Annotated in this window: 64 protein-coding genes, 2 tRNA genes and 2 other RNA genes (2 of these 68 running past the window's edge); 48 read left to right on the plus strand and 20 right to left on the minus strand. The window is 31.7% G+C overall.

Going from position 1 to position 56,782, the window contains the following annotated elements; translation table 11 throughout:
* A protein-coding gene (locus tag CCORG_RS03025) for an O-acetylhomoserine aminocarboxypropyltransferase/cysteine synthase family protein (protein WP_025803923.1) crosses the window boundary here: on the minus strand, positions 1-851 show its 5' portion. Its footprint begins 421 nt before the window's first position; 851 of the gene's 1,272 nt are visible here — the first part of the coding sequence; the start codon lies at positions 849-851; its stop codon lies beyond the left edge, outside the window.
* Positions 852-1,063: 212 nt separating this feature from the next.
* Between CCORG_RS03025 and CCORG_RS03030 the strand changes: the two genes are divergently transcribed.
* The 18 genes from CCORG_RS03030 to CCORG_RS03110 all read left to right on the plus strand — a co-directional run bounded on the left by CCORG_RS03030 (position 1,064) and on the right by CCORG_RS03110 (position 13,795).
* A complete protein-coding gene (locus tag CCORG_RS03030; protein ID WP_081755107.1) occupies positions 1,064-1,396 on the plus strand; it encodes a hypothetical protein in 333 nt (110 codons plus the stop codon).
* Between the two features lie 63 nt (positions 1,397-1,459).
* Positions 1,460-1,535: transfer RNA gene (locus CCORG_RS03035), tRNA-Lys, on the plus strand.
* Complete coding sequence (locus CCORG_RS03040) at positions 1,535-2,017, plus strand: hypothetical protein (RefSeq protein WP_025803925.1); 483 nt, start codon at positions 1,535-1,537, stop codon at positions 2,015-2,017. The genes CCORG_RS03035 and CCORG_RS03040 overlap by 1 nt, the downstream gene beginning before the upstream one ends.
* Before the next feature lie 185 nt (positions 2,018-2,202).
* Positions 2,203-2,277, plus strand: a tRNA-Glu gene (locus tag CCORG_RS03045).
* Between the two features lie 431 nt (positions 2,278-2,708).
* Entirely contained in the window at positions 2,709-2,834 is a 126-nt protein-coding gene (locus CCORG_RS09015) for a hypothetical protein (RefSeq protein ID WP_265092856.1), read from the plus strand.
* Positions 2,835-3,122: 288 nt separating this feature from the next.
* Entirely contained in the window at positions 3,123-3,635 is a 513-nt protein-coding gene (locus CCORG_RS03050) for a hypothetical protein (protein WP_152534279.1), read from the plus strand.
* A gap of 198 nt (positions 3,636-3,833) precedes the next feature.
* A complete protein-coding gene (locus CCORG_RS03055) occupies positions 3,834-4,448 on the plus strand; it encodes a hypothetical protein (protein ID WP_172658542.1) in 615 nt (204 codons plus the stop codon).
* 2 nt (positions 4,449-4,450) lie between these two features.
* On the plus strand, positions 4,451-4,633 hold the full coding sequence (locus tag CCORG_RS03060; protein WP_025803913.1) for a hypothetical protein: 183 nt from the start codon (positions 4,451-4,453) through the stop codon (positions 4,631-4,633).
* A gap of 93 nt (positions 4,634-4,726) precedes the next feature.
* Positions 4,727-4,942: a type II toxin-antitoxin system HicB family antitoxin gene (locus CCORG_RS03065; RefSeq protein WP_025803912.1), complete on the plus strand. Its 216-nt coding sequence runs from the start codon at positions 4,727-4,729 to the stop codon at positions 4,940-4,942.
* Positions 4,935-5,789: an EamA family transporter RarD gene (gene rarD, locus CCORG_RS03070; protein WP_025803911.1), complete on the plus strand. Its 855-nt coding sequence runs from the start codon at positions 4,935-4,937 to the stop codon at positions 5,787-5,789. The genes CCORG_RS03065 and rarD overlap by 8 nt, the downstream gene beginning before the upstream one ends.
* Complete coding sequence (locus CCORG_RS03075) at positions 5,786-6,454, plus strand: HAD family hydrolase (RefSeq protein ID WP_025803910.1); 669 nt, start codon at positions 5,786-5,788, stop codon at positions 6,452-6,454. The genes rarD and CCORG_RS03075 overlap by 4 nt, the downstream gene beginning before the upstream one ends.
* 49 nt (positions 6,455-6,503) lie before the next feature.
* Positions 6,504-6,737, plus strand: a complete 234-nt coding sequence (locus CCORG_RS03080; RefSeq protein WP_034971856.1) for a DUF2018 family protein — start codon at positions 6,504-6,506, stop codon at positions 6,735-6,737.
* A 3-nt stretch (positions 6,738-6,740) separates the two neighbouring features.
* Entirely contained in the window at positions 6,741-7,637 is an 897-nt protein-coding gene (locus CCORG_RS03085) for a polyprenyl synthetase family protein (protein WP_025803908.1), read from the plus strand.
* A complete protein-coding gene (gene hemA / locus CCORG_RS03090) occupies positions 7,637-8,926 on the plus strand; it encodes a glutamyl-tRNA reductase (protein WP_025803907.1) in 1,290 nt (429 codons plus the stop codon). Before CCORG_RS03085 ends, hemA begins: the two co-directional genes overlap by 1 nt.
* A complete protein-coding gene (locus CCORG_RS03095; RefSeq protein ID WP_025803906.1) occupies positions 8,923-10,632 on the plus strand; it encodes a proline--tRNA ligase in 1,710 nt (569 codons plus the stop codon). Before hemA ends, CCORG_RS03095 begins: the two co-directional genes overlap by 4 nt.
* The gene (locus tag CCORG_RS03100; RefSeq protein ID WP_025803905.1) at positions 10,608-11,033 is read left to right on the plus strand and encodes an FxsA family protein; all 426 of its coding nucleotides are present in this window, start codon (positions 10,608-10,610) and stop codon (positions 11,031-11,033) included. Before CCORG_RS03095 ends, CCORG_RS03100 begins: the two co-directional genes overlap by 25 nt.
* Before the next feature lie 9 nt (positions 11,034-11,042).
* The gene (hemC, locus tag CCORG_RS03105; protein WP_025803904.1) at positions 11,043-11,963 is read left to right on the plus strand and encodes a hydroxymethylbilane synthase; all 921 of its coding nucleotides are present in this window, start codon (positions 11,043-11,045) and stop codon (positions 11,961-11,963) included.
* An 11-nt stretch (positions 11,964-11,974) separates the two neighbouring features.
* Complete coding sequence (locus CCORG_RS03110; RefSeq protein WP_025803903.1) at positions 11,975-13,795, plus strand: menaquinone biosynthesis decarboxylase; 1,821 nt, start codon at positions 11,975-11,977, stop codon at positions 13,793-13,795.
* Between the two features lie 6 nt (positions 13,796-13,801).
* Here CCORG_RS03110 and CCORG_RS03115 read toward each other — a convergent pair whose 3' ends face one another.
* Entirely contained in the window at positions 13,802-14,524 is a 723-nt protein-coding gene (locus CCORG_RS03115; RefSeq protein ID WP_025803902.1) for an SDR family NAD(P)-dependent oxidoreductase, read from the minus strand.
* Positions 14,525-14,768: 244 nt separating this feature from the next.
* Between CCORG_RS03115 and CCORG_RS03120 the strand changes: the two genes are divergently transcribed.
* Positions 14,769-15,368 (plus strand): hypothetical protein, encoded by a 600-nt coding sequence (locus CCORG_RS03120; protein WP_025803901.1) that lies wholly within the window; start codon positions 14,769-14,771, stop codon positions 15,366-15,368.
* 86 nt (positions 15,369-15,454) lie between these two features.
* Here the strand turns inward: CCORG_RS03120 and CCORG_RS03125 are convergent, their stop codons facing one another.
* Positions 15,455-16,474 carry a hypothetical protein gene (locus CCORG_RS03125; RefSeq protein ID WP_025803900.1) on the minus strand — a complete coding sequence of 340 codons (1,020 nt, stop codon included), beginning with the start codon at positions 16,472-16,474 and terminating at the stop codon, positions 15,455-15,457.
* An 87-nt stretch (positions 16,475-16,561) separates the two neighbouring features.
* Here CCORG_RS03125 and CCORG_RS03130 point away from each other — a divergent pair, with 87 nt between their 5' ends.
* From CCORG_RS03130 to CCORG_RS03155, 6 genes are all read left to right on the plus strand, one after another.
* A complete protein-coding gene (locus CCORG_RS03130; RefSeq protein ID WP_025803899.1) occupies positions 16,562-17,371 on the plus strand; it encodes a thiamine-phosphate kinase in 810 nt (269 codons plus the stop codon).
* The gene (gene truD / locus CCORG_RS03135) at positions 17,331-18,461 is read left to right on the plus strand and encodes a tRNA pseudouridine(13) synthase TruD (RefSeq protein WP_025803898.1); all 1,131 of its coding nucleotides are present in this window, start codon (positions 17,331-17,333) and stop codon (positions 18,459-18,461) included. Before CCORG_RS03130 ends, truD begins: the two co-directional genes overlap by 41 nt.
* A gap of 28 nt (positions 18,462-18,489) precedes the next feature.
* Positions 18,490-19,830 (plus strand): protoporphyrinogen oxidase, encoded by a 1,341-nt coding sequence (gene hemG / locus CCORG_RS03140; protein WP_025803897.1) that lies wholly within the window; start codon positions 18,490-18,492, stop codon positions 19,828-19,830.
* Positions 19,831-19,958: 128 nt separating this feature from the next.
* Entirely contained in the window at positions 19,959-21,221 is a 1,263-nt protein-coding gene (locus CCORG_RS03145; RefSeq protein ID WP_025803896.1) for an arsenic transporter, read from the plus strand.
* 32 nt (positions 21,222-21,253) lie between these two features.
* An RNA gene (gene rnpB, locus CCORG_RS03150) (RNase P RNA component class A) lies at positions 21,254-21,568 on the plus strand.
* A 58-nt stretch (positions 21,569-21,626) separates the two neighbouring features.
* Positions 21,627-22,442: a hypothetical protein gene (locus CCORG_RS03155; protein ID WP_025803895.1), complete on the plus strand. Its 816-nt coding sequence runs from the start codon at positions 21,627-21,629 to the stop codon at positions 22,440-22,442.
* A gap of 118 nt (positions 22,443-22,560) precedes the next feature.
* Here the strand turns inward: CCORG_RS03155 and CCORG_RS03160 are convergent, their stop codons facing one another.
* On the minus strand, positions 22,561-23,796 hold the full coding sequence (locus CCORG_RS03160; RefSeq protein ID WP_025803894.1) for a glutamate-5-semialdehyde dehydrogenase: 1,236 nt from the start codon (positions 23,794-23,796) through the stop codon (positions 22,561-22,563).
* A 79-nt stretch (positions 23,797-23,875) separates the two neighbouring features.
* Here CCORG_RS03160 and CCORG_RS03165 point away from each other — a divergent pair, with 79 nt between their 5' ends.
* The 13 genes from CCORG_RS03165 to CCORG_RS03225 all read left to right on the plus strand — a co-directional run bounded on the left by CCORG_RS03165 (position 23,876) and on the right by CCORG_RS03225 (position 35,455).
* Positions 23,876-24,835, plus strand: a complete 960-nt coding sequence (locus CCORG_RS03165; RefSeq protein WP_025803893.1) for an NAD(P)-binding domain-containing protein — start codon at positions 23,876-23,878, stop codon at positions 24,833-24,835.
* Entirely contained in the window at positions 24,816-25,514 is a 699-nt protein-coding gene (locus CCORG_RS03170; protein WP_025803892.1) for a tRNA1(Val) (adenine(37)-N6)-methyltransferase, read from the plus strand. The genes CCORG_RS03165 and CCORG_RS03170 overlap by 20 nt, the downstream gene beginning before the upstream one ends.
* Positions 25,515-25,519: 5 nt before the next feature.
* On the plus strand, positions 25,520-25,897 hold the full coding sequence (locus CCORG_RS03175) for a YkgJ family cysteine cluster protein (protein WP_172658543.1): 378 nt from the start codon (positions 25,520-25,522) through the stop codon (positions 25,895-25,897).
* Positions 25,876-27,129, plus strand: coding sequence for a tetratricopeptide repeat protein (locus CCORG_RS03180; RefSeq protein WP_025803890.1), 1,254 nt, complete (start codon positions 25,876-25,878; stop codon positions 27,127-27,129). Before CCORG_RS03175 ends, CCORG_RS03180 begins: the two co-directional genes overlap by 22 nt.
* Complete coding sequence (gene trpC / locus CCORG_RS03185) at positions 27,126-27,914, plus strand: indole-3-glycerol phosphate synthase TrpC (protein ID WP_025803889.1); 789 nt, start codon at positions 27,126-27,128, stop codon at positions 27,912-27,914. Before CCORG_RS03180 ends, trpC begins: the two co-directional genes overlap by 4 nt.
* A 2-nt stretch (positions 27,915-27,916) precedes the next feature.
* Positions 27,917-28,411, plus strand: a complete 495-nt coding sequence (locus tag CCORG_RS03190) for an HIT family protein (protein ID WP_025803888.1) — start codon at positions 27,917-27,919, stop codon at positions 28,409-28,411.
* 18 nt (positions 28,412-28,429) lie between these two features.
* Positions 28,430-29,440, plus strand: a complete 1,011-nt coding sequence (locus tag CCORG_RS03195) for a bifunctional 3,4-dihydroxy-2-butanone 4-phosphate synthase/GTP cyclohydrolase II (protein ID WP_025803887.1) — start codon at positions 28,430-28,432, stop codon at positions 29,438-29,440.
* Complete coding sequence (locus tag CCORG_RS03200) at positions 29,437-30,585, plus strand: DNA polymerase Y family protein (RefSeq protein ID WP_025803886.1); 1,149 nt, start codon at positions 29,437-29,439, stop codon at positions 30,583-30,585. The genes CCORG_RS03195 and CCORG_RS03200 overlap by 4 nt, the downstream gene beginning before the upstream one ends.
* On the plus strand, positions 30,582-31,118 hold the full coding sequence (locus CCORG_RS03205; protein ID WP_025803885.1) for a hypothetical protein: 537 nt from the start codon (positions 30,582-30,584) through the stop codon (positions 31,116-31,118). Before CCORG_RS03200 ends, CCORG_RS03205 begins: the two co-directional genes overlap by 4 nt.
* An 18-nt stretch (positions 31,119-31,136) precedes the next feature.
* Complete coding sequence (gene lgt / locus CCORG_RS03210; protein WP_025803884.1) at positions 31,137-31,961, plus strand: prolipoprotein diacylglyceryl transferase; 825 nt, start codon at positions 31,137-31,139, stop codon at positions 31,959-31,961.
* 81 nt (positions 31,962-32,042) lie between these two features.
* Complete coding sequence (locus CCORG_RS03215) at positions 32,043-32,726, plus strand: fumarate reductase cytochrome b subunit (protein ID WP_025803883.1); 684 nt, start codon at positions 32,043-32,045, stop codon at positions 32,724-32,726.
* Between the two features lie 10 nt (positions 32,727-32,736).
* Positions 32,737-34,743: a fumarate reductase flavoprotein subunit gene (locus CCORG_RS03220; protein ID WP_025803882.1), complete on the plus strand. Its 2,007-nt coding sequence runs from the start codon at positions 32,737-32,739 to the stop codon at positions 34,741-34,743.
* Complete coding sequence (locus CCORG_RS03225) at positions 34,736-35,455, plus strand: fumarate reductase iron-sulfur subunit (protein WP_025803881.1); 720 nt, start codon at positions 34,736-34,738, stop codon at positions 35,453-35,455. The genes CCORG_RS03220 and CCORG_RS03225 overlap by 8 nt, the downstream gene beginning before the upstream one ends.
* Positions 35,456-35,622: 167 nt before the next feature.
* On the opposite strand, the gene CCORG_RS03230 is transcribed toward CCORG_RS03225, so the two are convergent.
* The 3 genes from CCORG_RS03230 to CCORG_RS03240 are packed head-to-tail and all read right to left on the minus strand — an operon-like array spanning position 35,623 to position 38,513.
* Positions 35,623-36,720, minus strand: a complete 1,098-nt coding sequence (locus CCORG_RS03230; RefSeq protein ID WP_025803880.1) for an AI-2E family transporter — start codon at positions 36,718-36,720, stop codon at positions 35,623-35,625.
* Positions 36,707-37,720 (minus strand): Holliday junction branch migration DNA helicase RuvB, encoded by a 1,014-nt coding sequence (ruvB, locus tag CCORG_RS03235; RefSeq protein ID WP_025803879.1) that lies wholly within the window; start codon positions 37,718-37,720, stop codon positions 36,707-36,709. The genes CCORG_RS03230 and ruvB overlap by 14 nt, the downstream gene beginning before the upstream one ends.
* 4 nt (positions 37,721-37,724) lie before the next feature.
* Positions 37,725-38,513 carry a tetratricopeptide repeat protein gene (locus tag CCORG_RS03240; protein ID WP_025803878.1) on the minus strand — a complete coding sequence of 263 codons (789 nt, stop codon included), beginning with the start codon at positions 38,511-38,513 and terminating at the stop codon, positions 37,725-37,727.
* Between the two features lie 99 nt (positions 38,514-38,612).
* On the opposite strand from CCORG_RS03240, the gene ssrA reads away from it, so the two are divergent.
* From ssrA to CCORG_RS03260, 4 genes are all read left to right on the plus strand, one after another.
* Positions 38,613-38,973, plus strand: a transfer-messenger RNA (tmRNA) gene (ssrA, locus tag CCORG_RS03245).
* A 209-nt stretch (positions 38,974-39,182) separates the two neighbouring features.
* A complete protein-coding gene (locus CCORG_RS03250; RefSeq protein WP_025803877.1) occupies positions 39,183-40,367 on the plus strand; it encodes a tyrosine-type recombinase/integrase in 1,185 nt (394 codons plus the stop codon).
* Positions 40,368-40,388: 21 nt separating this feature from the next.
* Positions 40,389-41,093, plus strand: coding sequence for an Abi family protein (locus CCORG_RS03255; RefSeq protein ID WP_025803876.1), 705 nt, complete (start codon positions 40,389-40,391; stop codon positions 41,091-41,093).
* The gene (locus tag CCORG_RS03260; protein ID WP_025803875.1) at positions 41,074-41,313 is read left to right on the plus strand and encodes a hypothetical protein; all 240 of its coding nucleotides are present in this window, start codon (positions 41,074-41,076) and stop codon (positions 41,311-41,313) included. The genes CCORG_RS03255 and CCORG_RS03260 overlap by 20 nt, the downstream gene beginning before the upstream one ends.
* 478 nt (positions 41,314-41,791) lie before the next feature.
* On the opposite strand, the gene CCORG_RS08915 is transcribed toward CCORG_RS03260, so the two are convergent.
* From CCORG_RS08915 to CCORG_RS03310, 10 genes are all read right to left on the minus strand, one after another.
* Complete coding sequence (locus CCORG_RS08915; protein WP_025803874.1) at positions 41,792-42,493, minus strand: hypothetical protein; 702 nt, start codon at positions 42,491-42,493, stop codon at positions 41,792-41,794.
* 51 nt (positions 42,494-42,544) lie between these two features.
* Positions 42,545-42,730: a hypothetical protein gene (locus CCORG_RS03270; protein ID WP_025803873.1), complete on the minus strand. Its 186-nt coding sequence runs from the start codon at positions 42,728-42,730 to the stop codon at positions 42,545-42,547.
* Entirely contained in the window at positions 42,727-43,428 is a 702-nt protein-coding gene (locus CCORG_RS03275) for a Rha family transcriptional regulator (RefSeq protein ID WP_025803872.1), read from the minus strand. Before CCORG_RS03275 ends, CCORG_RS03270 begins: the two co-directional genes overlap by 4 nt.
* A 391-nt stretch (positions 43,429-43,819) precedes the next feature.
* Entirely contained in the window at positions 43,820-44,053 is a 234-nt protein-coding gene (locus tag CCORG_RS03280; protein WP_025803871.1) for a hypothetical protein, read from the minus strand.
* A 40-nt stretch (positions 44,054-44,093) separates the two neighbouring features.
* Positions 44,094-44,690, minus strand: a complete 597-nt coding sequence (locus tag CCORG_RS03285) for a hypothetical protein (protein WP_025803870.1) — start codon at positions 44,688-44,690, stop codon at positions 44,094-44,096.
* A 74-nt stretch (positions 44,691-44,764) separates the two neighbouring features.
* Positions 44,765-45,145: a hypothetical protein gene (locus tag CCORG_RS03290; protein ID WP_025803869.1), complete on the minus strand. Its 381-nt coding sequence runs from the start codon at positions 45,143-45,145 to the stop codon at positions 44,765-44,767.
* Between the two features lie 56 nt (positions 45,146-45,201).
* Entirely contained in the window at positions 45,202-45,372 is a 171-nt protein-coding gene (locus CCORG_RS03295) for a helix-turn-helix domain-containing protein (RefSeq protein ID WP_081755105.1), read from the minus strand.
* Entirely contained in the window at positions 45,369-46,325 is a 957-nt protein-coding gene (locus CCORG_RS03300; protein ID WP_025803867.1) for a hypothetical protein, read from the minus strand. The genes CCORG_RS03295 and CCORG_RS03300 overlap by 4 nt, the downstream gene beginning before the upstream one ends.
* Entirely contained in the window at positions 46,309-46,512 is a 204-nt protein-coding gene (locus CCORG_RS03305) for a hypothetical protein (RefSeq protein ID WP_025803866.1), read from the minus strand. Before CCORG_RS03305 ends, CCORG_RS03300 begins: the two co-directional genes overlap by 17 nt.
* Positions 46,502-46,876, minus strand: coding sequence for a hypothetical protein (locus CCORG_RS03310; protein WP_025803865.1), 375 nt, complete (start codon positions 46,874-46,876; stop codon positions 46,502-46,504). The genes CCORG_RS03305 and CCORG_RS03310 overlap by 11 nt, the downstream gene beginning before the upstream one ends.
* A gap of 189 nt (positions 46,877-47,065) precedes the next feature.
* On the opposite strand from CCORG_RS03310, the gene CCORG_RS03315 reads away from it, so the two are divergent.
* A complete protein-coding gene (locus tag CCORG_RS03315; RefSeq protein ID WP_161632390.1) occupies positions 47,066-47,227 on the plus strand; it encodes a hypothetical protein in 162 nt (53 codons plus the stop codon).
* A 732-nt stretch (positions 47,228-47,959) separates the two neighbouring features.
* Here CCORG_RS03315 and CCORG_RS03320 read toward each other — a convergent pair.
* The 3 genes from CCORG_RS03320 to CCORG_RS03330 form a co-directional block, all read right to left on the minus strand.
* Complete coding sequence (locus CCORG_RS03320; protein ID WP_025803864.1) at positions 47,960-50,401, minus strand: TonB-dependent receptor plug domain-containing protein; 2,442 nt, start codon at positions 50,399-50,401, stop codon at positions 47,960-47,962.
* A 7-nt stretch (positions 50,402-50,408) separates the two neighbouring features.
* A complete protein-coding gene (locus CCORG_RS03325) occupies positions 50,409-50,669 on the minus strand; it encodes a heavy-metal-associated domain-containing protein (RefSeq protein ID WP_025803863.1) in 261 nt (86 codons plus the stop codon).
* A 174-nt stretch (positions 50,670-50,843) separates the two neighbouring features.
* A complete protein-coding gene (locus CCORG_RS03330) occupies positions 50,844-51,620 on the minus strand; it encodes a hypothetical protein (RefSeq protein ID WP_025803862.1) in 777 nt (258 codons plus the stop codon).
* 140 nt (positions 51,621-51,760) lie between these two features.
* Here CCORG_RS03330 and phsA point away from each other — a divergent pair, with 140 nt between their 5' ends.
* From phsA to CCORG_RS03355, 5 genes are all read left to right on the plus strand, one after another.
* Positions 51,761-54,031, plus strand: a complete 2,271-nt coding sequence (phsA, locus tag CCORG_RS03335; RefSeq protein ID WP_025803861.1) for a thiosulfate reductase PhsA — start codon at positions 51,761-51,763, stop codon at positions 54,029-54,031.
* Positions 54,032-54,041: 10 nt separating this feature from the next.
* Positions 54,042-54,602 (plus strand): 4Fe-4S dicluster domain-containing protein, encoded by a 561-nt coding sequence (locus CCORG_RS03340; RefSeq protein WP_025803860.1) that lies wholly within the window; start codon positions 54,042-54,044, stop codon positions 54,600-54,602.
* On the plus strand, positions 54,595-55,563 hold the full coding sequence (nrfD, locus tag CCORG_RS03345; protein WP_025803859.1) for an NrfD/PsrC family molybdoenzyme membrane anchor subunit: 969 nt from the start codon (positions 54,595-54,597) through the stop codon (positions 55,561-55,563). The genes CCORG_RS03340 and nrfD overlap by 8 nt, the downstream gene beginning before the upstream one ends.
* A gap of 40 nt (positions 55,564-55,603) precedes the next feature.
* The gene (locus CCORG_RS03350) at positions 55,604-56,260 is read left to right on the plus strand and encodes a response regulator transcription factor (RefSeq protein ID WP_025803858.1); all 657 of its coding nucleotides are present in this window, start codon (positions 55,604-55,606) and stop codon (positions 56,258-56,260) included.
* 64 nt (positions 56,261-56,324) lie between these two features.
* Positions 56,325-56,782: the 5' end (the start) of a sensor histidine kinase gene (locus CCORG_RS03355; RefSeq protein ID WP_232088131.1), read on the plus strand. Its footprint extends 589 nt past the window's final position; the window shows 458 of its 1,047 coding nt (coding positions 1-458); it begins with the start codon at positions 56,325-56,327; the stop codon falls past the right edge of the window.

Consider the following 56,782-nt stretch of genomic DNA (forward strand, 5'->3'; position numbering starts at 1 on the left):
TGAATTAACTGAAATGAGTTAAAAGGTGAAATAGTCATACCAAAATCTCTTAAAACCCTAAAAACAAGTCTAAGTGAGAATATATCAAAGCTATCTGTAAAGTCTGAGTAAACTAAGCCATGATAAGTCTCATCTGGTTCATTATATAGTGGATATCTAGAGTTGTTTTTTAGTTTTTCATTTAGCTTTGGGCTAGATACAACCGCTCCAGCAATGCTTAATCCTTGACCGCTAATGTATTTGCTAGCACTATGAATAACCACATCAACGCCATCTTTTATTGGATTATACAAAGCAGGGCTAAGGACGGTATTATCAGCTACTGTGACAATGTCGTATTTATTTGCGATGCTAACTATACTATCCACATCAGCTATAGAAATTTGTGGGTTAGATAGAGTTTCAAACAAAATAGCCTTTGTAGTATCATCTATAAGACTTTCTAGTTCATTAGTGTTTTCAGCATCAAAGACTTTGGTTTTAACGCCAAAATTTGCAAGACTTGAAGTAAGAAGTGTTACTGTTCCACCATAAACTTTATCTGACATAAGTATTGTATCGCCTGATTTTACAAGATTGGCCATGGTTGCAAAAACTGCTGCTTGACCACTTGAAGTTGCAACTGCTGCTGATCCGCCTTCTAAAGCCGCAAGCCTTTTTTGAAATACATCAGTTGTAGGGTTTGATAGTCTTGAGTATATATACCCTAAATCCTTAAGTGTGAAGCGATCTGCTGCCATATCAGCAGTTCCAAAGTTATAAGCCGTGTTAAAGTAGATAGGAACTGCCATAGTGCCATATCCGCTCAAACTATCATATCCTGAATGAAGAGCTAAAGTTTGCTTTTCCATAAATATCCTTAAATTTAAAATATAAATTGAATTGTAGCTTAAGTTTTTAATAATGTCAAGTGTTTTAGTAAATTTATAAATTTATCTTTATAATGCTTATATTTAGTGATTTTAAAATATAGTAAACTAATAAACTATATTTAAACTTAGTTTTGAAATCAAGGCAGTTTTGGAATTTGATATAATTTGGTAAAAATTTGACGGAGCAGATGATGAAAATAAGTGAAAAACAAGATAGAGTTAAGTATATAAGGGCACTTGAGCGTTTTGTAAAATCAGCAATTGCGATACTTAAAAGAGATGATTTCAAAGAAGAACTATTTAGAGAAAGGATTAATAAGAATTTGACTGTGCTTAATAAAGTAAAGCCCGTTTTTTTAGATAGTTCGTACACCAAAGCTTTAGAAGCATTTGCTAAGTCGGTTATAGCTGGTGGCGATAAGGAAGTGCTTGTAAAAGAGGCAAATCAACTTGAAAAGCTTAAAAATGTTAAAACTTATAAAAAAGATAAGCATAAAAAAGATAAATTTGACTCTGAATTTTAGAAATTTAGGCTATTTTCAGCTAAATTTAAACATTTAAGAGTAGAATTTCATTTCTTTAAATCTGTCTTGTTAGCTCAGTTGGTAGAGCATCTGACTCTTAATCAGAGGGCCGCAGGTTCGAACCCTGCACAGGACACCATGATAAAGATAAATGCTAAAAGTATCACAAAAGTATCACAAAGAGATAAAATGAAAAAAATTATACCTGTTTTAGTTTTTTTATTAATAGCTGGAGAGTTTTTTTGGTTTATAAATAAGCCTTCAAAATTTAACGCTAAAGAGCTTGGAGCTCATCTTAGTTGCCATATAAATATCGAGGATTGTAGTGTGAAATTTGGTCAAAAAGATGTGGAAATTTCACTAAATCCAAAGCCTTTAAAAGTGATGATACCTACCACTTTAAGGCTTAAAAATCTAGGTGAGTATGAAAATTTAAGTGTCATACTAAAAGGGGTCAATATGAACATGGGAAAGATAGAGTCTAGATTTGTCAAAAATGGTGGTATTTACGAAGCAAATGTTATATTTTCGGCTTGTGTTGGTGATATGCTATACGAAGGCGTTTTATATTCAAATGGTAAACCAATAGGATTTAAATTTGAGTTTTTACTTGAAAAGTGATTTTATTTAATAACTTTCTTTGCTTTAAGGATTAGTCTAAATTTAGCTTTAATATAAATTAATAAAACAAAAACTAAAATTAGCAATCTGGTACTAGCTACTTGTTTTTTAATTCGGATTAGAAATATTTATATTTTAAGTTTTTATAAAGTAAATTTTGAGTAAAATTCAAGCTTCAGTTTAACGGCCCCTTCGTCTAGTGGTTAGGACGCCGGCCTCTCACGCCGGCAACACGAGTTCGAGTCTCGTAGGGGTCACCATTTTACTAGCTCAAATTCCATAAAATTAATTATTTTAAAAATCACTCATACTTTTTGAGACTGTTACATAATATATCAATCAAATATCTAAATGATAGAGATTATAACGCTATTATTTTATTTTGAATTTTATAATTTAAAACTTTCCAACTTATTTGTAGTAATTATAAAACTTAGAATGTTTAGTATATTTTTGTGAAAAATTGTGTAGGTTAGTGGAAAGTAAATATACAATTTTTTGATTACATTACAACGACTTATTTTTGTTATATGGCATTAAGTCTCCTTTATTAAACTTTAAGCATAAATATTAAATTTGAATAAAAAATTGTCTATGATATAAAACACAAAAGTTGTTTTAACTTATATTAAGGTAATATAAGTTAAAACAAGGTTGTAAAAATGAAACACACTATTAGAAAGGATTTAAAATGGAAAAAATTACAGAATGGGATTACACTATGACTGGTGATGAGTTTGAACTTGTATCAGAGTGGGCTAGAAATGCATATGGCACTATGAGCTCTTTTTTTATGATAATTGGAGCGATGAAATAAATAATGATGAGCTTTTTGAAAAACTCCAAAATCTTGAAGATAGAATTTTTACAGATAAAACTAAAACAAAAGATGAGTGGGAAGAAGAGATAGACTCATTAGAAAAGTATATCATAAACAAATATAACCTAAAAGTTAAAAGGTAAAAATAAAATTTATTTATACTGCACTTTTATATTCAGTTAGGTTTTAGATAAGCATTAGTAAAATTTAGGATAATTAAAAGCCTTAGGTGGATAACTATCCTAATATTAAAAATACAAAAATTATTTTATGTGGAGACTAGATATGAAACTATTTAAGAGTTTGTTGGTTGTTTTATTTTTATCTTTATCGCTAAATGCTAAAGATACGCCAGAGAGTATTGCTATTAATTTTTTAATTGAATATGACAAACAAGGAGTCAATCAAGAATTAATCGATTATATAAGAGCTCAAAAAAACTTAACAAAATACTTCAAGCATGAACTTATAAGATATGAATACGCTTTTATTCTAGGCATATGCCTTGAATATGATTGTCCATACGAAGAAAAAGATTTCATCCCAGAAGAAGCTATGCTTGTTAGTAAATACTATAAAGGAGATCACCCTATAATATATGGAAATGGTGGCGGTCCTTCAAATTATAAAGTTGTATCAAATAAAAATGGCTATATCTTGCTTAGTGGGGTAGATTGGCTTGATTACCGTATATATGTCAAAGTTATAAATGTTGATGGTAAATTTATGATAGATGGCGCTGGAATGGTAAACATACCAGAAGAGTTGTATAACTCAATACACTCTGAAAACTATTAGAATATTATTGTCAGTTGAAGTAAGACGCCAAACTAGAATTTAGATTCTATTTTGGTGGTAAATAAATTATCTAATGCATTTTTCTATATAAAACAAGATGAAACTAGTATATCTAAAAATGACTTCAACTGATAAAGTAACTTATGTAAGAGAGAATAACTCACTCTTAAATCATATTTTAATCAATAAGGAGTTGTATTGCCAAATTTAAAAGATCTAAAAGAGTTAATGACAAAGGCTAATAGTGAATATAAAAATAGCAAAGAAAAAAATGAAAAACATTACGCATTTTATACAGTAATGAGTATCTATGCTATTGCTTCACTAAGTGTTTTTATAATGCCTAAAGATATTTTAGAAAGAGATGAAATTTTACTAAAATTTACAGAGTTTATGGCTGGATATTTTCCAAATATATCGGTTTTTAGTGAAGCAAGTTCTTTACCACAAGTAGTAGCTTTTTATACAGCTTTGATGTGGATAATGGGTATATTGTTATTTTTAATGTTTTTTATAGGCTTTTTTATTACTTTCTTAAAAAAATTGAAAGAAAATACCCCAGTTTTTAATAAAGAATTTGGTATTTTTTCTATGCTGTTTTTATGTTATTTAGGTTTTTCTGTATTTTATCATTATTTTATAGGAGATATATCAACTTCTCGTTTTTCTATACATACAAATAATAGGTTTAAAATTTTTATTATGATAATTACTTTTCAAACTGGAGTTAGTTTTTTTCTCGCAGGCAGTTTATATGTGGTTGCATCTTGGGTGCGTCAAATAATCTATAAAATTAAAAATAAAAGGAGTTAATTATGGGTGAAGTTGTAAAATTAGAGCCTATCAAAAACATATCTATAAATCCACTTGATGCACTACTAAGTGCTTATGATAGAAATCATGATTTTAAGATAGATAATAAAGATATTATCTATAACTACATTTTTTTAATATTATATGTTTTTGTATTTTTTTATTTAAATTTATTATATATCTAATCAAATTAAATAAAAATCTTAGACATTAAAATTCCATCCGTGCTAAAATATTAAATTTTAGATATAATCAGGTTTATTTTTTAAGGAGATTTTATGAAATTTAAAGCCATTATCGAAGAGAGTGATACGGGTTTTCACGCTTATATACCAGCACTTTATGGCTGCGTTTATCAAGGGCTTAGTTTTGAAGATTGTAAAAACGGTATAAAAAATAGTGCAAAAGCTTATCTTGATAATCTTCCTAATGAAGAGATTGGGCGTATAAAAGGGATAAAATCGACTATTGTGGAGATAGACTTAAGTGAATAAGGGACTATTTTATGGTATAGCTTCTTTTGTTATGTGGGGGCTTTTTCCTGTTTATTTTAAAGCCATACAAGGAAGTTCAAGCGAAGTTTTGGCTTATAGAGTTGTTTTTGCTAGTATTTTTGTGCTTATTTTTATAAAATTTAGTTCAAAAATGACAAGCCTTAAAAAGATTCTTCTAAACAAAGAGATTTTTAAAACTCTAAGTTTGGCTGGATTTTTTGTCACTCTTAACTGGGGAATTTACATTTATGCTGTTACAAATGGTCAAATTTTAGCAGCTAGTATCGGTCAACTCATAAATCCTTTGTTTTTCATGCTTTTAGGGGCTATTTTTCTTAAAGAAAAGCTCTCAAAACCAACAAAATTTGCTATATTTTTAGTTTTTGTAGCCATTATGATACAAGTAGTTGCTAACCGCGCTCTTCCATTTGTCTCTCTTGCCTTGCCTGCAGCTTTTGCTATTTATGGACTTATAAAGAAAAAAGTCCACGCTCCAGCACTGGAAGGTCTTTTTGTAGAGACTTTAGCCATGGTGCCACTATTTTTAGCTTATATATTTTATATAGAATTTAAAGGAGTTGGAAATTTTAGTTTTGATTTAAATGGAATTTTGCTAATTGGTGCTGGACTTGCTACGCTTTTGCCACTCATTACTTTTAGTTTTGCTACAAATGAGTTAAATTTAACAACGATTGGTTTTTTACAGTATATAACACCAACGCTAACGATAATTTTTGGGATATTTGTCTATGGTGAAGAGATAAATTTAGTTCGTTTGGTTTCCTTTGCTATTATCTGGATAGCTGTTATAATAACAACAATAGATAGTATAAAAGGTAAAAAATGAAACTTGTGATATTTGATATGGATGGAACGCTTATTGATAGCAAGGATGCGATTTCAAATACCATAAACACAATGCGTCAAATCGTAGGGCTTGACGCTGGGCTTGATAAAACTTATATAGTTGAGGTTATAAACACACCAGGAGTTAACTATATAGATGAGTTTTTTCCAAAGGTAAAAATAACTCCAGAACTTGCTAGTAAATTTGAAGAAATTTACATAAAAAACTATGAACTTGAAGCTGTGGTGTATGGTGGAGTTAAAAAGCTTTTAAACGAGCTTAAAAGTAGGGGGATTTATATAGCCTTAGCGACAAATGGACCTGTAGATAACGCTACTAAAACACTAGCAAAGTGTGAAATTTTAAACTATTTTGATTACACAATCGGTGCAAATGAGAAAATTCCTAAAAAACCAGATCCAACTATGCTTTTAACAGCTACTGAGACGATTAAGGCTTTAAGTGGGCTAAATTTTGATAAAGATAACAAAGATATGGTGCTTTTTGTGGGCGATAGTTTAAAGGACGAATTAGCAGCCATTAACGCTAAAATCGATTATGCTCAAGTAACTTGGGGCTTTGGAAATAAGAGTGAAAAATTCCCAAATTTTACTGCTCCAAAAGAGCTGTTTTCGCATATAATAAGTTCTTTTTATCAAATTTAAACAATTTTTTAGATATAATCTAAGGCAAAAATTTAAAAAGGCTGATATTGTGGAAATTTTTGATGGAACTCCAAGAGATAAATTTTATGATGTGCTTTTTAACGCAAACCGAAATTTAGTAGAAGATGAGCTTGATAATTTATTAAATAGCTTCTCTTTGATGAGTGAGTTTTGCGAATTAAACGGATTTGATGTTTGGGCAAACTTAAATGTAACTGAAATTCGTGACTTAAGCGATTTGTATATAGAGCTTACTAGCAATATTTTGTCAAAAAATGAGTAGTATATGTTAGAAAAAATAGATCAAATAATGAAAGAACTTATATTTAGCTTTGGTTATGATAAAGCTAGTGAAATGTTTCAAAGCATTAGTTCTGGTAAAAAACTTCGCTCAAAACTTATCTTAAAAATTGCTCCACTTAGCGATGAGAGTTTGAAACTTTGTGCTATTGTAGAGCTTATTCACTCTGCTAGTTTGCTTCATGATGATGTTATTGATGAGAGTAGTACAAGGCGTGGTAAAGCTTCTGTAAACGCAACTTATGGCTCTAAAAATGCCATCATGCTAGGCGATATTTTATACTCAAAAGGTTACTATGAGCTTACCAAATTTGATAGTTTTATCTGTAGGGAAATCTCAAAAGCAGTATCACTTCTAAGTATAGGTGAGCTTATGGATGTGGAGTTATCAAAAAGCTTTAATACTAATAAAGATAAATATATAAATATGATTTATAACAAAACGGCTGTTTTGATAGAGGCATCTGCAAAGTGTGGAGCGTTTTTAGCTGGGCTTGATACAGACAAATTTGCACAGTATGGTAAAAATTTAGGCTTAGCATTTCAAATAATTGATGATGTTCTTGATATAACACAAAGTTCTGATACTCTTGGCAAGCCATCTTTGAGTGATTTTAAAGATGGCAAAACAACTCTTCCATATATATACCTTTATGAAAATTTAGATGAAAATGATAAGGAAATTTTAAAAAGTTACTTTGCTAAGGAGTTAGATGATAGTCAAATTTCATGGATAAAGAGTAAATTTAACGAGCATAATATAGTGCAAAAAACCATAAACGAAGCAAAAAATTTAGCAAAAGAGGGAATTTTGGCAATAGATGAGTATAAAAACGATGGTCTTGTGGCGGTTATGAAAAATATGGTGGATAGGGAGTTTTAGTGCACTATCTAAATATAAGTTTTACACATAAAAATACAGATATTTCAGTTAGAGAGAGACTTGCTTTTGATGATGGCAAAAAAGAAGAAGCCTTAAGATTAATATGTTCTAACTTAAGCGTTAGTGAGTGTTTGCTTTTAACTACTTGTAATAGAGTTGAAGTTTTAGCTTTTGTTAATAACCTTGAAGTTGCTCAAAGCTATATTTTAAAAGTTATGTCTATTTTAAGTGGTGTAGCACTAAATGAGCTAGAGTATAGAGCTGATATATATCATTCAAATGGTGCTGTTCATCATCTTTTTTCTGTAGCTAGTTCTTTAGATAGTTTAGTTATCGGAGAAACTCAAATCACAGGTCAGTTAAAAGATGCTATGAGTTTTGCTTTGGATAGAAATTTTGCTGGTGATAATCTTAAAAGAGTAGTTGAGTGCTCTTTTAGGTGTGCTGCTGAGGTTAGAAACAAAACTGAAATTTCTAAAAATCCAGTGTCTGTTTCAAGCGTGGCAGTATCTAAAGCTAGAGAAATTTTAGAAGATTTAAATGGTGTGACTGCTGTTGTTGTAGGTGCTGGTCATATGAGTGAGTTAGCATGTAAGCATCTTTTATCTACTGGGGCAAATATCATCGTTGTGAATAGAAGTGAAAAATCAGCAAATGATATGATTTCAAATTTAGGCTCTTGCTATAAAGACAGTGTTAGATATGAGCCATTTAGTAAATTAAAAGAGATGATAAATTCATACCCACTTATATTTTCAGCTACATCAGCACCTGGACCTGTTATAGTGGATTCTTTGATCAAAGAGCAAAATTTCCAAAGATATTTCTTTGATATAGCTGTTCCAAGAGACATAGAGATAAAAGAGAGTTTATCTGTAAAAGTTTATAGTGTTGATGATTTACAAGAGATTGTTAAGCTAAATTTAGCCCTAAGGGAAGAACAAGCTCAAATTGCTTACTCTGTTGTTGCTAGATATACGGCTGAATTTTTTAAATGGCTTAAGAGCCTTGCTACAACTCCTATTATCAAAGCCTTAAGACAAAGTGCTAAAGATGTATCTGAAGTAGAGATAAAAAAGGCCATAACAAGGGGCTATTTAAAGCATAGCGATATAGACGAAGCTAGAAAGCTTATACATCAAGTTTTTAAGGCATTTTTACACACTCCAACTGTAAATTTAAAAGAGATAGCAAATGGCGAGGACAGCGATGCTGCGTTTGGAGCGATTATTGAAATTTTTGATATTGAGGATAAATTTATGGAGTATTCTAAAGGATTAGAAAAGTGAGATTTAGTAAACTATTTGTACCAACAACAAAAGAGACACCAAAAGATGCGACTTTACCAAGCCATGCTTATCTTATAAGAGCTGGTTTTATAGAACAGTTGGGAAGTGGGCTTTATAACTTTATGCCACTTGGAAAAATGGTACTTGATAATATAAAATCAGTTGTAAAAGATGAGATGGATAAAGCTGGTGCACAAGAAGTTATATTTAACTTCATAACTCCATCTACTTTTTGGAAAGAAAGTGGCAGATATAGTGCTTATGGTAAAGAGCTTTTACGCTTTAAAGATAGAAAAGAAAATGAATTTATCCTAAGCCCTACAAATGAAGAGAGTGCTGTGGAGATGGTTAGAAATAAAATCACAAGCTACAAGCAACTTCCACTCCATCTTTATCACATAAATACCAAATTTAGAGATGAAGCAAGACCACGCTTTGGATTACTTAGAGGGCGTGAGTTTTTGATGAAAGATGGCTATAGTTTCCACGAAGATGAAGAAGACTTAGCACGAGAGTTTGATTTGATGCATGAAACTTATACTAAAATTTTTACCCGTCTTGGGCTAAATTTTAGAGCAGTGGACGCTGATAGTGGAGCGATTGGCGGAAGTGGAAGTAAAGAATTTATGGTTTTAGCTGATAATGGCGAAGATGATATCATAGTTTGTGATAAATGCTCATATGCCGCAAATATCGAAGCTGCAAAACGCTCTAAAAAAACAAGCAAAGCTCAAAAACCTGAGTTTAATATGATGAGTAAATTTCACACTCCTAACATTAATACCATAGAAGCGGTGGCAAATTTCTTTAAAGTTGATAAATTTTACACTATTAAAGCTGTCATAAAAAAGGCTATTTATGAAGATAAAAGTGAGATAGTAGTCTTTTTTGTGCGTGGAAGTGATGAGCTTCAAGAGGTAAAAGCACTAAATGCGTGTGGGGCTTTAGAGCTTGAAGATGCTAGTATTGATGAGATAGAAAAAGCTGGAATTGTAGCTGGATATTGCGGTCCTGCTGGGCTTGGTGAAAATATAAATTTCTATATAGATAGTGAGCTTAAAGGCGAAAGGGGCTTAATTTGTGGAGCAAATGAAAAAGATTATCACATTATCGGCTTTAATGTTTTAAGTTTTAAAGACTCAAGATTTAAGGATTTAGTAGCTGTTCAAAGTGGCGATGAGTGTTTGGTTTGTGGTGGAAAATTAAGCATTACAAAAGGAATCGAAGTAGGGCATATTTTCAAACTAGGACAAAAATACTCAGCTCCAATGAATGCAAATTTCTTAGATAGAAATGGTAAATCCGTACCATTTTTCATGGGTTGTTATGGTATAGGAGTTAGCAGGCTAGTTGCTGTTGCTGTTGAGAGTAAACACGATGAAAAAGGAATGATTTGGAATAAAGAATTAGCGCCATTTGAGCTTATAATTATAGTTTCAAGCATAAAAGATGAAGAGCAGATGAAATTTGGCGAAGAAATTTATGAATTTGCTAAAAATCTTGGCATAAAGGTTATATTAGATGATAGAAATGAGCGATTTGGTGTAAAGATGAGTAAGTTTGAACTTATAGGTTTTCCTTATGCTATCATAGTTGGTAAGGGACTAAAAGATAGTAAAGTTGAACTTATTACTAGAGATGGTTTAGAAAAAAAAGAAATTTCTATAAGCGAGATAAAAGAGTGCATCAAAGAACTATTAAGCTAAATAATCTTTTTATTCCATATATGGTTATTGAGACCATTTTTGTTATAGCTTTTGTTTGGAAATATGGCTTTTTTGCGCTCTTTGCTGAGATTGTTATAAGTCTTGTTGTGGGCTTTATTTTGATATCGAAATTTGGAGTTTTAGATTTTTTAAAAGAGGCTAGAAATATCACGCCTCAGACTGTATTTGGAAATTTTGGCACTGTTTTTGGTGGGTTTTTGATACTACTTCCTGGAATTTTTTCTGATACAGTTGGGATTATTATAATTATCGTATCGCTACTTATGAGATTTTTAGGTAGTGATTATGCAAATTTACAAAAAAAAGATGAATTTAAAGAGCCTTTTGCCCACACAAAGAAAAAAGAAGAAGAGATAATAGATGTTGAAGTGATTGAGTAAGGAGAGAATATGAAAAATTTAGTTATAGCTACAAGGGGTTCTGCTCTAGCTATGTGGCAAAGTGAGTTTATTAAAAGTGAAATAGAAAAAAAGCACGGAATTAATGTAGAGTTAAAATCTATGAAAACAAAAGGTGACATTATCCTTGATACACCGCTTGCAAAGATAGGCGGAAAGGGGCTTTTTACTAAAGAGCTTGAAGAGAGTATGCTTAGAGGCGAAAGCCATATAGCAGTTCATAGTTTAAAAGATGTACCAATGGTTTTTCCTGACGGGCTAAAGCTTGCTGTTGTGACAAAAAGAGAAGATGAAAGAGATGCTTTTGTTAGTGAGAAATTTGCTAGTTTTGATGAGCTTCCAAAGGGTGCTATTATAGGAACTACTTCACTTCGCCGTAAAATGCAGCTTTTGATGCTTAGACCAGATCTTGAAATCAAAAACCTTCGTGGAAATGTAAATACTCGCCTTAGAAAGCTAAAAGAAGGTGAATTTGATGCTATTATTTTAGCTACAGCAGGGCTTAAAAGGTTAAATTTAGAAGCAAAATTTATAGTTCCTTTTGATAAAGATAAGATGATACCAGCAATGGGTCAAGGAATTTTGGGCATTGAAGCTGTTGATGAAGATAGTGTTTTAGAAAAAATTGAGTTTTTAATGGATGAAAAAGCCTTGATTGAAAGTACAATAGAGCGTGGTTTTGTAAGAGTTTTAGAAGGTGGTTGTCAAGTTCCAATCGGAGTAAATGCTGAAGTTAGTGGCGAAACAGTAAAAATAAATGCAGTTGTTGGGCTACCTGATGGAAGTGAGTTTATAAAACAAAGCAAGGTTATAGATAAAAAAGAGTATCAAAAAGCTGGTGAAGAACTTGCAAAAGAGTTTATATTAAAAGGTGCAAAAGAGCTTTTAAAAAGAGCTGAAGATATGGTTTAAAAGGATAAGTTATGCGTGAGTGGATAGAGAAATTTAGAAGTGCTGGGCTTTTAAAAGTCATTGACGAGCCAGTTGATATTGACTTAGAAATAGGGCATATAAGCTATGTAGAAGTTAAAAAAGATGATAGCAAAGCCTTGCTTTTTACAAAGCCAACTGATAAAAATGGTAAAATTTATCCACCAGTTTTAACAAACACTTTTGGAAGTTTTAAGGCCTTAGAACTAGTCCTTGGTAGAAGCGTAGAGAGTGTGGCTGATGAAATTTCATCACTTCTAAAACCAAAAAAACCAGCAAATTTTAAAGAAAAAGTAGACTTTTTAAAGTATTTATTTAGCCTTAGGACAACTTTTACTAAAAAACTAAAAGGTCCTGGCGAGTGTCAAAAACATCAGTTTTTGGGTGATAGCGTGAATCTATTTGATATGCCACATCTTAAAACTTGGGAAAAAGACGGCGGGGCGTTTATAACAATGGGGCAAGTTTATACCAAAGATTTAAACGGTGATACTCAAAATTTAGGAATGTATAGACTTCAAATTTACTCTAAAAACGAACTTGGAATGCACTGGCAAATTCACAAAGATGGTGCAAATTTCTTTAATGAGTATAAAAAAGCTGGTAAAAAAATGCCCGTTTCAGTAGCAATTGGCGGCGATCCACTTTATATTTGGTGTGGGCAAGCACCACTTCCACATGGAATTTTTGAGCTACTTTTATACGGCTTTATTAGAAAAACTCCTGCAAAACTTGTAAAAAGCTTAACAAATGATATTTATATTCCTCATGATAGTGATTTTGTAATTGAGGGTTTTGTAGATCCTAACGAGTTAAAAGATGAAGGGCCATTTGGCGATCATACGGGCTTTTATACGCCGATTTTGCCATTTCCTGTGATGAGAGTTAGTGCTATTACTCATAAAGATGACCCGATTTATCACGCTACAGTTGTTGGTAAACCACCACTTGAAGATAAATATATGGGGCACGCAACTGAGAGGATTTTCTTGCCACTTTTTAAAGTAACAGCTCCAGATTTGATTGATTATAAAATGCCTGAAAATGGTGTTTTTCACAACCTTATCTTAGCTAAAATAAATGCTTGGTATCCAGCTCATGCTAGGCAGATGATGCATGCATTTTGGGGCGTTGGGCAGATGAGTTTTGTAAAACACGCCATTTTTGTAGATAAAGATGCAAAAGATTTAAGCAATTATGATGCCATAGCAAGATATGCACTTAATCGCATAACTACAAAGAGCCTTATCGTAAGTGAAGGTGTTTGTGACCAGCTTGATCACGCTTCGCCAAATGCTTGTTTTGGTGGTAAATTAGCTGTTGATGCGACGGTTGATTTGGAGCCTTTAAAGCCTCAAATTTTAAGCGATAGTGAGCTTTTAGATAAATTTAGAAGTGTTGATAAAAACATTGTAAATTTAAAGCAGTATTATACAGATACAAAAAATCCTATCGTTTTTATATCGGTTGAAAAAAAGGGGTTAATAAAAGAGCTTTTTGATAAGCTTTTAAAATTTAAAGCTCATTTTAAAATTTTATGCTTTTTTGATACTAAAAACGATGTAAATAACGCTTATATGAGCGTTTGGAGACTTACAAATAATACTGATGCTATTCGTGATTTATTTATTGATGGTGATCAAATTTGTGTAGATGCAACCCAAAAAAGCCAACTTGATGGTTACACTCGTGGTTGGCCTGATGAGGTTGATTGCACAAAAAGCGTCATAGATAGCTTAAGAAAACGCGGCCTTATAAATGTAAGTGATGAGTTTATAGAGAAATTTGAGATAACTCCTAATTTAGCCCCTTAGATGAATTTATTGAGCGGTATATCCGCCATCAACGACTAAATTTGCCCCTGTTATCCACTTTGCTTTATCACTTGCTAGGAAAAACGCAGCATTTGCCACATCTTCGGGGCTACCAACTCCACCAAGTGGGTGAGGTGCGTCAAAAATACGCCCAAACGCTTCGTTGCCCATACTATCTTTTATGTCACTAACCGTTTGCGTCATCACAGTTCCAGGCGATATGGAATTTACTCTTATGCCGTATTTAGCGTAGTTTATGGCGTTTTGTTTAGTCATACCGATAATAGCAGCTTTTGAAGGCGCATAAGCACCAAAATTTTGACTTCCAACCATGCCAAGAGTTGATGAGATGTTGATTATAACACCAAAATTTTGCTCTTTCATAACTTTTAAACTGTATTTACTCATCAAAAAAGTCCCCATAACATTTAGTTTAAAAACTCTTTCAAACTCGCTTGTTTCAAGCTCATCACAAGGTAAATTTTCGCCTGTTATACCGGCATTGTTTATTAAAATGTCGATTTTACCGTATCTATCTTTTATAGTTTTGATTAGTTCTTTTACAGAGTTTTCATCGCTTATATCGCACGGCATAAACTCGCCATAGCACTCATTAGGAGATTTTCTAGCTACTGCTATAACTTTTGCTTGATTTTCTTTAAAAAGCTTACATATATAAGCCCCTATGCCACTTGTTCCACCAGTTACAATTACAACTTTTTCATTCATATTTCCACCTTTAAAGTGATTTTAAAAGCTAGGTTTTTAGCAAGTTTTACTAGCTTATTGGCTTAATATACAGTAGTTATATAAATATATATTCGCAAAGTTTGCATTCATTAATAAATTTAGATATACAAATTCCCTTGGTAGTAAGGACATTTAAATGCAGATTAAATTTAAGTTTGATGCTAAAAAGCTAAATATCAATATAAATTTTGTATAATATCTATAAATCAATAAAGGAAGCTTAATGTTTGATAAAATTTTAGAATTTCTTGGATCTAAAGATAGCAAAAAAGATAAATCTATGAGTAGTTTAGATAAAAGTGAATTTAAAGTCAAAGAAGATTTTGAAGATAGTTTAACAATAGAGCAAATTTATACCAAAGAGGAATTTGATAACGATCAAATTGAAGAAATAGAACGAGGCTTTAAAAATGGTTTAACAATAGAACAAGTCCAAGTTTATGCAAAAAAAGAATTTTATTACGGTCAAATGAAACAAATCAGATTAGGTTTTGAAAATGGCTTAACCTTAGAACAAGTTCAAATTTATGCTAAAGAAGAATTTAGTAACTATGAAATGCGAGAAATCAGACTAGGTTTTCAAAATGGTTTAACTTTAGAGCAAGTTAAATTTTATGCCGAAAAAGAATTTAATAGTAATCAAATGAGACAAATAAGAGAAGATTTTGAGAGTGGTTTAGGATTAGATAAAATGCTATATTATGCGCAGTATCCAGATGTGCAAAAAGAACAAATAAAGTCTTGGTTTAAAAGTGGCTTAACTATCGAACAAATCACACCTTTAATCAAAGCCAATTTTGAAACAGGCAAATGGGAAAAGTGATTTTGATTTTGCTGAAAAATTTCATAAATTTATAAGGATTTTTAATTTTTCAGCAAGAATTTAAAAAGCTAAAACTTACTGTTTAACTATACTAATCCTACCTTTAAAGTGTGATTTTCAAAGCTAGGTTTTTCATCATTGGCAAGTTTTACTAGCTCATCAGCACTTAAAATATAGTAGTTATATAAATATCTATTTGCAAATTTCTCTATCTCTTTGGCCTTGCCATCAAAAAGCAAAAACGCCTCTTTGTCATTTACCACTAAAAAATCCGAGCCTTCATCATAAGCGTTAAAAACTATACCGCTAGCTAAAAATAGAGCCACATCTTTGTCAAATTCATAAATCCTAGCCCCGCTATAGTGGTCATTTAGATCAAATTTGACAACTTCAGCCCCGATATTTTTAACCAAATTTACTAGTTCTTCATCGTTATAAACAGCTATCTTAAAGCCTTTAAATTTATCACTTTTTATCTTTTCAAAGCCCGATATAAATTTTTCGCTTTCTTTTATCTGACTTAAATTTAGCTCTTTTCTTAGGAAATTTACACATTCATTTGTATTAAAAGGATCGTTAAAAACAAATTTTGGCGTTATGTAGTAATGAATTTCATCTTTTATAATCTCTAAAATTTCATCCTTTTTAGAAGGAAATTTATCTATTAAATGCTTAGCAAAAACAAAAGCGGAATTTCCTATGAAATCCTCTTTAAATTTAAGAACTCTATTTGAGTAAAATAGTGGCTTTAAGCTTTTGTAAAACTCTTTTTCGCTTTTAAATTCACTAAATTTATCAAAAGCTTTTAAAAAATCGCTATCATCGATTATCAAGTCTTTTACCGACCTTTTTTTATAAAGTGGTGATATTTTGATTATGTCTCCTGTAAGGGCTAAAATTTCATCCAGATTTTCTTCTAAATTTACTAAGTGATGATTAAGTTTTACCCACTCTACACCGTCAAATTTAAAGTAAGGATCGCCTTTTTTGATATCATCTAAAAGCTCTTTTAAATTCTTAAAATTCCACTTTTCATATAGATATGGTTTATAATAACTCGCATAATCAAGCCCAGCTTCAAACCTAAAAATTTCAACCTCTAACATACCTAGCCCTTAAATTTAAAATAGACAATTTTAGCAAATTTCAGCTTATAAAGAGATTTTAACAAATTTAATTGTAAAATATTAAAAATGGATAAAGAAAAATATATTATTTCACAATTTAAAAGCAAATTTATAGGCGATGATGGTGCTGTTATAGGCGATCTTGTTTATAGTAAGGATATTTTTATAGAAGATACTCACTTTAAAAAGGGCTGGCTTAGCCTTTTTGAGATAGGGCGCAAGGCAATTATCATAAATATAAGCGATGCTATCGTGATGAATGCTGTGCCAAAATACGCCTTACTTGGGCTTTTGATACCAAAAAGCATGAGTTTAAATGATATAAAAGAGCTAAAAAACGGCATAAAATTTGCTTGTGAAAAATATGGCGTGGAAATTATCGGCGGCGATACTGTTAGTTCAAAGCTTCTTGGCGTGAGCGTGAGTATCATCTCTTACTCTAAAAATCCTATATTTAGAAATCCTAAAAAAGGTGAGCTTTTAGCCTTTACAGGGAGTTTGGGAGGGAGTTTAAAAGGGCTTAGAGCTTTACAAAGAGGAGCTAAAATAAGCAAAAATTCTCGCTTTAGAGATGTAAAACTAAGAGATAAATTTTTTTATAAAACAGCTAAATTTATAAAATCAGCCATGGATATAAGCGATGGTTTAGCAAGTGATTTGCCTAAATTTGTTGGAAATAAAGATATAAAATTTCTTAAAAATTTAGACAAATTTGAGTTTTTAAGTGGCGAAGAGTATGAAATTTTATTTAGTTTTGATAAAAAAGATAAATTTAGAGTTATAAATGAAGCAAACAAAGCAAGAGTAAAATTAACTATTTTTGGGGAAGTTGTAAATGGAAGATATAAAACAAAATCAAGAAGTTGGCATTTTTAAGGGCGTTTTTTCGTTAGATCACTCGCCGATAAATGCTCATTTTAGTAAAAATAGCGATGATTTTGTCGTTAGGGAAGTGCCTCTTTATGAATTTAGTGGAAACGGTGAGCATCTTATAATAAACATTCAAAAAAAAGATCTTACGACATTTGATGCTATTAAGATTTTAAGTGGTGTAACGGGCGTAAAGATGCGTGATTTTGGTTATGCTGGGCTTAAAGATAGGCAAGGAATGACTACTCAATTTATCTCAATGCCAAAGAAATTTGAAAGTAGTTTAGAAAATTTTAGCCATGAAAAGATGAAAATTCTAAGCACTACAGTGCACAACAACAAACTAAGAATTGGTCATCTTAAGGGAAATAACTTTTTTATAAGGCTTAAAAAAGTTAGCAAAGTTGATGCTTTAAAACTCAGTGAAGTTTGTAAAAAGATAGATGAGATGGGCTTTGCAAATTACTTTGGGTATCAGCGTTTTGGCAAATACGCTGATAACGCTAAACAAGGTCGTGAAATTTTAGAAGGAAATTTAAACATAAAAAACCCAAAAACAAAAGATCTTTTAATCTCAGCTTATCAAAGCGAAGTTTTTAACATTTGGCTTAGTAAAAGAGTGGCTTTAAGCAAGGCTTTTAGGGATTTAAAAGCAGATAAAGTGTCTGAAATTTATCCGCTTTTTAAGGATATTAAAGTGGTAAAATCCATAAAAAATGAACCAAATTTCTTTAAAATTTTACCAGGTGATACGCTTAGTCACTATCCATTTGGTAAGGTTTTTTTATGTGAGGATTTAGAGAGTGAAACTAGGCGTTTTATAAACCGAAATATCACAGTAACTGGACTACTTTTTGGCTCAAAAGCTCTTAAAAGTGTAGGCTTAGCTGCTGAGTTTGCAAGTGGGATTTACTCTAGCACTCAAGACTATAAACAAAACGGGACAAACCGCTTTGCGTGGGAATATGCAAAGAATTTAGAGTATAAATATGATGAAGAAAACGCTCACTTCACGCTTAGCTTTGGGCTTGATAAGGGTTGCTATGCCACAACCTTACTTGAAGAAATTCTACATACTAGAGAAATTTTGGTATAATTGAAACATTTTTAAACAAGGAAAATATATGGATATTGGAATAATCGGCGGTGGATTAAGCGGCTTAACTACTGCGTTTTATATAAATTTTTTTGGTGAAGGAAAGCATAAAGTCACTGTTTTGGAGCGTGAAAAAGTAGTTGGCGGCAAGATGAGAACACATAATGAAAATGGCTTTTTGGTAGAAGAAGCAAGTAATGGCTATCTTTCAAACCGCCCTGATACTACCGAACTTGTGCGTCTTGCTGGGCTTGATAATATGCTTTTAAAAAGCAACGACAACGCTAGAGTTAGATTTATTTATAAAGATAAGCTTTATAAGATGCCAGAAGGCGTTAAAGACTTTATGTTAAGTGGCATTATGAGTCCGCTTGGAAAGCTAAGAGTAGCTTGTGAGTATTTTATTCCACAAAAAAAAGATGATAAAGAAGAGACTTTAAAAGAATTTGGTTATCGCCGCGTGGGAAAAGAGCTAACAGATACTTTTCTAGATCCAATGGTAGCAGGTGTTTATGGCTCAACTCCTGATAAAATAGCCATAAGAGCGTCATTTGATAAGATAGTCATGATGGAGCAAAAATTTGGGGGTCTTATTAAGGCAATGATTGCGATGAAAAGCAAAAGTGCTGCTCCAACTGGCGTACTTATGAGCTTTAAAGGCGGATGTGAAAGCTTTGTAAAGGCCTTAGCAGAAAAATCAAAAGCTGATATAAAACTAGGATATGAAGTAAAAAGCGTAGAAAAAAAGGGTGATAAATTTGTAGTAAATGGTGAATTTGAGTTTGATAAACTCATCGTTTCAACTCCTGCTTATGATGCAGCAAATTTATTAGGCGAAATTCTGCCTGATGCGGTTCGTAGGCTAAATGCTATAGAGTATACGCCAATATCAGTTGTAGGGCTTGGATATGAAAACATCTCTCATGATTTAAGAGGCTTTGGTCTTTTAACGACTACTTCATCAAAACAGCCAATACTTGGCATAGTTTGGGATAGTTCGATATTTTATGATAGAGCCCCTGAAAATAGCGACATTTTAAGAGTTATGATAGGCGGACAAAGAGATAAAGATTTAGCTTTGAAAAGTGATGAAATCTTAACAGAATTTGCAAAACTTGGCGTAAGAAACACAATGGGAGTAATAGATGAGCCAAAAAGTGTTTATGTAAAACGCCATGAAAAGGGCATTCCAAACTACGGTTTAGGGCATGTAGAAAATGTTCAAGAGATAATGAAAGAAGCAAAAAGAGTAAATGGACTATATCTAAACTCAAACGCTTATAAAGGCGTAGCGATGAATGACTGTATAAAAAACTCAAGACTAACAGCAAGAGATGTTTTAGGGCTTGGAAACGAGTTGAAAGGCTAAATTTAAGTTTGATATAAAGCTAAAATTTAGCTTTATATCTTAAATTTTGATTGCTTTTATTTACTAAATTTTTGTAAAAATATTAAATTATAATCACTAAATTTCATAACAAAGAGCTAAATTTGGACATTTTTATTTCACTTTTTATATTTATTCTTACTCTTTGGCTTATTATCTTTAAACCATACAATCTAAAAATCGGTACGAGCGCTGTTTTTGGGGCGGTTTTGGCACTTAGCTTTGGGGTGGTAAGTTTTCAAGATACGCTTGAGATAATAAGCATAGTTTGGGATGCAACGCTTTCATTTATCGGTATTATAATGGTATCTCTTATCTTAGAAAAAAACGGCTTTTTTGAGTGGTGTGCTATAAAAATGGCAAAATTCTCAAATGGTAGCGGTAGGCTAATGTTTATATACACTATACTTCTTGGATCTATCGTTTCAGCATTTTTTGCAAATGACGGTGCTGCTTTGATACTAACGCCAATTATCCTATCCAAAATGAAAATTTTAAAGCTAAATTTACGCACAATGGTCGCGTTTTTGCTAGCAAGTGGCTTTATCGCTGATAGTGCTTCGCTTTTGTTTGTTTTTTCAAACCTTACAAACATAATGGCGGCTGGGTATTTTCAAATAAGCTTTGGGAAGTACTTTCTTGATATGATTTTGCCATTTTTTGTTAGTGTTTTTATATCAACCTCTTTGCTTTTATTTATACTTTATAAAGATATTCCAAAAAGCATCGACACTTCACTTTTAAAACCATCTAGTCACGCTCTTAAAAGTAAGAAATTTTTTAAAATTTCATGGGTTTTTTTGATTTTTTTAATGTGCAGTTATTTTTTAAGTGATATTTTAAATTTACCACTATCTATTTTTGCTTTGAGTGGGGCTTTTATTTTTATGATTTTGGGGGCTAAATTTGAAGTTTTAAAACCATCTCAAGTTATAAAAGAAGCACCGTGGCAGATAGTTTGGTTTAGTATTGGGCTTTTTGTGGTGGTTTATGGACTAAAAAATGCTGGTCTTATGGTGGGATTAGATAAAATTTTAGAGTATATCTCTTATAAGAGTGAACTTTTTCAAGTTCTTGGCGTTGGCTTTATAGCTGCGTTTATGAGTGCTTTTATGAATAATCTTCCAACTATTTTAATGTTAAATATCTCTTTAGATCACATAGATGCGAGCAATCTTATGATATATGCAAACATAATCGGCTGTAATATCGGTACAAAACTTACGCCATTTGGTTCTTTGGCTACTTTGCTGTGGCTTTTTGCGTTAGAAAAAGACGGCGTAAAGATAGGTGTAAAACAGTATATGAAATTTGGCTTTATAATAACTCCGCCTGTTCTTTTTATGGTTCTTTTATCTCTACTTTTTATATAAATGTTAAGCTTAATATGATAAAATCGCTTTTCCAAGTATGGTGAGTGACTGCGTGAAAACGAGGAAAGTCCGAGCTACACTAAGACGGGGCTTCATCTAACGGATGACTAGGGCGACCTAAGGGAAAGTGCAACAGAAAGCAAACTACCGCTAAGCGGAAAAGGTGAAAGGGTAGGGTAAGAGCCTACCAGCATTTATGGCAACATAAGTGGCTTGTAAACCCAGCCTGTAGCAAGAAGGGACGGTTTTGTCTTAGATTAAAACCCTTCGCTTGAGCTAATTTGTGAAATTTAGCCTAGATAAATAGTCACTTTTAACAGAACTCGGCTTATAGCTATACTTGGGGTTTGATTAGAGATTTATTATTTTGTGTTAGTTTATAAAATATAAAAATAATACTTTAAGATGAAAAATTTACTAAATTTAGCGTTTTTTATTAGTTTTTTATTTTTAAATTTAAACGCAAATTCTTACAATGAGCTTTACGATGTGTATTTTAAAGATCTAAATTGTTCTAAATTTGAGTTTAAAAAAAGCGGTGAAAAATTTAGCGTGGATGATTTAAATTTAGCAATCTTAAATAACGATGAGAGTTTAGTTTTAAAAATTTTAGGAAGTGATAAAAATCTGAGTTTTAAACAGAGTAGCAACTCAAAAACGCCGTTTTTTATAAATTTAAAAAACGGTAATAACATTTTAATTGAAGAGATGCTTTTATGTGCCGATAAAAGGGTGTTTGATTTTGAGATTTACGCACCCAGCATCGTTTTAAACAAAGAAATTAGCGAAAATGAAACTATAAAAATTTTAAACTCACTTTTTAGCCAAGGTTTAGATAAAAACGCCGTTTTTTATTACCAAGATTTAACCCTTTTAAGAGTTGCTTTTAATAGCGATAAATTTAAGGTATTTGAGTATTTATTAGATACTGGAAGTGTGGTAAATGAAAGCCTTGGAGATGATATTTGGTTTAGTTTTACTCAAATTTTTAGAGATGAAAATTTATCTTTAAATGTTAAAAATTCACCTTCAAAAGAAGTTATAAATTTATTAAATTCACAAAAGTATAAAGCCCACAGAGAAAAAATCCTAAATTTAACCAAAAAAGCCACCCAAAAAGGTCTAAAAAACTTAAAATATCTTTACCAGACATTTGATTATTTAGGCGATGAGGTTGGCAAAAATGAGCTTATAAATTTAGGCTTTACTCCTAACTTTTAGGAAGTGAAAGGACTAAATTTGCACTCACATCAAAAACTAAAATCATCTCATTTATAAAAACTTGATAAGCTACGATTCATCCATATAAAGAAAATAATTTTTCACATTAAGCTAAATTTTACTCTCTTATTTGCCCATTTCCAATGATTTTATATTTATAAGTTGTAAGCCCTTCAAGTCCAAATGGTCCTCTAGCGTGCAAGCGATTTGTGCTTATACCAACCTCAGCGCCAAAACCAAACTCATATCCATCGCTAAATCTAGTAGAAGCATTTGCATACAAACAAGCCGAATCAAGTTCGTTTAAAAATCTCTCAATATTAGAAAAATCCTCGCTAATTATCGCTTCGCTATGATCTGAGCCAAAGTGCTTTATATGCTCTAAAGCTTCATCTAAATCTTTTACGATTTTGACATTTACCGCTAAATCAAGATACTCATTTTCATAGTTTTCGTTCGTAGCAATTTCACATTTTAAAATTTCAGCCACCTTTTGACACCCATAAATTTTAGCCCCTAAAGATTGAAATTTAGCCCCCAAATTTGGCACAAATTCATTAGCTATATCTGAGTGAACTAGTATCGTTTCTACTGCATTACATGCACTTGGTTTTTGAAATTTCGCATTTTGGCAAATTTTAAGAGCATTTTCTTGCTTAGCACTTTTATCGACAAATATATGACACACGCCTTTATCGTGCTTTATAACAGGTATGGTTGAGTTTTCGCTTATAAATTTCACCAAATTTGAACCACCACGAGGGATTATTACATCTATAAATTTATCAAATTTTATAAGTTTAGCCGTATCTTCATGGCTAAAATTTGCTAGATATGTAACCACGCTTTTATCGATTTCATACTTTTCTAAAACAGAGTGTATACAAGAAATCAGAGCTAAATTTGAATTTACACTCTCACTTCCACCTTTTAGTACGCAAGAATTTGCACTTTTTAGACAAAGTCCAGCAACTTCAGTGGTTACATTTGGACGACTTTCGTATATTACGCAAACTACGCCTATTGGGATAGCAACTTTTTGAAATTTAAGCCCAGCGTGGTTTACCCAACCATCAATGACTCGTCCGACTGGATCTTTTAAAACAGCAGTTTGCCTAAGTGAAGAGATGATGCTACCCAGTTTTTTATCATCAAGCTTAAGGCGTTCTATCATAGCAAAGCTTAGATTTTTTGATTTTGCAAATTCTATATCTTTTAAATTTGCTTTTAAAATTTCAGTTTTTTTTAACTCTATTTCATCAGCTATATCTAAGATAAGACTCTCTTTTTTTTCTGGAGTTAAATTTAGCAGCTCTTTTTGTGAATTTTTAGTTTTAAGCAGTAAATTTATCATATTTTTGCCCCTAAATATGTGATTATTTTAAAAAAACCATTATAATACACTATAAAAAATATTTCGTAAAGGTAGTTTGATGAAAAATTTATACGATGTAGCTGTTATAGGTGGTGGACCTTGTGGTTTAGCAAGTGTTGTTGAGGCAAAAATAGCAGGGATTGATAAGGTTTTGCTTTTAGAAAAAGGGACAAACCACTCACAAACAATAAGGACTTTTTATAAAGATAACAAAAGAGTTGATAAAGAGTACAAGGGCCATGATAGTAATACTAGGGGTGCGGTTAAATTTGAGACTGCTTCAAAAGAAGATGTGCTAAACTACTTTGATACTTTGCTTGATACAAATGGCATCGAAGCTGTTTTTAATATGGAAGTAGAAAAAGTTACAAAAGAGGGTGAAATTTTTCATATCCACACTTCAAAAGGTGAGTATCATGCTAAAAATGTCATCATCGCAATCGGTAGAATGGGCAAACCAAATAAGCCACTTTATGAAATTCCTAGATCATTAAATCCTGTTGTAAATTTCAACCTTGATAAGTGTGGAAGTGGTGAGAAAATACTTGTAGTAGGTGGTGGAAACTCAGCTGTTGAGTATGCTTTAACGCTTTCAAGAAATAATACTGTAACACTATCTTATAGAAGGGATAAATTTTCAAGATTAAATGACATAAACCTAAAAGATGTAAAAACTGCTGAAAAATATGGCAAAATAATTCTTAGAATGTCAACAGATGTTGAGAGCATTGAAAACGAAGAGGGTAAGCCGTTAGTTCACTTTAAAGATGGTAGAGAATTCGTATATGATAGGATAATTTATGCAATAGGCGGAACTACGCCTGTTGAGTTTTTAAAAGGTTCAAGAGTAGAAATGGGTGAAAAAAACATTCCACTAGTAGATGAAAACTGCCAGACTAATATAAAAGGGCTTTATATCGGCGGCGATCTTGCTACAAGAAGTGGTGCTTCGATAGTTTTTGCTCTTAATCACGCAAATACTATCATAAGTCACATTAATGATACTCTACCAGCTTAAGGATGGCTATCGCTACAATAGCGATACTTTAATGCTATATGATTTCGCTCTTAGTTTAAATTTGAAGGGCGAAATTTTAGAGATTGGCACTGGGTGTGGGGTTTTAGGACTTCTTTTAAAAAGAGATCTAAAAGATGCAAATTTAACGCTTATGGATATCCAAAAAGAAAATATAATGCTTTGTAAAGAAAATAGCCAGATGAATGGCATTGAGTGTGAAATTTTAGAAGGCGATTTTAACTCTTTTAAAAGCGATAAAAGGTTTGATACGATTATCTCAAACCCGCCTTATTATCACGATGGAGTTATAAAAAGTCAAAATTCTCATCTAAGCATAAGTAGATATTCAAAAAATTTAAGTTTAGAGAGTTTGATAATAAACTCAAACGCTCATCTTAAGCCAAATGGAAATTTAGTTCTTTGCTATGATGCAAAGCAACTTATGGATATAATCGTGCTTTTTCATATGTGTAAACTTCGCCTAACAAGGCTTAAATTTATACATCCAAAGGTTGGGAAAAGCGCTAAAGTTGCACTTATTGAAGCTAAAAAAAACTCTCGTTCGCTTTGTGAAATAGAACCAGCTTTTTATTTAAGCGATGAAAATGGCTATACAAAACAAGCAAGTGAAATTTTTAAAAGTGCAAATTTACAAAGTATGGATTTTAAGGAAATTTAGATAAAATGTGTGATTTGATAAAAAAGAGTGGATTTGATTATGGTTTTGATCCAAAAGCGTGTGAAAGATGTGCTGGAAAGTGCTGTATTGGCGATAGTGGTTATATCTGGATAGATGAGAGTGAAATAGTAAATTTATCTAAATTTCTTAAAATTAGCCCAGATGCTTTTAAAGATAGATATTTAGATAAATTTGGCTTAAGATATAGCATAAAAGAGCTTAAATTTAAAGATGGATATGCGTGCTGTTTTTTTGATCAAAAAGCACTTAATTGCTCTATTTATGACTACCGTCCAAAGCAGTGTATGACATTTCCTTTTTGGGACTATTTTAAGCATAATTTTAAAGAATTGGAGAGAGAATGTATAGGTGTAAAACGCTAATTATAGCTTTAATAACATGCTTTTTAGCTCTTAATCTCAACGCCTTTGATAAAGATGAAGAGACTTTTGAGATTTTAAAAGCCCTTACGGTTTATAACACAAACCCAAATGCTTCTATAAAAAGCTACACTAGGCTATATGAAAATACAAAAAATAGTGAGTATTTAAAAGAAGCCATAAAAATAGCATATGTGTATAAAACAGAAAATTTAGGAAAACTCATAGATATGGCTAGCGATTTGCTTGATAATGATGCTGGGTTTTTAAAGATAAAAAGTGCTTATCTTGTAGAAAACGGTAATAAAAACGAAGCTTTAATTAGTGCTAAAAAACTAGTCGAGCTTGAACCAGATAGCGCTATGAGCTACTCGGTTGCTGGGATGATAATGGATGATTTAGGAGAGTATAAAAAGGCACTAGATTATCATTTAAAAGCTTATGAGTTAGATGATAGTGATATAAATTTACTAAGAGTAGCAAATATTTTACTTGTTAGGTTTGATGATGTTAACTTAGCAACATCAAAGCTAGAAAAACACCGCCTTATGAAAGGATGTAGCACTGAGATATGCTCAGTTCTTCTTGATATTTATAAACAAAATAGAAATTTTCCTATGATTTTAGCAATGGATGAAGAGCTTTATAAACTAACCAATGATAACAAATATATGGATGAGGTTTTAGGCTTTTATATATATGAGAAAAACTATGAAAAAGTCATAGAACTTTTAGAAAAATACTCATACAACGATAAACTTTTAGTTGAACTTTATGCTTATATAAAAGAGTACGATAAGGCGATAAAAAAAGCTGATGAGAGCTATAATGCCTCAAATGATAAGGAGTTTTTATCTTTAAAGGCTATGATGATTTATGAGAAAAATGTAGGTAGTATCAATAGTGAAATTTTAAAAGATGTAAATGAGTGTTTTAAAGCTTCAGTTGATGAAAATAGCAAAGGAATATATCAAAATTACTATGGATATCTTTTGATAGATCATGATATTGATGCTAAAAAGGGCGTTGAATTTGTAAAAAACGCCTTAAAAGATGAACCAAATTCGCCTTATTATCTTGACTCTTTAGCTTGGGGATACTATAAGCTTGGCGAGTGTGAAAAAGCTAAAAAAACTATAGATGCCATAGATTTAGAATTTAGTGACTACTGGGATAGCAATGAGTCAAAAGAACATATTAAAAAGATAGATGAGTGTTTAAAGGATATAAAATGATACTTGATGAAATTATAGAAAAAACGAGATTTGACTTAGAAAAAAGAAAAAGTGATATTTCTTTTGATACTTTAGGAAGGAGTTTATCTGCAAATCCTTATGCTCCACGAGATGTTAAAAATGCCTTAAAAAGTACACCTGATAATCCATATAAAATCATAGCTGAGGTTAAAAAAGCAAGTCCTAGTAGAGGTGTTATAAGAGAGGATTTTGAGCCAGTAAGTATCGCTGTAGAGTATGAAAAAGGCGGAGCCGATGCATTTTCAGTTTTAACAGAACCGCACTATTTTAAAGGCGATCTTGAATTTATTCCGCAAATTCGCCGTTATACAAAAACGCCGATTTTAAGAAAAGATTTTATAGTTGATGAGTATCAGGTTTTAGAAGCTGCTGTTTATGGGGCTGATTTTATACTATTAATAGCAAAAGCTTTGGATAAAAAGCGTCTTAAAGAGCTTTTGGATTTTGCAAGAAGGCTTGGAATGGAGGCTTTGTTTGAAACTCATGATAAAGAAGATATCACAAAAGCTATCTTTGCTGGGGCTGATATAATAGGTATAAATCACAGAGATTTAAATGATTTTACTATGCATATGGATTTAAGTCAAAAGCTTATACCGCTTATACCAAATGGTAAAATCATCGTAGCAGAAAGTGGCATCTATACTCACGATCAAGTTGTAGAACTAAACAAAATCGGCGTTGATGCGTTTTTAGTTGGTGAGAGTTTAATGCGTCAAGATGATGTTAAAAAAGCGGTTGAAAAGCTTAAATTTGGAGAGTAGTTTTGGAAAAGTTAGATTATCTTTGTGCACCATGGCGAAGTGAGTATTTTGGTTCTAAAGAAGAGGGTTGTGTTTTTTGTAGAGCAGCAAAAAGCCCTGAAAATGACGATAAAAACGGAGTTTTATTCCGTGCTAAATTTTGCTTTGGGATAATGAATTTATACCCGTATAGTCCAGGAGCATTTATGGTTATACCTTATGAGCATAGTGATAATATTGAGAATTTAAAGCCTGAAATTTGGCAAGAGATGAGTAAATTTGTGCGTATTGGAGTTAGTGTTTTAAAAAGCCAAATAGGTGCAAATGGAGTAAATATAGGTATGAATTTAGGAAGTGCAGCTGGAGCTGGGATTGCACAGCATGTGCATTATCACTTAGTTCCTAGATGGAGTGGGGATACAAATTTCATTACGACAATTGGGTGTGTTAGAGTTAATGGAGTTCCATTTAGTAATCTATATGAAAAGATAAAAGCTGGATATAAAAGATATATTTAAAGGAAAGTTTTGGCAAATTTGGTAAGTATTGAAAAAGCTATTGATGATATTAAAAATGGCAAGATGATAGTTGTAGTTGATGATGAGTCAAGAGAAAATGAAGGTGATTTAGTTTTTGCTGGAGCTTTTAGTAGTGTAGAAAAAGTAAATTTTGCTATTACTCACGCAAAGGGTGTTTTATGTACTCCTGTCAGTAAGGAAATCGCTAAAAAACTTGGATTTGAACCGATGGTTAAAAATAACACTTCAAATCACGAAACCGCTTTTACTATAACTGTTGATGCAAAAGATGCAACAACAGGAGTTAGTGCAGTTGAGCGTGATATGACGATAAAATTAATTACAAATTTTTCTACCACTACAAAAGATGATTTTGTTGCTCCTGGGCATATTTTTCCACTCATTGCAAAAGATGGCGGAGTTTTAGAGCGTATTGGTCACACAGAAGCAAGTATTGATCTGTGTAAATTAGCTGGGCTTGTGCCAGTTAGCGTGATTTGCGAGATAGTAAATGAAGATGGCACTATGGCAAGGCGTGATGATTTAGATAAATTTTGTGCTAAATTTAATTTAAATATGATAAGTGTTGCAGATCTTGTTAAATACCGCCTTAAAACTGAGACTTTAGTTGAATTTAGTGAGTTAAAAAGTGGAATTTTAGCTCAAAAAGATGCTAAATTTTATGATATAAAAGATCACAATGGCAAATTCCATAAAGCTTATATCTTTGGTGATATTAAGAGTAAAACAAATGTTAAATTTCACAAAATTACAAGTGATTATGATTTTTTGAGTAGTCATAAATTTCAAGAGTTTAAAAGAGCTACTCAAATTTTAGAAAAAGATGGTGGAATTTTGATATTTTTTGATAGTGAAGTAAATGAAAGCGGGGCTATTAAAGACTACGGAATAGGGGCTCAAATTTTATCTAAATTTGGTATTAAAGATATATCTTTGATTACAGAAAATAAAGACCAGGAATTTGCTGGTCTTAGTGGTTTTGGGTTAAATGTTGTAAATTTCATATGATTTTACACCTTGATCTTGACTGCTTTTTTGTTTCTGCTGCTAGGATAAAAGATCCTAGTTTAATTGGCAAAAATGTAGCTGTAGTTGGTGGTGGAGGGAGTGCTATTTTTGGTGATGAAGAGAGCCTTGGTGGGGTAGTTTTAAGCCCAAGTTATGAAGCTAGAAAATTTGGTGTAAAATCAGCTATGCCTTTAAAAAAGGCACAAAATTTATGTAAAGATTTAATTTTAGTAAAAGCAGACCATGGGTTTTATAAAGAGCTTTCACAAAAATTATATAAATTTTTATATAGTTTTACACCAGATATTGAAGCGTTTAGTATAGATGAGTTTTTTATGGATTTAAAAGGGATTGAGGCTAAAAATGACCCTCTAAATTTCGCTAAAAATTTACAATCTAAAATTTTAGAAAAACTAAATTTACCTTGTAGTATAGGTTTAAGTGAGGCAAAATTTATAGCTAAGCTTACAACTGATCTTGTAAAGCCATTTGGTGTTGGGATGATAAAAGTTAATGAGATTAAAGACAAGCTTGGCGATGTTGATATAGCTAAATTTCCATTTGTTGGCAAATCAAGCCAAAACTACCTTAAAAAGCATGGAATTTTTACCATAAAAGATGCATTTGAGGCTAAATTTGTCTTTGAAAAAATGGGTAAAAACGGTCTTAAAATTTATGAAAATATAATTGGAGCCTCAAGAGAGCTTGAGCTAAATAAGGAGCGTAAAAGCATCTCATATGGTAGAACATTTGAAGCCATTATGGATAGAAATGAGATACAAAGGCGAATTTTTGTACTTTGTAGATATCTAAGTTTTAGTATCTATAAATTTGGTAAAACCCCTACTAAATTTGAGTTTAGACTTCGATATATAGGGCGTGAAACACATACAAAAAGCTTTAGTCTTAAAGAGAGCTTTAGTGAAAATTTACTTGATAGAGTTATGAGTGAGCTTTTTAGAGAAGCTGATATTAGAAAAACTCTAAGTATTACTCATATAAGCGTCGGCGTAGGGGGATTTTTAGATACTAAAGTAAAAACGCTTTTTAGTGATGAAAGTGCTTTAAAGCTTAATAATACACTTCAATCCTTAAGACAAAAACACGGTATTGAAATTTTAAAAACAGCAAAGGAGTTAGGTTGAAAGTTAGAGATATTTACTCTATGATAGCACTTATTTTGAGTGCAAATTTTAAAGAAGTTACACCAAAAGAGAATTTTCAAAAGCTTCCACCAAAGTGGATTATAGTAAATGAAACAGATGAGAACAAAAAAGCTCATGAGTTTTGGGAGTTGGCAAAAAATGAGAGTTATGATGATGTTAAAGAGGATTTTGAAAATTTAAAGCAATATTTTGAGATGAGTTATTATAAGCTTATAAATGAAATAGATATCCAGCTTTTTTATGATAAAAGCCGCTATCAAAAGCCATTTTCTACACTAAATGCAAGCCATGCATCAAATATGCTAGCTCTGCTTGGGGCGATATTTAAAGTTCATGATGAGAAAAACCATATGTTTTTGGGAAGGTATTTAAGTGAGTATTTTATGGAAAGCTTTAGAGCGTTAGCTGAAATTTTAAAATCAAAAAGTAAAACTAACTATTATAAATCTTTAGGTTGGTTTTTAGATGATTATTTAAAGATGATAAAAGTAACTCTCGGACTTAAAATTTGATGAAATTTAGGAGCTAAAATGAGCTGGTGGAACGAAATTTATACTCACTTTGACCCTGTTGCGTTTTCAGTTTTTGGGTTTAAAGTTCATTGGTATGGGATTATGTATATTTTAGCTCTACTGGTGGCTCTTTTTATGGCTAAGTGGTTTGTAAAGCGTGATAATCTTTTCTACTCAGATAGTTTTTTAGATAGCTATTTTATATGGGTTGAGATAGGCGTGATTTTAGGTGCAAGGCTTGGGTATTTGATGATTTATACAAATGATCAAATTTATTATCTAACTCATCCATGGCAAATTTTTAACCCCTTTTATAATGGTGAGTTTGTTGGAATTTCGGGCATGAGTTATCACGGGGCTGTTGTTGGTTTTGTTATTTCTACGATTTGGTTTTGTAAAAAGCATAGAGCAAATTTTTGGTCTTTACTTGATTTGGTGGCTTTAAGCGTTCCGCTTGGTTATGTTTTTGGAAGAGTAGGAAATTTTTTAAATCAAGAGCTTTTTGGAGAGCCAACGAGCGTTCCTTGGGGCATTTTAGTTGATGGTGTTTTAAGACATCCTAGCCAACTATATGAGGCATTTTTAGAAGGTATTGTTATTTTTATAATTTTGTTTTTTTATAGAAAACATAAGAAATTTGAGGGAGAACTGATTGCTTTATATGCGATACTTTATGCTATTATGCGTTTTATAAGTGAAATATTTAGACAACCTGATGTGCATATGGGAGTTTATACACCTTTAAACTTAAGCATGGGACAGATTTTATCGCTTTTAATGCTGCTATCTGGAGTTGTTATATATTTAATTTATCACAAAAAGATAGCTATTAAAAAAAGCTGAATTTAAGTTATTAACAAGCAAAATTTATATATAATTAATAAATCTGCAATAGAAGTGCAAAATAACTTTTGAGGAGTTTTCATGGAAGCAAGAATTGAAGGCTTTCTTGGCAAGTCAGTTGAGGGCAAAAAGAGTCGTTTACCAGCCTGTCAAGATAAAGCACAGAGTTTAACGGGACTGATTTTAGCCGCGTTTATGGTTTGTCATATGCTTTTTACTGGATCGATTGTATTTGGAAAAAGAGCATTTGAGGGAGTCGTGAGTTTTGCTGAGCCGTTTGGCATGACTTGGATAACAAATTTTATAGCTTTTGTTATTTTGGTTATTTTTATGGTTCATGCTTTTTTAGGTATGAGAAAATTTCCTGCTAATTACAGAGCTTATCAAGCTTTTAAGGCTCATAAAATCCGCTTTGGTCATCTTGATACTACTCTTTGGTGGTTTCAGTTCATAACAGGCTTTTTACTATTTTTCACAGCTAGTGCTCATATTATTACTATTATCTTTAGTGAGCCTATCACAGCTAATCTATCAATTGCAAGATTTGCAAATTTACACCTTTTTTACCTTTTACTTCTTATAGTTACCGTAACTCACGCAAGTATTGGTACTTATAGACTTATAATGAAATGGTATAGTATAGAAGGTAGTAAAAAAGATGAGATGATAGAAAAAAGAGCAAAGATTAAAAAAATTAACTTTATCATCTGGGGAGCTTTGTTTGCATTCTCAGTTATTGCTGATATTGTTTGGTTAGCGAAGTAAAGGAGATTTAATGAACATTATATATTCAGATGCACTAATTATTGGTGGTGGTTTAGCTGGGCTTAGATCAGCTGTTGCAACTGCCGAAAAAGGTAATAAAACCATAGTTTTAAGCATGTGTCCAGTAAGAAGGTCTCACTCAGCTGCTGCTCAAGGTGGTATGCAAGCAAGTTTAGGTAATTCTAAAATGAGCGAAGGTGATAATGAAGATGTTCACTTTGCAGATACTGTAAAGGGAAGTGACTGGGGCTGTGATCAAGAAGTTGCTAGAATGTTTTGTCAAACAGCACCAAAAGCGATTCGTGAGTTAGCAAGTTGGGGTGTTCCTTGGACTAGAATTACAAAAGGTGATAGAAGTGCTATTATAAATGCACAAAAAACCACCATAACAGAAAGCGAAGAGGTTCACGGACTTATCCACTCAAGAGACTTTGGTGGTACTAAAAAATGGCGAACTTGCTATACAGCTGATGCTACAGGGCATACTATGCTTTTTGGTGTGGCAAACAGATGTGCACAGCTTGGTGTTGATATTAGAGATAGAAAAGAAGCAATTGCTTTAATTCATAAAGATGGCAGATGTTATGGTGCTATAGTTAGAGACCTGATTACAGGTGAACTTGATGCTTTTGTGGCAAGGGCTACAATGATAGCAACTGGTGGGTATGGAAGAATCTATAAGCATACTACAAATGCTGTGATCTGCGAAGGTATTGGGGCTGCGATTGCACTTGAAACAGGTGTTGCACAGCTTGGAAATATGGAAGCAGTTCAGTTTCACCCAACTCCAATTGTTCCTAGTGGTATACTTCTAACTGAAGGTTGTAGGGGTGATGGTGGAATTTTAAGAGATGTGGATGGACATCGCTTTATGCCTGATTATGAACCTGAGAAAAAAGAGCTTGCAAGTAGAGACGTTGTTTCAAGAAGAATAATGGAGCACATTAGAAAGGGAAAAGGTGTAAAAAGCCCATATGGTGAGCATGTTTGGCTTGATATTTCTATATTAGGTCGTGAACATATAGAGAAAAATTTAAGAGATGTCCAAGAAATTTGTCAGATATTTAATGGTATAGATCCAGCCGATACAGAACTTGATGAAAACGGTATAGGTAAGGGTTGGGCACCAATTCTTCCAATGCAGCACTACTCAATGGGTGGAATCAAAACAAAACCAACTGGCGAGAGTCCTACTCTAAAGGGTCTATTTAGTTCAGGCGAAGCAGCTTGTTGGGATATGCATGGCTTTAATAGACTTGGTGGAAACTCAGTTGCAGAAACTGTTGTAGCTGGTATGATAGTGGGCGATTATATGGCGGATTTCTGCCTTGAAAATGAGATCGATATAGATACAAAATTTATTCAAAGTTTTGTTGATAAAGAAAATGACTATATAACCAAGCTTATAAATTCAGATGGTAAATATAATATCTTTGAGATTAAAAATAAAATGAAGGATATTATGTGGGAACATGTTGCGATATTTAGAACAGGCGAAGGGCTAGAAAAAGCTGTAAAAGAGCTAGAAGAGCTTTATAAGGAGTCTTTAAATATCAAAATTTCAAACAAGGAAAGATTTGGTAATCCAGAGCTTGAAGAGGCTTATCGTGTACCAAAAATGCTAAAACTTGCACTTTGTGTAGCAAAAGGTGCCCTTGATAGAACAGAGAGTAGAGGAGCTCATTACAGAGAGGATTATCCAAAAAGAGATGATGCAAACTGGTTAAAAAGAACTCTAGCTAGTTGGAAAGATGGTGATACTATGCCAACGCTAACTTATGAGCCACTTGATATTATGAAAATGGAGATGCCACCAGCGTTTAGAGGATATGGAGCAAAGGGGAATATTATAGAACATGCTGATAGTGCGAAACGCCAAAAAGAAGTTGATGAGACAAAAGAGCGTTTGAAGGCTGAAGGTAAAGGCAGATATGAGATTCAAGATGCGTTGATGCATTATGAACTTCAACCAAAATTTAAAGCACCAAACCAAAGAGTAGGAGTTGGAAATGAGTAGAAAAATAACAATAAAAGCGTTTAAATATAATCCGCTAAGTAAAATTTCAAAGCCACATTTTAACACTTATGAGCTAGAAGAGACTTCTGGTATGACTTTGTTTGTGGCATTAAATCAAATCAGGGAAAATTTTGACCCTGATTTGAGTTTTGATTTTGTGTGTAGAGCGGGAATTTGTGGAAGTTGTGCTATGTTAGTAAATGGTAAACCTCAGCTTGCTTGTAGAACTCTTACTAAAGATTACGAAGATGGCGTTATAGAGCTAATGCCACTTCCTGTTTTTAAGCTTATAAAGGATCTAAGTGTAAATACGGGCGAGTGGATGGCAGCTATGAATAGTAGAGTTGAGAGCTGGATACACACTACAAAAGTTACCGATATATCAAAGCAAGAAGAAAAGGTTGATCCTGAACTTGCTCAAAAAACATTTGAACTTGATAGATGTATAGAGTGTGGTATCTGCGTTGCAGCATGTGGAACGGCTATTATGAGAAATGATTTTATAGGTGCTGTTGGACTAAATAGAATAGCAAGATTTAGGGTGGATCCACTTGATGAAAGAACTGATGAGGACTTTTATGAGTTAGTAGGTGATGATAGTGGTATTTTTGGTTGTATGAGTCTTCTTGGATGTGAAGATCAATGTCCTAAACATCTACCACTTCAAAACCAAATAGCGTTTATAAGACGCAAAATGGCAAGTGTAAAATAAGCCAAATTTAGCGGGCTTCCCCGCTAAATTTTTACTTTTGTATTGCAATATAAAAGTAAATTTAAAGTTTAAATGATAATCTAGCTTTTAAAAATCAAAATTTTCTTTTTGAGTAACTAGAAGTCATAAAAAATTTTATAGCTTTTAAGTCATCTTGATTGCAATTATTATTTAATATCAGCCTCTGTATCATCAAGTATTATATCTTTATTTTTACGCTCTAAAAGATCATCTTTTTCTATTATTCTGTAAGCATTTAGGCAAGCAACAAATAGCGTAACTATTGCTGGACCTAGTATCAAGCCCCAAAAGCCAAAGGTAGAAAGTCCTGCCATCATTGCAAAAAATATAAGAAGTTCATTTATATTTGCAGGGTGTTTAACAAGCTTTGAATTTATAAATTTAATTATAAATGGTTTTACAAAGTTATCAGCTACAGTTGAAATCATCACAACAGAGTAAATAAAAATAAAAATTCCAGCAAATTTATTACCCATTGCAAATTCATAAATAGCTATTGGCATATAAACAAGTGTCCCGCCAACAATTGGTATCATCGAAGCAAAAGCATAAACTATACCAAATAGTAAACCATCGTAGCCAAAAAAAGCTATCATTATACCAAATAAAAGTCCTTGAAGTACTGAAGTTGCGATAGTTGAGTAAAGCACAACTGCCATTGTATTACTTACTTCGCCTGAAATTTTATCTATATACTCAGTTTCAACTGGAGTTGTCTCTTTTATAAAGGTAATTAGCGACCTGCCATAGATATTTGCAAAGAAGTAAAAAACAATTATTAAAACCAGCTCTATCATAAAATTTGCACTTGATTTGCCGATGTTTGATAGATAAGTAGCCCCTTCTTTGAAGATTGGAGTTAAGTTAATAGAAGAGATAAAATCCTTAATCCTAGACTCCCAAGATGAAAAAGCTCCAGGCAAAGATATGTCAAAATTTCTAACATATTCAACAACTTTACCGATATAAGCAGTATCGAAATTTGCACCATATATAACTAGTTTTGTTGCAGCGTATAAAAATGGTGCTAAAAATAGTATTATTAAAGCTACTGTTGTAAGAGTTGCTGAAAGGATATTTTTATTTCCAGTTAGTTCTCTAAAGGTGTGATTAAGGCTTGAAGTTGATACTGCAAGTAAAATTCCAACACTCATTGGTATCCAAAATGGGGTAAATAGATAAATAACTGCACAAAAAACTAAAAGTATAAAGCCAATAAAAAAGTATTTACTAGTTTTTTTCATCGAATAGTCCTTTTTGAAATGGAATTTTAAGAGCTTCGTGAGCTTTATAGCTAGCAATCCTTCCTTTTGAAGTTCGTTCTATATAGCCATTTGCTAGTAGATATGGCTCGATAACATCTTCTATAGTTCCTTCATCTTCACTTAAAGCTGCTGCTATTGTAGAAAGCCCTAATGGGCGACCTTTTGCGTCAAATAAGATATCAAGATAACCAATATCCATCTCATCAAAACCAAGTTCATTTACACCTAGCTCATTTAGTGATGATTTGGCACGATTTTGACTTATTTCAGACTCATTATATACATCTGCAAAGTCGCGAATTCTCTTTAATAATCTAAGTGCTATCCTAGGAGTTCCACGACTTCTTTTTGCTATTTCTAAACTAGCGTTTTTTTGGATAGTTTTTTCTAGTTTTACACTGGCTTTTTGGATGATTTGAGAAAGCTCTTCATCTGAATAAAACTGAAGCCTAAATGATATACCAAAGCGATCTCTTAAAGGAGCTGATATCATACCAGCTCTTGTTGTAGCACCTATTAAAGTAAATTTTGGAATATCTATTTTTATAGTTTGTGCAGCAGGACCAGAGCCAATGATAATATCAAGTCTAAAATCCTCCATCGCAGGATATAAAATCTCCTCTATCGCAGAGCTAAGACGGTGAATTTCATCTATAAATAAAACATCGCCTTCATCTAAATTTGTTAAAATAGCTGCTAAATCCCCAGCTTTTTCTATCATCGGAGCAGCAGTTATTTTAATGTTTGTGTTCATTTCATTTGCAATAATGTGAGCAAGAGTAGTTTTTCCAAGACCTGGAGGACCATAAAAAAGAGTATGATCTAAGCACTCGCCCCTTTTTTTGGCAGCTTTGATAAAAATTTTAAGATTTTGCTTAGTTTTACTTTGCCCTACATAGTCTTCAAAACTTGTAGGTCTAAGATTTATCTCATACTCATTTTCAAAGTTAACACTTTGTATCTCTACTACTCTATCCATTTTATTATTGAATTTCTCCATCTAATCTTGCTTCTCTAAGTCTTGTATCAAACTCGCAACCTTCCTTGTATCCAAATTCACACGCCTTAATAAAAAGTTCAGCTGCTTTGTCAAAATCAGGAAGGATATTTGTACCATTTACATAAAAAGTACCTAAATTTGAACACCCCATACCATCTTCAAGTTCGCATGCTTTTTCGTAGAATTTCATCGACTCTTCGATATTTTTTTGTACCCCATCGCCATACTCATACATATAGCCTAAATTTGTGCAAGAAAAGCCATGGTCAAGCTCACATCCTTTTGTAAACCACTCAAAAGATTTAGTCATATTAACCTCTACACCGTCCCCTCTATAGTATGAAATTCCTAAATTTGAACATCCTTGAGGATCTTTTAGTTCACACCCTTTTGTATATAGTTCTACAGCTTTTGATTTATTTTGGGCTATTCCTAAGCCATTATCATATACAAAACCTAAGTATGAGCAGCTCTTAGCATCTTTTAGTTCGCATGCTTTTTCATATAGTTTTATAGAATTTTCCTTGTTTGCTTTGGTGCCAAGACCATTATCGTAAAGATAAGCTAAGCTTGCACAGCTTTTAGCATCATTGTCATTGCATTTTTGAGTGTATGTATCTAATGCTTTTTTGTAGTCCTCTTCTGACATTTGCATATCTTTTTTCTCATCATTATTTCCAAAGTAGTTTCTTTCAGAAGATGATGTTAAATCATCTGTGTTTGCATATAGATTGTAAGCCAAAAATAGTGACAAAATAAGAGTTTTTTTCATGCTTTTCCTTTGTTTATATAAATAGGATGGTATTTTACCATAAGAATCTAAAATTTGACAAAAATTGCTAAATTTAGTATAATTCGCCACTTTTATCATGGGGGTGACTTGGCTTCGACAGGAGTAGAGTGGTCACGGTGGCATGTCGCTTTGAGCAAAGCGTTAAAAGCTCAAATTAAAATTAAACGCAAATAACGTTAAATTCGCTCCTGCTTACGCAAAAGTAGCGTAAGTTCAGTTGAGCCCACTAACTTTTGATACTATCTAGAAAGTTTTAGTGGTCATTTTGATAGTGTAGTTTAGATGTTTGACGAACATTTAAGTGAAATTTTAGTCTTAGTCTAAGATTTTGGTTTTTGAAAAGTGAGCCTTTTTAGATGAAATTTTCACTTTTGCTAAGCATGTAGAGGCTTTGGTCTTTTGCTTTTGGACTGCGGTTCGACCCCGCACACCTCCACCAATTTTATATAACTTAAATATCCATAAACATATTTTAACTAACTTAAACACTCATATTTTAGGCAATTTCAAGCTATTTTTAGCCAACTTAAGTTATCATTGTAAAACTTTAAAAATATTAAGTAGTTAATATTTTTTTGGTGCAAGATTTGGTACAAGGCTAAATTTATATATTTTTTGTACCAAAATTTAACTCTAAAAGGCTAAATAATGGCATTAACTGATACAAAGATAAAAGGCTTAAAGCCAAAGGAAAAAAGACAGCGTTACACAGATGCTAATAACCTAGCTCTTATGGTAGAACCACATGGGCGTAAGTATTTTATAGTTCGCTTTAAAAGCCCTATCACACATAAATACCGCACCTTTAATATCGGAAATTACCCAAACATAAGCTTATTAGAAGCTAGAAAAAAAGCCTTAGATATAAAACAAGCAGTAGAAAAAGGCATAGATCCAATGGAAAAGCCAAAAATAGTGACATTAAAAGAGATAGCCACAGAGTGTCTTAATCTAAAAGAGGGTAGGGTTACTCAAAAGCACTTCAAGCGTTGCCACTCTCATATGGAGCTTTATGTTTACAAGGAACTAGGAGACAAAGATATAAAAAGCATAACGGCTGATGAGGTTATCAAAACACTTAAGCCGCTTGAAATAAATGCTAAATTTGATACCCTGCAAAGAACACTCACCATTTTAAAAGAGGTCTTTAGATACGCTCATATGAGAGGTCTTATCATAACAAATCAGATACAAAGTATCAAAAGTGATATGGTTTTTAAAACTCACAAAACAAAAAACTATCCAGCCCTTACAAGCATAGATGAAGTTAGGGACTTAGTAGAAGCTATCAAAGCATATAAAGGCGATATCCGCACAAAAATAGCCCTAAAGCTTAGCTTACTAACAGCAAATCGTCCATTTAATATAAGAACAGCTAAATGGAGTGAGATAGACCTAGAAGCTAAAATTTGGACTATACCAGCTGATAAAATGAAAGCTAGAAGTGAACATATAATCCCACTTGCTAACCAAACAGTAGAGATTTTAAAAGAGTTTAAAAAGATAGATTTTAAAAGCCAGTATCTTTTTCCTAGCCAACTCTCAAAAACTCGCCCAATGAGTGATGGCACAGTAAATACAGCACTTCGCCGTATGGGATACTCAAAAGATGAGATGGTAGCTCATGGTTTTAGATCTATATTTTCTACACTTTGCTATGAGTATCAGCACAAGCACAAAGCCACAAGCGAAGTTATAGAACAATGCCTAGCTCATAAAACAGCAAATGAAGTAAAATCAGCTTATGATAGAAGCTTAAGACTAGAACAAAAGCGAAATTTGATGCAGTGGTGGGCGGATTTTTTAGTAAATTATAATAATTGTAAGATATAATTATCCAAAAAAAGAGGTAAAATGGCAGTAAATAATAAGCCAAAACTTAGCATCCAAAGGCAGATAAATAAACTTAAGACTAAGGGTATAAAATTTGTTATATTTTCACAGAGTGAAGCTTATAAATTTTTGCAAAATCATAGTTATTTGTTTAAAGTTAAGGCATACTGCAATACATTTAAAGAAAAAGACACCAATAACAAGACTTTACCATACTGTAATCTAGATTTTGCTCATTTGGTTGATTTGTCTACAATAGATATGCATTTTAGAAGATTCGTAATAAGGCTAACTCTTGATATAGAGCATGCATTAAAGACAAAATTAATGAGAGACTTTAATTTAAGTAATAATGATGGATATGATATTGTATCTAATTTTCTAACATCAAATAGCTATACTTACAACTTTATATGTAGAGAAATAAACAAAACAAATAACAATATTAATAGTGGTAGAGACTTAATATCTACAAATCAATTTATTTTAAGTAAATATGGTATGGATTTGGCAATATGGAATTTTATAGAAGTTATTCAATTTGGTCACTTAATAGAATTTATGAAGTTTTTTTATAGTAGATATCCCAATAGAAATTTTAGAAAAATTGAAAATAGCTTATTTAATGTCAGATGTTTAAGAAATGGGTCTGCACATAATAACTCTTTACTATCCAATTTAAAGGATAATATACAAAATCCACAAAATGAAAAATATAACAATTAATGACTTTATAGCTTCGCTTTTTGTATATAATAAAATTTGTGAGAGCCAAAAGATGAAATTTCATTGTTACAATGATCTAAAGAGGCTTTTTGATGAAAGATTTGTCAAAAAATCAGAACTTTACAAAGATAAAATTATACTAATAAAAAGATATATGTTTTCTTATAGGATAATAAATTATCTCTTAAAAAAGCAAAATTTAAGTAATGAAAATGTATAATTCCAACATCGTTCCGAATGTAGATAAGTAAGTAATTTTACTTACTTTATTGAAGTTCGCTAAGAGCAGGGGTTTCCCTGCTTGGATTTTATCTCAAGTTTTTATATAGCTCATTTTAGCCCCTTGTAACTTTTAAAGCGATATAAACTAATAAAACCACTTCTATAACTTCTAAAATTTCTAAAACTTCACTCATTTTAACTCCTTTATGCTATAATTTTACAAGGTCAAGACAAAACACTAAGGGCTTTTGCCCCTAGCTCTAAATCCAAACTTTAAGGATTTTAGAGATTAGATAAACCAAAACTGCGATTTTGATTAAAATATCTAAAGTTTTCATCTTGACCCTTTCTTTTTTTATTTCAAAACGTATTATTTCCGTTTTGATAAGAGTATTATACCAAAATTATACGATAAATGTCAAGTTATTTAAGTAAATTATTTGTTTTTTGTATCAAAATAAGCGTAAAATATACGCCTATTTTGAAAGTTCTTTTATAATATCTGATAAAGTATCAAGTGTTTTTAATCTATCTTTTAATTTTAAATTTTCTAAATAAAGCTCTAAAGCCTTAGACATAGCCGTTGATATATTACCAGTTCTTGAAGCTTTACTAATTGCTTCATCGCCATACCCTATCATCTCGCCAAGTTGTTTATAAGTTAAATTTAGCTCTTTGCATACTTTTTTTATCAAATTCTCATCTTTTTCATAATTTGGATCAAAATGCCACTCTATGACATATAGGTCTTTTCCTATTTTGTCTTGAAACACTATATGACTACCCCCCTCATGATAAAATACATCATACCCCACTATGCCTTTAATAATTGAACTTATTTCTTTGATTAGTTCTTTTTCATTACCTCTTTTTATCTCTGTTTTTGGGTTTATCTTGTCTTTCAGTATCCCCGATACTAAGATTTTAAAGCCATCTATTGGGTCGTGACCTATAAAATTTACTTTTGGGTTATTTGTAGTAATATCTTTGTCGTATTTATTACTTATAAGCCAGTCATAAACACTACTTTCATCATCTTCATTTCTTAACTCTTCTTGGCAAAATTTTTTAAATTTACTATAGAGTGGATATATAGCTTTTTTATTGTCTGAATGAAGTGTAATACTCTCATCTTTTGCATATTTTTCACAAAGCTTTATAAATCTATCATTTGTCATCATCTCTCCTTTAAAACACTGATTTTATCAAAATTTACTAAATTTAATCTACTAGCTTAAAAGCTCTTCATATTTTAAGACTTTGCTACTTTGTAGTTTGGACACTAAATCATAAAGGCGGTAGTAAATTCCTAGTAAAATTTGCTTTCGCTCACCTTTTGTATGCTTTGCTACAAAATACAAAGTCTCTAGTTCTCTGCTGAGACGAACTAAATCTATAAGTTTAAGCTCTTTCATACTATACTCCTAAACACTTCACTTAAGATCTCTACATTATAAGTTTTAATACTGTCAAATCTTGGGTCTATAACTGCTCCCATAGCTAAATTTAGCTTTTTGCTGAGGTTGGTAGCTTTTCTGCCTAGAGCTGAGGCGTTATACTTTTTAGCTGGTATGCCTTTTAAGTTAGCATAAGCTATCACAGTCATATAATTATCATTGTTTAAAAGGCGGTTAATATTGTGCTTAGTTTTTAACTGTTCTTTTTCTAAACCATCGGTTTTAACTTCAAGGCTTTTTAATTTTTGTTGGTTTTCTTTTAAAATTTTAGCTTGATGAATAAGTAGGTCAATCTCGCTTAAAGGCTCACTTTTTTCTCTTAGCATAGCTTCCATTTTGTTAAAGGCATTTATGTAAGCAACTTTAAATTTATATGCCTTTTCCCCAGTAAAACCCATAACAAGCAAAGAAAAACCATCTTTTGTTAGGTTGTAATACGGTTCACTTCTAACAACTGCCCCAAATTTAGCTGTTCGCTCCGTAAACGCAAAATTGCGTCGTCGGAAATCGTCGTCTGGTAAGTTCTCAATTGCCCTTATGGTATCAGCGTGTCTCTTTTCAAAAACTTCGGCAACTTGTAAAGATGTGATGAAAATTTCATCACCACTATTTATAAACTCAACTTCTATATTATTTATAGTAACTAAAGCACTCATTTTATACCCTTTTTACTTTTATAAATCCAAACGCAAGTAACTATAAACACTACACTCATCAAAACATCTAACCACATTTTTACTCTCCTTATGATATAATTATCAAGGGTATCAGATAAGATTTTTTAGCCCCTTTTTAAAGGGGCGGATTTTAAATAAATCCGAAAAGTCTTAAAATCCAGTAAAGGATTTGTAAAACTAATGCTAAAAGTTGCAACAATCTTAACATCTGATACTCCTTGATTTTATTTCAAAAGTTGTTATTTTTACTTTTGATAAGAGTATTATATACTAATTTTTACTTAATGTCAATAGTTTTGGTTGTATTTTTTATTAAATGTGTAAAATAAGGTTGTATTTTTAACCAAGTCAAAATTAACTTGGTTAAATTTTAGCTTTTTAGCCAAGACTTTAAGATATCTTTTGCTTTTTTTGCTTCGTCTAGCTCGTTTTTAAGTTTTAAAATTTCAACATACATATTTATAGCGTGTTCCATCGGCTTGCTAATATTGTTCGTGCTTACTGCCGATTTGATAGCACCTTCGCCATATCCTATCAATTCCGCTAACTCCTTATATGTTAGCCCCATTTCCTTACAAAATGCCTTTAACTCATCAGCTGTCATTTTTATCCTTTTATATAAATTTAATAAATTTAAGCTATAATTACTTTGAAATTAAAGGGGCTCCTTGTGCCCCATTTTTTAAATACCTGCTCAATCCACTTTCAAAACATTCTAAAACATCATCACAAAAGCTTTCTAATTTATCAGGGTCAACTCCTATAACAATGTCATTTAATATCGTTGTAATTCGTGGTTTAGCACCTTTTGTTTTTAGTAAATTTTCAAAGTGAAAAGCTCTGTTTCGAATAGTAACCAAAAGCGAATAAACAACTTTTACCTTTTGATAGTTTCTAAACTCGTATTTTTTATTAAATTTAGAATATTTTCTAAAATCAATCTTTGCTAAATCAACTATAAAATTATGAATTTTTTTATCATTTATGACCTTAGCCCAATACCCAAAAGTCTGTTTTGATATAAATTTACTATCATTTAAGCTTAAAATTAAAGCTATTTTATTTCTTGTAACTATCTCTAAAATGCCGAGTTTTGGAGCCAAAATCTGCATAAGTAAAAAGTTATTGATATGAGATTGATTGCTTTTATACTCATTTAATCTATCTTTTGAAAAAAGCATAAGCAAATTTTTGCTTATTTCAAACTCTTTACAAAAGCTTTTTAACTCTTCGCTTGTCATATTTACCCTTTTAATTGTATTTTTTAATGCCCACAATTTTGTGGAGATTAAGATTTAGCGTTTTAAAATTTCTTTTATCCAAGTTTTGAAAAAAATATATAGCTATAACTTAAAATGTCATTACTTATCTTAGAAATTGCACTATCAAGCCCTTTATTTGCTAAAACTTTTAAACTCTCGCCTAAGCTTTTTTGAAAAGTTTTTGGTTTTTGCTTTAAAAGCTCAAGCCCTTTTAAGCTTAAAATCGCACCTGTTACTAAATCAGAATTTGGCATAATAGCATCGTATTTTATAAACTCGCTATCTTTTAGCCATATCAAAGTACCTCGCATTATATTCTCATCCACTTCTAAAAAGTCGCTTTTATAGTAAATTTCACACTTTATAGGAAAACTTTCATAAAGCTTTGTAAGAACTTTGCCAACATATAAATCAAACAACTCAATATTTTGCATCTTTTTCCTTTAAAACAGTGATTTTATCAAAATTTAGCTTAGCCTAGCTTTTAAAACTACACTTTACTTTTTTCTAAAAAATTCTTAATAGCTCTTTCTTCTATCATCCACACACGCCCACCAGGATACTTAAAAGCCTCTAAAGCACCACTTTTTATATACCGTCTTACACTTTCTATACTTACTCTTAATATATCTGCTACTTCATTTACTGTATAAATTCTCATGCTACCCACTCCTTAAGTTTTACTCCACTGCTAAATATCCGCCTACCATCAGCAAAATAAGCCATCTGCTTATCAAGTGTATGAGTTGGTGTGCCCCAAAGCACTCGCCAACTATACCTTAGTGCTATATCATCAAGTAAAGTGTTATAGTAGTCTATCTCACCCTTGCTTACCTTGCTAAAACGCTTTTTTAAATTTACTCGCATCTCTATACGCCTCCACTTTTTAAGAGGTGCTAAAAGTGCTTGTTTATGATAAATACTCTCTTTGCTAAATTTATCATAAATAAGAACTTTTTTTATATCTCCTATGCAGTTATTTGCATATAAAGTTATGCCATTTTTACTATCTCCACACTGGATGATGGTATCATCTTTGCTTATGTTTTTAAGCACATCTTTAAATTTCTCTTTTTTAAGGCTCTCATCATCAGCCTTTATATCCTTAGCTATATCAACCCACCAAGTATTAAAGCGTTTAAGAAAAGCTCTAAGCGTTCTAAGCGTAGCTGGAAGTAGCTCACGACTAGGCTGATAAAGCCCAGCAAAAACTATCATCACATATGATCCATACGCTTTTTTGCGTTTTCTGCACAGCTCATTTAGTTCAGGGCTGTTTTCTATCATGATAAGAGTATTTGTTAAGCTCTTACCATAACGCTTAAAATTTATATAGCGTTTGCGGTAAGGGTGCTTTATACTTCCAGTGAGATTTTCTATACCTTTAAGCCCAAATTTTTTATCAGTGTACTCACATATGCTTTTGTTGCGATTTGTTAGGCGTAGCTTAGTGCTAAGCTCAAGGCGTTTAAGAAAATTTAACGCTCTAGGCTTTTCTATCACAAAACAAAACGCATCAAAGCCTGTATCATAAAGCTTATCTACTAGCAAATCATCACTGCTGTTTTTTAGCTCATCAATACTAGCTAAAATCTCGCTACTTAACTCTTCCATCTCTTATCTTTACTAAATGCTCTAAAACTTCATAACTCTCACACTCTAAACACCTATCTATAGCTAGATCTAAAAGCTTAAGTATCTCTTTGTGTTCGATATTTTTGGTTTTTATCTGCTTTTTAACTCTTGCTTGTTTGATTAAAGCTATGTTTTGCTCTAAGCTTTTAGCTCTATCAAAGCTCATCGCACACTAGCTTACTTTCAAAAAGTGATGCTACTTTGGCACTTTCAAAAAGTATCATTTTCCCATTTGCTTTAGCTCTTACCCACTCATCATATATCCCCTTGCTATCAGTAGTGTGTAAAAGCGTAGGTATAAAGAGTAAATCGCAACTATCAAGAGCCTTAAAGCAAAGCTTCATCACTTCAACTCTAGGCATATCTTTATGCCTACTTCCCCACTCAAGCACAGGGCTAAAAAGCTCACAACTAGAACTAAACAAAGCCCTAGCTCTACTAATGCCTAAAGTAGCTTCACTCTTAACTCTAAGCGTAGTGTAGCCATTTCTTAAAATCGCCTCATACGGCGTTGCTATATAAATTCTCATGCTCTCTCCTTTTTTAACTTACTAACTCTCATCTTTAGTTTTTCACTTAAAAGTGCCATATCTTTTATGGCTAAAGACAACCTAAGCTCTAGCAAGGGGGATTTAAAGTATGGTTACAAGGATGAAAAACAGGTATATTATCCGTTTTTGAATTTCAAAGGCTTACTTTAAAGAAATTTTAAACTGTTTTTGCTTTGCAAAAAACGCTTTGCTAATTTTGTTAAGATCAAAGAGACTTCAAACATAGCATTAATAACTAAAATTTCTAGTATAAATAAATTTCTAAAACAAATTAGAAATTTAATGATGAAAGAGTGTAAAGAGATAAATAAATTTAGTGTAAATAGATGAAAGCTACTTTTTGCTTATTTAAAGCTTGTTAACTGCAAGTAGACGGGGCAAAAGTAATCTTATATTAAGTAAATTTTAGTTTTAAAAGAGATAGTTTTCTACCACATTTCCTAGTAGTGTAGTCTCTTAATGAGCGAAGTAGAAAAGAGTGTAAATTTAGATATAACATCAAATATATGGCAAAGATTTATATCAAGTTTTACTAAAATTCTTGAAAGAAAATCAGCTTAAGTTGTCTTGAACCATTTAATTTTTTAAGGAAATTTATTAGGGTAAAACAAAGACTTACTAAAGTATCAGAATTTAGAAAGTATCAAGTTAAAATCCAACACTTTGCACCAAGCTACAGCCCTAGACACGAACTATTAATATTTTAAAAAATATTAATAGTTTTAGGGGTAAAAAGCAATGGCAAATGCACCAAAAGGATACTTAACAGATAAAGATTAAAGAGTTAAAACCACGCACGATTTGAGCAGTATAAGAAAGCCATAGGAAGCCTTAGAGAGCTTTATATTAACCGCATCAAACACTCTTTTAGCCTTTATCATAAATTCTACTCATACTTACCTAATATTTCATCTTAAATTATAGTAAGTTTGAGTAGATTCTAGTTTCTAATTTTACTATTTTTCCATTAAATTAATAAGTTAAATTTGAAAAATAATATAGAAATTTAGTAAAATCAAATTTAAAGCAAATAAAAGGATTTATACTTTTTTAACTATAAAACTACCACCTAAGTCCAGCTTCAAGCCAGATATTTCGTCCTGGATCGAAAACATCATAAATTTCACTACCAAACACATTTTTATTTACTGCGTATTTTTTATTTAAGATATTATTTATATCTAAATTTGCAAAGAAATTTACATTTTTATTTAAATTTTTAGAATAATTTATCCTCATATCCCATGTCCAAAAAGATGAAATATCAACTTTTTCATATGATATCATTTTTTTATCTCTATTAAATCCTCTGATTAAAGCGCTACTTTTGTCATTATAAGTGATGAAATTTGAGATAGTAAAGTCTGAAATTTTAGTGTTATGACTAAATTTAAGCGAGTTTGGAAAGTAATAATCCACCACAGGCAAATCGCCACTTTTTATAACATCGCCATTATAAAGCACATTTTTATCAATATCTTTATCGGTGTAGTCGTTAAAATTTCTTTTTCTTTTTGTGTGGCTAAATGATAATTCAAAGTTATTTTTTGTGTTTAAAATGATAAATGGCTCTTTATTTTTAATGCTAAAAGTGTAAATATCGCTATTTGTTTTTCCATCATTTGAGTAAATTGCATACTCTTTATCAAAGCCATTTAATGCACCAAGTCCAGCTTTTGATCTACTTTTTGCTACGATTTCATCTTTACTTTTTCTTTTTATATATTTTAAATTAAGACTAAAATTATCAATTTCGCCCTTGTAAAATAGACTAAACTCATCATCATATGGAAGTTTTAATCTAGTTGTAAGATAGCTATTTGTATTATTTGATATAAATTTCCACTCATCATCTGGATGATTTCTGGTTAAATCTTTTTGATGGATGAAAGTATCGTTGTAAAGTTTGTTTGCAAATATATTTCGCCCATAGTATCTATTTAAGCCAAATCCTATAAAATTTTCATTTATAAATTCATACTGGCTTACAAATCTAAAAGCTTTATAAAAATCTTTTGTAAGAGAATCTCTTTGGATTCTGATACCAGGACGAATGGTAAATTTATCATAATTTATCTCATCTTCTAAATAAAGTGAAATTTGACTCATTTTTATTTTATTATCCACATCGCCATAGTACCAAAGCGAGTTTGCAAACTGCCCAAATCCATCAAAACTATCATCATTAATGCAAGTTAAATTGCCATTTTTACATCTGTAATTATTTGGAAGTTTTGTAAAATTATACTCTTTTACAGGAGTTAGGGTTTTGTGAGAGCCAGTTTTATGGATGTATTCAAAGCCAGTTATAAATTTATGTGAAGTTTTGCCTATATTTTTTTCATCAAAGCTTAAATCAAGCTTATAATTAAAAGTTTTTTGAACTTGCTTAATATCGCCAAGTCCGCCATAAGTAGATGTTTTACCAGCACCCCAGTTTTTTAAATTTGATTTTTTGTAAATATAAAGCCCATCTTTAAAATCAAAATAACGAGAGCTTTCAAACTCACTATAATTTAGGTTTTGCTCTATGAAAACTCCATTTAAAGCCAAATCAGCGTCTAAATTTAAAGCATATCCGCCAAAGATATTATCCATTTTTGAGTTTATATCATCTTCAATAAATCCTACGCTTTTTTGCCTAGCATATAAAAAACTCGGTTTTAAAGTAAAATTTTCACTTGCATTTAAAATGGCTTTTAAAAAGTAATTTTCATTGATTCGTTTTTCATTTGGAAAATTTGCAATTTTTGGATCTAAAATAGAGCTTTTTGTCTTGTGTTTTATTAGTGAGCTATTTCTTGTATAGTCAAACAAAAGCCCAAAATTCTCACTAGCATAACCCTGAATGCCAAATCTAAATTTATTCTTAGAAAAATCACTTTTATCCATCCAACCACGACTATTTTCATAGTTTTTCTTAACTTTTTCATCTATAAAAGTTTTTTCTAAATTTCCATTTGTGTAGCCATAACTTATAATTCCACTAAAATTTCTGCTTGGATCTTTTGTTTTTGCCTTTATGACTCCACCTTGAAAATCCCCATATTTTGCAGATACGGCGTTATCAAAAACCTCGATACTTTGTAATAAATCAGCGTTTAAATTTATAGCTTGAGTGCCAAGAGCTGGACCTCTCCAAACACTTTTAAATAAAGTTTTATTCCCTGTTGGATTTATATCATCGTTGAAATTTAAATTATCAACTAAAAAGTTATTTTGATAATGGCTTGCTCCATTTATGCTTATATCTTTTGGAGAAATTTCGCCACTTTCTGTGCTATTTCTAGCGTTTTTATTAAAAGTTATATTTGGGTTTGTTTTTAGGAGTTCCGTTATTGAGCCATCTTTTGAAGTTATTAAATTTATACTTTTTCTATCTAAAAAAGTTGATGAGTTAAAGGGTTTTTTATCCTCTTTTGAGGCTACAACTATCTCATCTAAAATAATCTCTTCACTAAAACAAAAATTTATTAAAAACAGACAAAATATGACTTTTTTCATGATGAATTTAATTTTTAAGTTTTGCTTTATATCCTTTTTCTTTGATAAGTTCTAGCACTTTTTGGATGTCATCTTCATCTTTTATGGTTAAATTTAGATCTTTTGTGTCTATATCAAAGCTCATATCAACAACCGTTGCAACTGTGTTTGAAAGCTTTTGTATATTTTTTGCACATCCGCCACAACTCATATTTTCTACATTTAATTCATAAATTTGATCTGCAAGTAAAAATGACAAGCCAATGGTTAATAAAAGTAATTTTTTCATATAAAAACCTTAATATAAAAATTTCGGTGCAATTTTAACTTTTTAAATATTAAAGTTTAATAAAAACTTAAATATTTATGAATGTTTCAACTGTTTGAACTATATAACGCTTTAGTTTAATTTTAATAAATGATTAAAATGTAAGATTTACCGAGTTTTTACTCGGTAAATTGTCTAGGCTTTTGACTCTTCTTTTGTGTCTAAAGTAGGCTCTTTTATTTCCTTAACTGAACATAGTTTTGTATCTGTATCACAGAGTACTTTTTTATCACTAGTTATGTCATTTTTTTGAGTGTCATATTTTTCTAAATTATCTAAATTTTTTTCATTTTTTTGGTCACAAGCTTCATCTTTTTGATCAATTAGTGCTTCATAGTTTTTCTTACTTTTACCACCTCTTATGCCCTTAAAAAATAGCATAAATTTATCCATAAGAGTGTCAAAATTTAGCTTTTTAACTTCATACATAAGTGTTTCTTTTTTATCTTCAAAGAAATTCTTATCTTCTATAAAGCTTTCAAATTTAGCGACCTCTTCTTGAAGATCAGCAAGAATATTTTTATAGTTTTTTAAAATAGCTTGGGTTTTTATCTTAGCTTCATTTATAAATTCTATATTTTTAGAGCTTTGAAGTTGCTCAAGATACTCAAGTAAATAGCGTCTTTTATTATCTTCTAAAAAACTATCTACACTTTTGTTGTCATTGTGGATTTTTTCAACAAAAAGAATAGGTCCTTTGATTTGAAGAGTGTTAGATTGTGTTGGAAAAAGCTCAAATTTACTAAAAGAGTACCTTAAAAACTCACCAGTTTCTGTGTTATATTTGTAATAAATATCATCTTTTTTTTCCTCTTTTGCTATTGCAAAAAGTTCCAAAACTTGGTTTTTGAGATTTTCTATATGATCAACGCCATCTTTATTTGTGCCTATAAATACGGTAACTTCTCTCATTTTTTCCTCCTCAAATTGTATATTAAAAAAATATTAAAAATTATACACATCTAAAATTAACCCAAACTTAATAGTAAAACTTTACATAAATTTTACATAATACATATATACTTCATTTATAACCACACAGGAGGTAAAAGATGAATAGACGAAGTTTTTTAAAAACAAGTGCTGGGGTTGGCACTTTAGCTACTTTAAAGCTAAATGCCAAAAGTAGTGAAATTTTTAAAGGTAGCAATGAAAAAGGAGTTGCTAGTGTGTGTGAGATGTGTTCAACTAGATGCCCAATTGAAGCAAAAGTTGTAGATGGTAAATGTGTTTTTATACAAGGAAATTCAAAATTTAGCTCAAATAAGACATCAGTTTGTGCAAGAGGTGGAGCAGGTGTAAATCAGCTATATGATGATCAAAGACTTGTTAAACCTTTAATAAGAGATGGTAAAAGAGGTAGTGGTAAGTGGAAAGAAGCAAGTTGGGATGAAGCACTTGATTTTTGTGCTAAAAAATTAAATGAGATAAAAGATAAATACGGTCCACAAGCGGTTGTATTTACATCCAAATCGGGCGAAAGTCACACTCAACTAGTAAATCTTGCCTGTGCTTATGGTAGTTCAAATATTTACTCTCACTGGTCATGCTGTCCTATTACAGAAAAAATTGCCGTTCCGCATACATTTGGTAGTTCACCAAAAAGAGATTTTGCTAATGCAAAATATATAGTAAATTTTGGACATAATCTTTTTGAGGGAATTGTAATTTCTGATACTAAAAAGTTGGCTAAATTTGCAAATGATAAATCCACCAAGCTTTTAGTTTTAGAGCCAAGATTTAGTGGAGTTGCAGCAAAAGCTGATGAGTGGTTGCCTATTAGACCTGGAACTGATTTAGCATTTTTAATGGCACTGATTCATGTCTGGTTAAGAGATGGCAAATATGATAAGAAATTTGTAGAAAAATATACTGTTGGACTTGAAGAATTAAAAATGGCTGTAAAGGATAGCACTCCAAAGTGGCAAGAGAGTCATACAGGAATTTCAGCCGATACAGTTGAGAGAGTAGCTGATGAAATTTATAAAGCCTCTCCAAAGGTTATAATTGACTGGGGGCATAAAACTACTACTACAAGGGCAGAATATCAAAGAACAAGGGCAATTTGTATAGCAAATGCTTTAATGGGTAATTTTGAAAAAGAAGGTGGCATTTATTTTGGTAAAAACTCAAAAACATTTAACACTTTATGCGGTGAAGAGCTTTTTCCAGTACTTGCCAATCCAAATAGTGTATTTAAGGTTCCAAAAACTCCAAGGATAGATGGATGTGGCGAAGATGGACATAGGCATAAATTTATTCCACGAAAACATGGTGTTTTAATGGATATAGTTCCTGCTATATTAAGCCAAAAACCCTACCCGGTAAAAGGCTGGGTAAGTACTAGGTTTAATTATCTTATAAATGTAGCAGGAGAGGTGGATGCGATAAAGGCTATTAAAGAGCTTGATTTTGTGTTAGCTATTGACATTTATGAGAGTGACTTTGCACATTTTGCTGATGTGATACTACCTGTTGCTACCTATCTTGAGAGAGATGAGGGCATTCAAGATAAAAGTGGAACGGCACCTGGGTTTTATATGAGAAATAAAGTTGTTGAACCAGTTGGTGGAACAATGGGTGGATATGAGCTATTTAGAGAGCTTGCTAGGCGTTTAAATATAGATAAAGACTATAGTTGGAACACAGTTGCTGAGTATAGAATGCAACAAGCCAAAGGCAATGCTGAGTTAATAGCGTCTTTAGAAAAAGATGGATATGTAGGTTGGAAAGTGCCAAAAGTATACTATAGAGAGCCAAAGTTTATCTCTAAATTTGTAGAAAAATATCCAAATGCTTCGCAGTTTGTAGATGAAAATGGAAATATGAGTTCTTTGATGAAATTTAAAACTCCAAGTGGCAAAATAGAGCTATTTTGTGCCCAGGTAGAAGAAGCTCTTCCTGGAGAGGGCTGTTTACATACTAAAGATATGGATTGCTATGATGGATATGATTTGTGTCTTATGAGTGGCAAAACACCAATACATACAAATGGACATACTCAAAATATCAAAGTTTTAAATGATATGATGAGTGAAGCTCCTATTTGGATACATCCAAATACTGCTAAAAAGCAGGGCTTAAAAGATGGTCAAAGAGTTTTAGTAAGAAATAAATTTGGAGAGGGAAGGGCTAAGATTATGTTTACAGAAGGCATTAGAGAAGATGCTTTATTTGTTTATCATGGTTTTGGGCATATAAGTAGTGGACTAAAAAGGACAAATGGAGTTGGTTTTAATCAAAGTAAAATATTAAATCCAGCTGATGGTCCTGTTTGTGGAACAATGGTCACAAATGTTGGCGTTGAGTTAGTTAAAATTTAAAGGACTAAAGATGAAAAAATTTGCAATGATTCATGATGAAAATTTATGTATAGGTTGCCAAGCCTGTTCAGTTGCCTGTAGAAATGAACACGGTGTTGCTGATGATAGATATAGACTTCAAGTAAGAGCTGATTTGAAGGGTAAATTTCCAAAACTTAAGCTAAACTATGAAAGGCATAGTTGCGTGATGTGTGATGATGCGCCTTGTGTTGAAGTTTGTCCAACTCATGCTAGTTTTAAAACTGCAGAAGGCATAACTTTAGTCGATCCTACAACCTGTGTTGGCTGTAAATACTGCATCTTAGCCTGTCCATATGATGCTAGGTTTGTAGATCCAAAAAGTGGCAACATAGAAAAATGCACATTTTGTTTTGAGACAAGAGGTGGAGAAATACCAGCTTGTGTAAGTGTGTGTCCAACTGATGCTTTAATTTTTGGGGATTTAAATGATCCTAATAGCGATGTAGTTAAATATGCATCAACGCACTCTTTAGAACTACCAAAAGAGCATTTAAAAACTAAGCCAAATTTAGGTTTTGTTAGAAACTATAAAGGGGGAAATCATGAATAATATGTGGGGAAGTATGGCTCAATATGAGCATCTAAATTGGGGTTGGCACATTGCGATTTATCTCTTTTTGGCTGGACTTGCAGCTGGTGCTGTAATGATTGCTCTTATAGTTAAGTGGAACCGACATCAAAGCAATACTAGTTCCATTTGGGATGCTATGGTAAAAGCTGGTGCTATAACAGCTCCTATAGCCATAACTATTGGTCTTGGTTTATTAATACTTGAACTTAGTAAACCTTTTAGTTTTTACTGGATTTTAATAAAATACAACCTTTTATCAGTAATGAGTTGGGGTGTTATAGCTTTACTTGTTTTTACACCTTTTTCATATTTGTTTGCAGTAATGATTTTTGAAGAAGATATTGATAGAAGTAGTTCAATAATTAGGTATTTAAGACCTATTACTAAGCTTATTCGTAGATTTGCATCTTTCTCAAAGGCGGTTGAAATTTTCATATTTATATTAGCTCTTATTGTTGGGTTATATACAGGTTTTTTACTTGGAGCTGCTAATAAAGTAGCACTTTGGAATACCCCAATACTTCCACTACTTTTTTTACTATCAGGTTTTTCAAGTGGTATTGCGATGACTATTTTGGTAGGAATGATTTTTTTTAAAGGCTCTCTAAATAAAGATAGTGTAAAATATCTCTTAGTTATAGATTTAAGAGTTATTATTTTTGAGATACCTATGCTTATTATTCTTTTTCTTGGGCTTTGGTTTGAAGGTGGAAGCACAAGAGAGGTGGTAGTTTCTGTGCTAACTAAAGAGTATGCTAGTTTGTTCTGGATTGGTTCTGTTGGTATAGGGCTTTTAGTTCCTGTTTTAATAGCAGCTACTGCACTTAAAAATCACGCATATAGACCTGTTTATATCGTACTAAACTCTATAGTACTTTTAGTGGGGGTTGTTTGCCTTAGGTTTTTCTTTGTGTATGCAGGACAAGCATATATAATGTAATTAGCCACGTAAAAGTGGCTAAATTTAAGGAGTTAAATAGTTGAAAATTTTACTTTTAGAAGATGATTTTGCTTATAAAGAGAGTATTAGCGAGTATTTACAAAGTCTTGGATATGATGTAGATACGGCAAGTAACGGTCTTGAAGCTTGTGATAAAATAGCTTTAAATGTTTATCATCTTTTTATTTTTGATATAAAAGTACCTGAAATTTCAGGACATGAAGTTATGAAATATGTAAAAAGTTTAAATATTACAACTCCTATAATGATAATGACTTCATTAATTGACATAGATGATATGGCTATTGGGTATGAACTTGGGTGTAATGAGTACCTTAAAAAGCCATTTGAGCTTGCTGAGATGAAATTTAGAGTTGCAGAACTTATGAGAAAATACTACTCAGTTGGCGATAAAAGCATAGTTTTTATAGATAAAATTTATGAGTTTAATACAGCTTCTAAAGATATAAAATTCAAAGATAAAACTATAAATTTAACTACTGGTGAGATGGAAATTTTGGAGTACTTGCTTTTGAGAAAAGGTAGTTTTGTAGGCATTGATGAGATAATATCTGAAGTTGGCAATCTAGGGACAAATAGTGTAGATATTAGAATGCATATTATGAAAATTCGTCAAAAAACTAGTAAAAATTTTATTATTTCAAAACGCGGTTTAGGGTATAAAATAAATGCTTAGGAGTTTAAAAGTTCCAATACTCGTCTCTCTTGCCATAGTTATAATATTTGTTTTTCAAGGTTTTATGATATTAACAATTACAAAAGATGGCACTGCTAAAGATAGTGTAAATTTGCTTAAAGCTAGAATGGAAGAGATAAAAGCCAACCCTAAAAGCACAAGCTTAGTATATGAACAAGCTATCCTTGATAAAAACTATAAAATAATAAGTTCAAATTTGACATTTTTGCCATCAAATTTCAACTTTAAGGTTTTAAAAGAGAGAAATTTTATCTACTATAAAGATTATGCTTTTTATGGTGATGATCTCTATTTTTTAATAGTTGCTAAAAATGTAAATTATTCAAAGCTTAAATTTATAAGTTTTATAACATTTCTTTGTACTATCATTGTTGTATTTTATGTCACAAAACTAACTTATAAAAGTGTTACTTTGCCATTTTTAGAAAAAAATCAGATGTTAAATACCTTCTTTAATGATGCTATGCACGAGCTTAAAACTCCACTTGGAGTAGCAAGTAT

The sequence above is a fragment of the Campylobacter corcagiensis genome (genome assembly GCF_013201645.1).
GTDB classification, from domain to species: Bacteria; Campylobacterota; Campylobacteria; order Campylobacterales; family Campylobacteraceae; genus Campylobacter_B; species Campylobacter_B corcagiensis.

Coding starts and splice junctions, on each gene's coding strand:
- CCORG_RS03115 (WP_025803902.1), bottom strand. CDS start 14,524: ATGAATGAAAAAGTTGTAATTGTAACTGGTGGAACAAGTGGCATAGGG.
- hemC (WP_025803904.1), top strand. CDS start 11,043: ATGAAAAATTTAGTTATAGCTACAAGGGGTTCTGCTCTAGCTATGTGG.
- CCORG_RS03180 (WP_025803890.1), top strand. CDS start 25,876: ATGTATAGGTGTAAAACGCTAATTATAGCTTTAATAACATGCTTTTTA.
- CCORG_RS03060 (WP_025803913.1), top strand. CDS start 4,451: ATGGGTGAAGTTGTAAAATTAGAGCCTATCAAAAACATATCTATAAAT.
- CCORG_RS03125 (WP_025803900.1), bottom strand. CDS start 16,474: ATGTTAGAGGTTGAAATTTTTAGGTTTGAAGCTGGGCTTGATTATGCG.
- CCORG_RS03215 (WP_025803883.1), top strand. CDS start 32,043: ATGGAAGCAAGAATTGAAGGCTTTCTTGGCAAGTCAGTTGAGGGCAAA.
- CCORG_RS03275 (WP_025803872.1), bottom strand. CDS start 43,428: ATGAGTGCTTTAGTTACTATAAATAATATAGAAGTTGAGTTTATAAAT.
- CCORG_RS03260 (WP_025803875.1), top strand. CDS start 41,074: ATGAAAAATATAACAATTAATGACTTTATAGCTTCGCTTTTTGTATAT.
- CCORG_RS03330 (WP_025803862.1), bottom strand. CDS start 51,620: ATGAGAGAAGTTACCGTATTTATAGGCACAAATAAAGATGGCGTTGAT.
- CCORG_RS03085 (WP_025803908.1), top strand. CDS start 6,741: ATGTTAGAAAAAATAGATCAAATAATGAAAGAACTTATATTTAGCTTT.
- CCORG_RS03065 (WP_025803912.1), top strand. CDS start 4,727: ATGAAATTTAAAGCCATTATCGAAGAGAGTGATACGGGTTTTCACGCT.
- CCORG_RS03040 (WP_025803925.1), top strand. CDS start 1,535: ATGATAAAGATAAATGCTAAAAGTATCACAAAAGTATCACAAAGAGAT.
- CCORG_RS03030 (WP_081755107.1), top strand. CDS start 1,064: ATGAAAATAAGTGAAAAACAAGATAGAGTTAAGTATATAAGGGCACTT.
- CCORG_RS03310 (WP_025803865.1), bottom strand. CDS start 46,876: ATGAGAATTTATATAGCAACGCCGTATGAGGCGATTTTAAGAAATGGC.
- trpC (WP_025803889.1), top strand. CDS start 27,126: ATGATACTTGATGAAATTATAGAAAAAACGAGATTTGACTTAGAAAAA.
- CCORG_RS03320 (WP_025803864.1), bottom strand. CDS start 50,401: ATGAAAAAAGTCATATTTTGTCTGTTTTTAATAAATTTTTGTTTTAGT.
- CCORG_RS03300 (WP_025803867.1), bottom strand. CDS start 46,325: ATGGAAGAGTTAAGTAGCGAGATTTTAGCTAGTATTGATGAGCTAAAA.
- CCORG_RS09015 (WP_265092856.1), top strand. CDS start 2,709: ATGGAAAAAATTACAGAATGGGATTACACTATGACTGGTGATGAGTTT.
- CCORG_RS03130 (WP_025803899.1), top strand. CDS start 16,562: ATGGATAAAGAAAAATATATTATTTCACAATTTAAAAGCAAATTTATA.
- nrfD (WP_025803859.1), top strand. CDS start 54,595: ATGAATAATATGTGGGGAAGTATGGCTCAATATGAGCATCTAAATTGG.
- CCORG_RS03295 (WP_081755105.1), bottom strand. CDS start 45,372: ATGAGAATTTATACAGTAAATGAAGTAGCAGATATATTAAGAGTAAGT.
- CCORG_RS03120 (WP_025803901.1), top strand. CDS start 14,769: ATGTTTGATAAAATTTTAGAATTTCTTGGATCTAAAGATAGCAAAAAA.
- CCORG_RS03285 (WP_025803870.1), bottom strand. CDS start 44,690: ATGACAAGCGAAGAGTTAAAAAGCTTTTGTAAAGAGTTTGAAATAAGC.
- CCORG_RS08915 (WP_025803874.1), bottom strand. CDS start 42,493: ATGACAAATGATAGATTTATAAAGCTTTGTGAAAAATATGCAAAAGAT.
- CCORG_RS03155 (WP_025803895.1), top strand. CDS start 21,627: ATGAAAAATTTACTAAATTTAGCGTTTTTTATTAGTTTTTTATTTTTA.
- CCORG_RS03175 (WP_172658543.1), top strand. CDS start 25,520: ATGTGTGATTTGATAAAAAAGAGTGGATTTGATTATGGTTTTGATCCA.
- CCORG_RS03240 (WP_025803878.1), bottom strand. CDS start 38,513: ATGAAAAAAACTCTTATTTTGTCACTATTTTTGGCTTACAATCTATAT.
- CCORG_RS03305 (WP_025803866.1), bottom strand. CDS start 46,512: ATGAGCTTTGATAGAGCTAAAAGCTTAGAGCAAAACATAGCTTTAATC.
- phsA (WP_025803861.1), top strand. CDS start 51,761: ATGAATAGACGAAGTTTTTTAAAAACAAGTGCTGGGGTTGGCACTTTA.
- CCORG_RS03160 (WP_025803894.1), bottom strand. CDS start 23,796: ATGATAAATTTACTGCTTAAAACTAAAAATTCACAAAAAGAGCTGCTA.
- lgt (WP_025803884.1), top strand. CDS start 31,137: ATGAGCTGGTGGAACGAAATTTATACTCACTTTGACCCTGTTGCGTTT.
- CCORG_RS03280 (WP_025803871.1), bottom strand. CDS start 44,053: ATGACAGCTGATGAGTTAAAGGCATTTTGTAAGGAAATGGGGCTAACA.
- CCORG_RS03200 (WP_025803886.1), top strand. CDS start 29,437: ATGATTTTACACCTTGATCTTGACTGCTTTTTTGTTTCTGCTGCTAGG.
- CCORG_RS03340 (WP_025803860.1), top strand. CDS start 54,042: ATGAAAAAATTTGCAATGATTCATGATGAAAATTTATGTATAGGTTGC.
- CCORG_RS03225 (WP_025803881.1), top strand. CDS start 34,736: ATGAGTAGAAAAATAACAATAAAAGCGTTTAAATATAATCCGCTAAGT.
- CCORG_RS03170 (WP_025803892.1), top strand. CDS start 24,816: ATGATACTCTACCAGCTTAAGGATGGCTATCGCTACAATAGCGATACT.
- CCORG_RS03165 (WP_025803893.1), top strand. CDS start 23,876: ATGAAAAATTTATACGATGTAGCTGTTATAGGTGGTGGACCTTGTGGT.
- CCORG_RS03255 (WP_025803876.1), top strand. CDS start 40,389: ATGGCAGTAAATAATAAGCCAAAACTTAGCATCCAAAGGCAGATAAAT.
- CCORG_RS03075 (WP_025803910.1), top strand. CDS start 5,786: ATGAAACTTGTGATATTTGATATGGATGGAACGCTTATTGATAGCAAG.
- CCORG_RS03230 (WP_025803880.1), bottom strand. CDS start 36,720: ATGAAAAAAACTAGTAAATACTTTTTTATTGGCTTTATACTTTTAGTT.
- CCORG_RS03220 (WP_025803882.1), top strand. CDS start 32,737: ATGAACATTATATATTCAGATGCACTAATTATTGGTGGTGGTTTAGCT.
- CCORG_RS03270 (WP_025803873.1), bottom strand. CDS start 42,730: ATGAAAGAGCTTAAACTTATAGATTTAGTTCGTCTCAGCAGAGAACTA.
- CCORG_RS03290 (WP_025803869.1), bottom strand. CDS start 45,145: ATGCAAAATATTGAGTTGTTTGATTTATATGTTGGCAAAGTTCTTACA.
- hemG (WP_025803897.1), top strand. CDS start 18,490: ATGGATATTGGAATAATCGGCGGTGGATTAAGCGGCTTAACTACTGCG.
- CCORG_RS03250 (WP_025803877.1), top strand. CDS start 39,183: ATGGCATTAACTGATACAAAGATAAAAGGCTTAAAGCCAAAGGAAAAA.
- truD (WP_025803898.1), top strand. CDS start 17,331: ATGGAAGATATAAAACAAAATCAAGAAGTTGGCATTTTTAAGGGCGTT.
- CCORG_RS03325 (WP_025803863.1), bottom strand. CDS start 50,669: ATGAAAAAATTACTTTTATTAACCATTGGCTTGTCATTTTTACTTGCA.
- CCORG_RS03110 (WP_025803903.1), top strand. CDS start 11,975: ATGCGTGAGTGGATAGAGAAATTTAGAAGTGCTGGGCTTTTAAAAGTC.
- CCORG_RS03050 (WP_152534279.1), top strand. CDS start 3,123: ATGAAACTATTTAAGAGTTTGTTGGTTGTTTTATTTTTATCTTTATCG.
- ruvB (WP_025803879.1), bottom strand. CDS start 37,720: ATGGATAGAGTAGTAGAGATACAAAGTGTTAACTTTGAAAATGAGTAT.